The sequence below is a fragment of the Sphingomonas mollis genome (assembly GCF_016427505.1).
Lineage (GTDB): Bacteria > Pseudomonadota > Alphaproteobacteria > Sphingomonadales > Sphingomonadaceae > Sphingomonas > Sphingomonas mollis.
This window is the reverse complement of sequence record NZ_JAELXS010000007.1, coordinates 57,672-112,960: the sequence shown is the minus strand read 5'-3', so window position 1 is coordinate 112,960 and position 55,289 is coordinate 57,672. Positions and strand designations below refer to the sequence as shown.

Genomic DNA, 55,289 nt, shown 5'->3' with positions numbered 1-55,289 from the left:
CCACAGGATCGCCAGCGCCGGCGCGATCACGCTGCCGAACGCCAGCAACAGGCCGATCAGCCCGAACTGCCCGACGATCAGCATCGCCAGCCCCCAGGGCCGCGTGCCGAACCGCCGGAACCAGTCCCACTGCGCCGTCCCCTGCACCGGCGCGGCGTGGATCGCCGGCAGCACCTTCGTATCCTGCGATATCCGCCAGGTGAACGATCCCCGCCCGATACCCCGCACCGCGCCCAGCACCTCCTGCCCGAACGCCGTATCGCGCGCGATCCGCTGGACCGGCACGATCCCGCTCAGATGCGCGGCGGCGACCAGCGCGACGATGCCGATGACGCCGCCTAGCAGCGGCTTCAGGAACGCCCGCGACCGCAGGATCAGGAACACCAGCCCCGCCACCAGCAGCAACAGGGCACCGATCGACTGGGCGGCGACCGCCATCACCGTCAGGATGGCGGCCGGCACCAGTCCGCGCCGACCGCGATCATCCTCCGCCTGTCCGAACGCCAGCCACAGGGCGGCGAGCGCGTTGAGGCAGATCCAGATGCCATATTGATTGCCATGTTCCAGCAGGCCGAGCGGCCGATAGCCGACATACCGCTCCATCCCATCGGTGCGGAACGGGTGCGGTGCATAGATCGCATCGTACAGGAATGGCCCCACCGACGCCTCCATGATCGCCACCGGCAGCATCGCCAGCCCCGCCCACACCTGCGCGCGGAGCAGGGCGAGCCGGTCGTCGGCCGTCGCGATCCAGATTCGCCCCAGCAGCCACGGCAACCCCCAGCAACCGGTGACGTACAGGCATGCCACCAGCGGCGATGGCGACGGTGTCGCCGCGATCAGCCCGTCGACCAGCGGCCACAGGCACCACGCCGCCATCGGCAGGTCGATCCAGTGCGGGCGCCAGCGCGATACCCGGCGCCGATCGAACACCACGCCCCATAACAGGGCCGCCGCCGCGACCACCCACGCCTTGGTGACGAGCATGTCCGATGGCAGCGCCGTCCCGACGATCCACCACGGCAATCCATCGGTGGCGACCGGAGGGTAATGCCCCACCGGCAGCAGTATCCACCCGCCGAAAAAGACGATCAGCACCGCGGTTCGCACCGGCAACCGCAGGAACGGCAGCATGGCGATCACTGCGAACAGAACATAGATAGCGTAGAGCAAAATCGATATCCGGTGACAGCGGGGCCTCGATACCGCGCGGCAAACGGGCTAGGCGGACGCGTGCCGCAGATCAATTGGACGCAGACCGCCGGCCTGACCGGTTTCGCCCTCGCCGCCATTTTCTGCTGGCGTGCCGCGGGCCGCCAGCGGGGACCATGGCGGTTGCTGGCGATCTTCTATGCGGTGCTGTGCGGGGAGATCGTGGCCGGTATCCGGCATACGCTGTTGCGGACAATGGGCGGGATATTCGGTCTCGGCAGCTATTACATGGATCGCCGCCCGGTCCAGCTTGCCGCGCTCGCGATCCTGATCGGCCTTGCCGTCTGGCTGGCGTGGCGGACCATGCGCACCGCCGCGCGGCGACCGGGTGCGCGGCCCGCCCGGATCGTCGCACTCGTCGCCGCCGGTCTCTTCGCCGCCGAGATTGTCTCGCTGCATCAGGTCGATGCGGTGATGTACCGCCGGATCGGCCCCGTCATGCTGATCGGCTGGCTGTGGCTGGCATGCGGCGTGGTCGCCGCGATCATCGCGGTCGGCGCTCGCCCGACCCGTAAACGGCGGTCGCGATAGCCCACGGACAGGTCGTCGGTGATGATTTGGCCGAATCGGTCCATTCCGGGACGGGTCAAGGCCTTTCACCAATTTCGTTCATCGTGTTGCCGACGATTTTCTCCATTCCTGTTCCGTTCCGGGATTCAATGGACCGGCAATTGGCTGGATCACGATGTGGCCGGCTCTCTATTCAGAATGGGTCGGTTCCATCTGGAATCGCCCGGAGTGACCGTGCGTTGGCAACGAGTATCAATTGGTGGGGCGTCGCGGTCCTGAGTATGCGGGGGGCCGATACATGGTCGCCGGCGCATGAAGTCAGCCGGGGCAACCTTGCCGAGATGATCTCCCTTGCCCAGTCCTGGCCCGAGGACGAGCAGCCCCGCCTGTTCCTGACCATCGAACGGACGAATCGCCGGCTGTCGTGGACGAAGATTCAGGAACTGGCCACCCGGCCCGATTTCCCCGTATTCATCTGATTGTCCGTCAAGGCGCGATCGGCCGTGCATGACGTGCGATCGACGGCCATTCCGGTTTTCCCGTTGACCTGCCATAAATTTCGCATCTCTTTGTGCTGTCAGGTCGTATCTACGACCCAACAGCGGGGAAAGAGAGATCTTGAGCGTGTTTTCGATGGCAACGCCGGGGCCCGCAGCCCCCCCACGGTCTATCGTGAATCCCGTCACGACCGGCCTGCACCTGCGCACCGATGGCGCCTGGATCGACCAGCATTCGCGCTGCATGCCCGCATTCGACGACACCGGGCCGCTCACCGTGCTGGTCGCCCTGAAGATCTGGGACAGCCTGTCGCGAATGCATGCCGGCGCCACCGATGCCCTGATCGCCGAGGTTACGGACCTCGCCACCCGCCATGGCCGCTGGTGCACGCTGTACGGCCTGCGCGCGCTGGCGATCGAGGCGGACGGCACGGCCTGACGTCGGCCTGACGCCAACCCGACACCGGCGATAATCGCCACCGCCGCCGCTGTCCTAATCATGCGGTTCATGCCACACCGCCGCGCATGTTTGCGCCATGCCCAACTCCGAACCGCCCGACCCCCGGTTTCCCTCGATGACCGCCACCGTAAATGCCGCCCCCGTGAAGACCGCCGACGTGCTGATCGTCGGCTCCGGCGCCGCCGGCCTTACCGCCGCGCTCAACCTCGCCGACCGGTTCACGGTGACGGTGCTGGCCAAGGGCGCGCTGAACGAGGGGTCGACCGCCTGGGCGCAGGGCGGGATCGCCGCGGTGCTGGAACCGGGCGACACGTTCGACAACCATGTCGAGGACACGATGGTCGCCGGCGCCGGCCTGAACGACCGCGCTATCGTCGAATTCGTCGTCGAACGCGCGCCCGCCGCGATCGAGCGCCTGCGCAAGCTGGGCGTGCCGTTCGAGACCGAGGGAGACGCGCTACACCTGACGCGTGAGGGCGGCCATTCGCACCGCCGCATCGTCCATGTCGCCGACGCCACCGGCTGGGCCGTGCAGGAAGCGTTGCAACGCGCCGCCGAGGCGCATCCCAACATCACCCTCGTCCCCGATCAGGTTGCGATCGATCTGGCGACCAGCCGGCATGAGGAGCGGTATTCCGGCGCCGGCAATGTCTGGGGCGTCTATGCGGTCGATCGCCTATCGGGGAAGGTCGCGCTGTACACCGCCCGCGCGACGATCCTGGCGACGGGCGGGGCGGGCCGCACCTATCTGTTCTCCACCGCCCCGCGCGGTGCGACCGGGGATGGGATCGCGATGGCGTGGCGGGCCGGCGCGCGCGTGTCGAACATGGAATTCATGCAGTTCCATCCGACCTGCCTCTACAATCTCGACGTCAAGAACTTCCTGATTACCGAGGCGGTGCGCGGCGAGGGCGGGCAGTTGAGGAACCCGAACACCGGCCACCGCTTCATGCCCGATCTCGACCCCCGCGCCGAACTGGCGCCGCGCGATATCGTCGCCCGCGCGATCGATGCGGAGATCAAGCGCTACGGCCTCGATTACGTCCATCTCGACATCAGCGACCAATCGCCCGACTTCATCCGCCACCATTTCCCCAACATCCACGACAAGCTGCTGGGTCTGGGCATCGACATGACGAAGGAGCCGATCCCCGTCGTCCCCGCCCAGCATTACACCTGCGGCGGGATCGTAGTGGACCGCGACGGCCGCACCGACCTGCCCGGCCTGTATGCGGCGGGCGAGTGCACGCAGTCCGGCCTGCACGGTGCCAACCGGCTGGCGTCCAACTCGCTGCTCGAATGCTTCGTCTTCGGCGAGGCGGCGGCAGAGCACATCGCCGCGCACTGGGATGCGCTGCCCCCCGTGCCGCCGATCCGCATCTGGGACGAAAGCCGCGTCACCGATTCGGACGAAGAGGTGGTCATCAAGCAGAACTGGACCGAAATCCGCCGGTTCATGTGGAATTACGTCGGCATCGTCCGCACCACGAAACGGCTGCAACGCGCCGCCAGCCGCATCAAGCTGATGACCGACGAGGTGGCGGATTATTACGGCCATTTCCGCGTCACGCCCGACCTGATCGAACTGCGCAACCTGCTCCAGACCGCCGACCTGATCGTCCGGTCGGCGCTGCACCGCAAGGAAAGCCGGGGCCTGCATTACACGCTGGATTATCCGGAAAAGCTGGCCGAAGCAGCCGATACGATCCTGGTTCCCTGACCTGCGACTCGGATCGGCGCGGCGTTGCGGCATTTCGCCGCAGCGATCGCATCCATCTGTTTCGCTGGCCGCCGGGAAGGATAAGGTCGGGCAAGCGGTACGGGTGCCCGATTTGATGTTGTTTCCTAAGCTGGCGGTTCCTTTCCTGTTGTTGCTCGCGGCCTGCGGGTCGTCGTCGCGACCCGGCGCCAGCAGCCCCGCGCCACAGGCACAGGAACCGCGGGCGGCGGTGTCGATCACCGTACCGCCGCCGATCGCCCGCCCCACCGCCAACATCCCGCGCGCGTTGCAGGCCAGTATCGAAACGCTGGCCCGCAATTTCGACGGCCGCGCCGGCATCGCCGTGCGCGCGGTCGACGAAGGCTGGACGGTCGAGGCCGGCGGCCGCCAGCGCCTGCCCCAGCAATCCGTCTCCAAACTGTGGGTCGCGATCACCGTCCTGGACCAGCGCGATCAGGGCAAGGTCAGGCTGGACCAGCCGATCACCGTGCTGCCCACCGACCTGACGCTGTTCCACCAGCCGATCGCCTATCTGGTCGCCAAGACGGGCCGGTTCGACACCACCGTCGGCGGCCTGCTGACGCGCGCGCTGACCCAGAGCGACAATACTGCCAACGACCGTCTGCTGACGCTGGTCGGCGGGCCGGAGGCGGTGCGCCGGCTGATCGCGGCAAAGCGGCTGGGCGATATCCGCTTCGGCCCTGGCGAGCGCCTGTTGCAGGCGGGCACCGCCGGCCTCGTCTGGCAACCCGCCTTCGCAATCGGCAACGGGTTCGAGATCGCCCGGTCGCGCCTGTCGCCGGAGGCACGCGCCGCAGCGCTCGATCGCTACGTCGCCGATCCCCCGGACGGCGCCGCGCCGCTGGCGATCGCCGATGCCATTTCCCGCGTCGCGCGCGGCGAACTGCTGTCGGAAACCTCGACGCGCATCCTGCTCGACACGATGGGCGCGTCGATCACCGGCCGTGCCCGTCTGCGCGCGGCGATCCCGGCCGGGTGGAAGATCGCGCACAAGACCGGCACCGGTCAGGATCTGGGCGGGCGCAACGCCGGCTTCAACGATGTCGGCCTGCTCACCGCGCCTGATGGCCGCCGCTATGCGCTGGCGGTGATGATCGGCGACACCCGCCGCCCGATCCGCGAGCGCCAGATGCTGATCCAGAACGTCGCCAGCACGGTCGCCGGGTATGCCGGCAGCCACCCCGGCAGTGCCTTCGCCTCGACGATCGCGAACTGAACCATGATAAGCCCCTCCCCTTCAGGGGAGGGGTTGGGGTGGGAGACGCTGCGTAGCGGCTGGATCGTTTCGGCGTCCTCCTCCCCAACCTCTCCCCTGAAGAGGAGGGGCTTATGGCTTGGTCCCCCCCGACGAACCCGCTACACCCCGGCCACCATGCCCCATCTCTATCTCGTCGACGGCTCCGGCTATATCTTTCGCGCGTACCACCGCCTGCCGCCGCTCACCAACGTGCATGGCGAGCCGGTCGGCGCGGTCTATGGCTACACCACGATGCTGTGGCGGCTGGCCGACGAGGTTCACGCAGCGGAAGGCCCCACCCACATGGCGGTCATACTCGACAAATCGTCGAAGACGTTCCGCAACGACCTGTACGACCAGTACAAGGCGCACCGCCCGCCGCCGCCCGAAGACCTCGTTCCGCAGTTCCCGATGATCCGCGACGCCACCCGCGCCTTCTCGCTGCCCTGCATCGAGACCGAGGGGCTGGAGGCGGACGACATCATCGCCTGTTATGCCAAGGCCGCACTGGCGCAGGGCTGGTCGGTCACGATCGTGTCCAGCGACAAGGACCTGATGCAGCTGATCGAGCCGGGCCTCGACCTCTACGACACGATGAACAACCGCCGGCTCGGCGCGGAGCATGTCGCCGAGAAGTTCTTCGGCATCGCCCCCAACCAGTTGGGCGACGTGCTGGCCCTGATGGGCGACAGCGTCGACAACGTCCCCGGCGTCCCCGGCGTGGGGCCGAAGACCGCGGCGAAGCTGATCCTGGAACATGGCGATCTCGAATCCGTCCTCGCCGCCGCCGAGGGGATGAAGAAGGGCAAGCTGCGCGACAATCTGATCGAACATGCCGATATGGCCCGCCTCAGCCGCGAACTCGTGTCGCTGCGCTGCGACGTCGCCCTGCCCGAACCGCTGGAGGATCTTGAACTCAAGGGCATTCCCGATGCGCCGCTTCGCGCCTTCCTCGAACATCACGGCTTCCGCTCGCTTCTGACGAAACTGGGTCAGGTCGCCGATGCGCCCGTCCCGGCCCCCGCCTCCGTCCCGATGGAGGAGGACCCGCCCTGCAACCTCGACGAGTACGAGACGGTGCAGGATCTCGACGCGCTCGACCGCTGGATCACCATCGCCCGGCATCAGGGGTGGATCGCGGTCGACACCGAAACCAGCTCGACCGATGCGACGCAGGCCGAACTGGTCGGCGTCAGCCTCGCGCTACACCCCAACCTCGCCTGCTACATCCCGCTGGGGCATGGCGGCACCGACCTGCTCGCCGAGGTGCCGGTGCAGATCGACGTCAAGGCGGCGCTGGCGAAGCTGAAGGACCTGATGGAGGACCCGTCGGTCCTGAAGATCGGCCACAATCTGAAATTCGACATGATCGTGCTGGGCGAACGCGGCATCGACATGGCGCCGCACGACGACACCATCGTCATGAGCTTCGACCTCGACGCCGGCCTGCACGGCCACGGCATGGACGAACTCGCCGCCACGCACCTGTCGCACAGTTGCATCGCGTTCAAGGACGTGGTCGGCACCGGCAAGACGCAGCGCGGCTTCCACGAGATCGACCTGAAGACCGCCACCCGCTATGCCGCCGAGGACGCGGACGTGACGTACCGGCTGTGGAAGCGGTTCAAGGCCCGCCTGCCCGCCGAGGGCGCGACGCGTGTCTATGAAATGGTCGATCGCCCGTTGATCCCCGTCATCGCCCGCATGGAGCGGCGCGGCATCAAGGTCGATCGCGAGCGGCTTGCCGGCCTGTCCGCCGAATTCGCCGGCCAGATCGCGGGGCTGGAAACCGAAGTCCACGCGCTCGCCGGCGGCCCCTTCACCATCGGCAGCCCCAAGCAACTGGGCGACGTGCTGTTCGAACGCATGGGCCTGAAAGGCGGTCGCAAGGGCAAGTCCGGCGTCTATTCGACCGACGTGACCGAACTCGAACGGCTGGCGCGCGACAAGGACGCACCGGGTGTCGATCTGGTCCGCAAGGTGCTGGAATGGCGCCAGTTATCGAAGCTGAAAAGCACCTATACCGACGCACTACAGGCACAGATCAACCCGAAGACCGGCCGCGTGCATACGTCGTACAGCCTGACGGGCGCGCAGACCGGCCGCCTGTCGTCGACCGAGCCAAACTTGCAGAACATTCCGATCCGCACCGAGGTCGGCCGCCAGATCCGCGACGCCTTCGTGGCGGAGCCGGGCAACGTCATCCTCGCCGCCGATTATTCGCAGATCGAACTGCGCCTCGCCGCGCACATGGCCGATGTGCCGGCGCTGCGCGAGGCGTTCGCCAACGGCGACGACATCCACTCGCTGACCGCGCAGGAGCTGTTCGGCGAGGTCAACCGCGACACGCGCGGCCGGGCCAAGACGATCAACTTCGCCATCCTCTACGGCATCAGCCGCTGGGGGTTGGCCGGTCGGCTCGACGTGACGCCGGACGAGGCGCAGGCGATGATCGACCGCTATTTCGAACGCTTCCCCGGCGTGAACCGCTACATGGCCGACACGCTGGAGGGCGTGCGCGAGCGCGGCTTCACCGAGACGCTGTTCGGCCGCAAGACGCACTTCCCGCGCATCAAGTCGAAGAACCAGGGCGAACGCCAAGGCGCCGAACGCGCCGCGATCAACGCCCCGATCCAGGGCACTAGCGCCGACATCATCAAGCGCGCGATGGTCCGCATGGAACCGGCGCTCGACGCCGCCGGCCTCGGCCATGTGCGGATGCTGTTGCAGGTCCACGACGAACTGGTGTTCGAACTGCCGGAGGGCGACGTCGACGCGGCGAGCACGGTGATCTGCGAGGTGATGGAGAACGCCGCGACGCCGGCGGTGACGCTGACCGTACCGCTCGGCGTCGACATCGGCACCGGCCTAAGCTGGGGCGCCGCGCATTGAGCCGTCCCACACCACCCTCACCCTTCGCCGGCTGCGCCGTCTTTTCCCTCTCCCGTCTGGAGCGTTGGGTGAACAGTGCCCCGCACTGTTCAGGTCATGCCGGGGGCATGACCGACCCAACGCTGGAGGGAGGCGCGAAGCGCTGGAAGGATGAGGGTGGATACGCCTCCGTCGTCATGCCCCCCCGATGACCCCCACCAAGGACATCGACGCCCTCGCCAGGGGCGGCCGCACCAATATAGCCGGCTTCGCGCTGCGCCTGCTGGCGCGCATCCCGTTCCTGTTCATCGCCGGCCGCTTCTATGGCCCCGATCTGGTCGGCCGTTTCGCCATCGCGGTGGTGGTCGTCGAACTCGCCGCGCTGCTGGCCACGCTCGGCATGAAGCGCGGTCTCGCGCAGGCGCTGGCCAAGGCCGATCGCCCGCACGTCCATGTCGTATGGGATGCGATGGCGCTGGCGCTGGTCGCCTCGCTGGTCGCCAGTGCGGTGCTGTGGTCGATGCCGCAGCTTCTGTATCCCAACACGCCCGTCACCGGGCTGGACCGCTGGCTGGCGCTCGTCGTCGTCGCCATCGCCTGGTCCGACGTCAGCCTCGCCGCCCTCGCCTATCGGCTGAACGTCAAGGCGGCGGTGACGGCGCGGGCGGTGGTGGAACCGTGGACGATCTCGATCGCGGCCTATGCGTTTTCGTTCTTCACGATCCGCGACGGGCTGGTCCTGTCCTATGTCGCGTCGATGAGCGCGGCGCTGATCGCCAGCATGGTGCCGTTCCTGCGCTCCTACGGCCTGCCGCATGGCTGGTCGCCGCGCCTGCGCGAACTGGCACGGCTCGGCTGGGCCAATGCGCCGCTAGCGGGGGCGGACGCGCTGGAATGGGGCAGCCGCAACGTCGATCGCTTCATCCTCGGCCTGCTCTTCGCACCCAGCGTGGTCGGCATCTATTACATGGCGCAACAGGTCGCCTCGTTGCCGCAGAAGCTGAAGACCAGCTTCGACCCCGTCCTCGGCCCGGTCATCACCCGCGCGCTGGCGGCGGACGACCGGCCGGCGATCGCCGAACAGGTGAGGCAGGTGGCGTTCTGGATCATCGCCGCGCAGTTGCTGCTGGCGTTGATGGGGTCGATTCCGGGCAAGGCGGTGATGGGCGTCGTCGGCCCGCAGTTCGTCGCCGGCACCGCCGCGCTCGCCTTCCTGCTGGCCGGCGAGGTCTTCGCCTCGACCGGATCGGTGTGCGAAACCGCGCTCGTCTATGTCGCGCGGCATCGCAACCTGCTGATTTCCAGCATCATGCTGGCCTTTCAGATCGGTCTCAGCTTCGCGCTCGTCCTGCTGATGCGCGGCTGGGGCTGGCCGCCGACATGGCAGGCGGCGGGGCCGGCGGTGGCGCTGGCGACCAGTCTGGGCATCACCTCGATCGTCAAGGCATCGTTGCTGCGCCGGCTGCTCGGCGCCCCCGTGTCACCGCTGCGCTGGCCGCTCGTGTGGGCGGGACTGGCCGCGATCGTCGTGGGCGGCGCCTTCACCGCCCTGCCGCACGAATATGAGTGGGCGGAACTGCTGATCGGCGAACCGGCGCTCGCCGCGACCTATCTCTACATCCTGTGGAAATGGGCCTTCCGCCCCGCCGACCGGGCCTTGTTCGGAAGGATGGACAAGACCGAGGGGGCGACCCTGCCCAATGTCGGGTCGCCGGTGCGGTAACAACGAGTCAACGCATGACGGAATGACCGTCGTTGCGAGCGGAGCGAAGCAACCCAGGGCACCGCACGCCCCGCTGGATTGCTTCGCTCCGCTCGCAACGACGGATCAGAATGAAGCCGTCCCACTCAATGCCGGAAATGGCGCATCCCCGTGAACACCATCGCCAGCCCGGCCGCATCGGCGGCGGCGATCACCTCGTCGTCGCGGATCGATCCGCCCGGCTGGATCACCGCCGTCGCCCCCGCCTCGACCGCCGCCATCAGGCCATCGGCGAACGGGAAGAACGCATCCGACGCCACTGCCGACCCGGTCGTCCGCGCCTCGGACCAGCCGGCCTTGTCGGCGGCGTCCTTCGCCTTCCACGCGGCGATGCGCGCGGACTCCAGCCGGTTCATCTGTCCCGCGCCGATCCCGGCGGTGCTGCCGTCCCTGGCATAGACGATCGCGTTCGACTTCACATGCTTGGCCACCGTCCACGCAAAGCGGCAATCCGCCAGTTCCCGCTCGGTCGGCGCACGCCGGGTTACGACCCTCAGCATATCGTCAGTCAGCCGGCCATTGTCACGTGACTGCACCAGCACGCCGCCGACGATCTCCTTGTGCAACTCACCTTCGCGCATCGAATCGGGCAGCCCGTCGGTCAGCAACAGACGCAGGTTCTTCTTGGCCGCGAAGATCGCCAGCGCCTCCTCGTCGGCACCGGGGGCGACCACCACTTCGGTGAAGATCCCGGTGATCGCCCGCGCGGTGGCGGCGTCGATCGACCGATTCAGCGCGATGATTCCGCCGAATGCCGATACCGTGTCGCATGCGAACGCCGCGTCATAGGCATCGGCCAGCGTCGTGGCCGTCGCGACGCCGCAGGGATTCGCATGCTTGACGATGACGACAGTCGGACCGGCGTCGCGGAACTCCGCGACCAGCTCCAGCGCCGCATCGGCGTCGTTGTAGTTGTTGTAGCTCAGTGCCTTGCCCTGCACCTGCCGCGCCTGGGGCAGCCCGGCGGGTAAATTCCAGCTGGCCGACGACAGCACCCGTGCGGTCTGGTGCGGATTCTCGCCATAACGCAATTCGACGACATCGGGCATGTCCTGGTTCGTCTCGCCCGACTGGCGGTGGAACCAGCCCGCGATCGCGCCGTCGTACATCGCAGTGTGCATGTATGCCTTACCCGCCAGCCGGCGCCGTGTCGTCATCGTCGTGCCGCCGCCCTGCGACAGTTCGTCCAGCACCACGGCATAGTCGGCCGGATCGGTGACGATGGCGACCCATGCATGGTTCTTCGCCGCCGAGCGCACCATCGCCGGTCCGCCGATATCGATATTCTCGATCACCGTGTCGGCGTCGGCGCCGCTTTCCATCGTCTTGACGAATGGATAGAGGTTCACCACGACCAGATCGATCGCGCCGATCGCGTGCTCCATCATCGCCGCGACATGCGCGGGGTCATCGCGCACCGCCAACAGGCCGCCATGCACCGTCGGGTGCAGCGTCTTCACGCGGCCGTCCATCATCTCCGGAAAGCCCGTCAGCTCGGACACGTCCTTCACCGGGAGGCCGGCATCGCGGATCGCCTTCGCCGTGCCGCCGGTCGACACCAGCTCGACCCCCGCCGCCGCCAGCGAGCGGGCGAGATCGACGATGCCGGTCTTGTCCGACACGGACAACAGGGCGCGGGTGACGGGGACGGTATCGACGGTCATGATGATCTCCCCCCTTGGCCGATCGGGCGGCAAGGGGCCGGGGTGGGCGTTATCTGCCCGCGCCCATAGGCGTCCCCGCCCCCCGAATCAAAGGGCGCACATCAAAGCGCGCGCTTCAGCACCCAGCTGATATGCGCGCCGCCCGCCGCCGCCTCGCCGCCGACCACCAGTTGCTGGATATCGACCGGTCGCCCCTCGCCGTCCATCCACACGCTGTCCTCGATCCCCAGCGTCCCGCCCCGGCAGCGGAACTGCCACATGCCCCCGCCCGGCAGGCGGAGCAGCGCCGCCTGTCCGTCGGCGGTCGACGACACCTCGACCCCGCGCCCGAGGTGAAACCGCAGCGCGAATTCGGTGGTGTCCGGCCGCCGCTTGCGCCCGGCGGGCAGCAACGCGTCCTCGCCGCGCAGCTCGCGCCCGTCGCCGGTCAGCATCAACTGGCGGCGATGCAGGAAGCCCCAGCGGCGGACATAGCCGTCATGGCTCGCCTCGATCCGGCTCGCAGCGTCCGATTCCTGCCGCGACAATTCGACCTGCGCGACGCCGCGGCCCAGCGTGCCATCGGCATGGATCGCGGTGGAATTGCTGTCGCCCAGCGTCAGCGTCGAATGCGCCGCCGTGGAGCGCAGCCCTTCCAGCAATTCGGCCGGCATCGCCGCATGCGCCTCGCGCGCGCCGCCGCAATTCACCACCAGCCGCACCGGTCCGTCGGAGAATTCGAACGCCAGCGTCGATGCGCAACCGCCCGCGACGACGCGCGCGACCGGCGGCGGCGCGGCATCGACGATCAGCACCGTGCTGCCCGCCGCCAGCCGCTGATACCCCCAGTCGCGCGACTGGCGCAGCGGCCGGGTGCGGATGCCGGTGGCGCGGATCACCGCCGCGATATGCTCGGCGGTCGCTGGCCCACCGCCCTGCCAGCTCGACAGCATCTGGTCGCCGTGCAGGCTGCCCAGCAACGCCGGCATCGCCCGCGCCATCGCCGCCATCACCGGTTCGGGCAACGCGACGCCGCGCGCCTCGTACACCGCGCGCAGCGTCGCCAGCAGCATCATCGTGTCGAGCAGCATCGCCGGGCTGCGCGACACCGATCCGCCATCGTCCAGCAGGCCGCTGCCGATCGCGCGCGCCAGTCCCGCCTCGCCGAATGCCAGCCGCGGCTCACCACCGGGGATTAGCAGCCCCGCCGCGACGACGCCGCACCACGCCGCGATCCGGCCCGCGCCCGGCGCCGCCTTGTCCGCGCCGCGATCCAGATGCCGCGCCCCGCGCGCCAGCGTGTCCAGCACCCGCGACCGATAGACCAGATCGTCCGACGACAGGATCAGCGGCGCATGCGCGGTCCAGTACAGGATGCGCCGGCCCCACAGGTCGGGCGCCCAGGCAGCCCCCTCGACCTTGTCGGCATGCACCGCCAGCCACTGCGCCATCAGCCGCTCGGCGATCGGCGACCCTTGGTCCCGCGTCGCCACGCTCGACAGGTCGCGCAGCCATGCGAAGCTGTGCCAGTACGCCGCGAACGGCGTGCCCCAATCCGCCTGTGCAGGATCGAACGTGTCGAGCGTCCGCGTCTCGCCCCTGAACGTGATCCGACCGCCCAGCAACGCCAGCCCGCGCGACACGTCGCCCATCACCGGATCGTCGGGCACCGCGATCAGCTTCAGCGGAAACCGCCCGTTCAACCGCATCGTGTGCAGCGGCGTGCGCCAGGTCAGCTTGTGGAACGCATCGGCCAGACGATCGGCCAGTGATCGGCCGCGCTCGGCGTCGATCGACATCAACCAGTGACCCTCGTCGATCCCCTGCATTTCAGGATCGACGGTCACAACACCGGCTTCGGCCTCGCCTATCGGGCGATGTTCACCCACCGTCGCGCCCGTTACCGCCCCCATGACCGCGCAGGGCCGCGATGTTGGCAGCATAGGCGGACGGCCCGCCCCGGAACACCGCCGTCCCCGCCACCAGCGCATCCGCCCCCGCCGCGATGCAACGCGGGGCGGTGACGGGATCGACGCCGCCGTCGACCTCCAGATCGATCGCCCGGCCGCTGGCGTCGATCATCTTGCGGATCGCGGCGATCTTCTTCAGCTGGCTGTCGATGAAGTGCTGGCCGCCGAAACCGGGGTTCACGCTCATCACCAGCACCAGGTCGACCATGTCGATCAGGTAATCGAGCATTTTGGCCGGCGTGCCCGGATTGATGACCACGCCCGCCCGCTTGCCCAGCGACTTGATGTGCTGGATCGACCGATGGATATGCGGCCCCGCCTCGACATGCACAGTGATGCAATCTGCCCCCGCCTCGGCAAAGGCATCGAGGTAACGGTCGACCGGCGCGATCATCAGGTGGACGTCGAACGGCTTGGTCGTGACCGGGCGGATCGCCTTCATCACCGCTGGCCCGAACGAGATGTTGGGCACGAAATGCCCGTCCATCACATCGACATGGATCCAGTCGGCGCCCGCCTCGTCGATCGCACGCACCTCCTCGCCCAGACGGGCGAAATCGGCGGAGAGGATAGATGGAGCGATGCGGACGGGCTGCATGCCGACGCTCTCTATCACCGCCCGCGCGCGCGGCAAGTCAATGGGCCAAGTCAGCTGCGCACCAGCCGGACGATGAAGAAGCCGTCATTGCCGCCCTCCGCGATATCACCCGGCATCGTCCGCACCCAGCCACCCTCGGTCGCGGCGACCGGCAACGTGCCTTCGGCCACCGGATCGATCCGGTAATCGCCGCGCGCGTTCAGGAAGCGCTCCAGTTGCCGCTCGCCCTCCTCCGGCTCCAGCGAGCAGGTGGCATAGACCAGCGTCCCGCCCGGCTTCACCCAGTCGGCGGCGCGGACCAGCAACTGCGCCTGCAATTCGGCCAGTTCCGCCACCATCGACGGCCGCACCCGGTGCAGCACGTCGGGATGCCGGCGGAAGATGCCGGTGGCGCTGCACGGCGCATCCAGCAGCACCGCATCGACCGGCGCATCCGGCTTCCATTCGCGCACGTCGGCCTTTACCACCTCGGCCTTCAGGTGGGTGCGGAACAGGTTCTCGCGCAGCCGCTTGATCCGCCCCTGCGACGAATCGACCGCCACCGTGGTCCACCCCGCCGCCGCGAGCTGCATCGTCTTGCCGCCGGGCGCCGCGCACAGGTCGAGCACGGTGCCGCGCCCTTCGCCCAGCAACCGGGCGGGGAACGACGCGGCGATGTCCTGCACCCACCAAGCCCCATCGGTATAACCCGGCATGTCCGGCACCGAATCATGATCGCGCAGCCGCAGATGGCCCGGCGCAAACGACACGCCGCCCAGCTTCTCGCGCCATTCGTCGGTCTCGGCCGAGTCGGTCAGCGTGATGTCCAGCGGCGGCGGCGCGGCGATCGCGTGTTCGGCCGCCTCGACCATCGCCTCGCCCCATGCCTTTTGCCAGCGCGCCTCGACCAGCGGCGGCAGCGCCGGCACCTCGGGCAGCAGCGCATGGCCGCGCATCAGCGTGCCGAACACGCCATGGACCAGCTTGCGCGGGCCGCCATCGACCAGTGGCAGCACCGTCGAGATCGCGGCGTGCGGCGGCGTGCCCAGCACCAGCGCCTGTACCAGCGCGATGCGCAATGCCATCCGCGCCTTCGCATCGTCGGGCAGCGCGCGCTCGGTCGCGCCATCGATCAACGCGTCGAGATCGGGCAGCCGGCGCAGCGTTTCGGCGGCGATGGCATGCGCCAGCCCGCGATCCGGGCCATGGACCATCCGCGTGGCCGCCGGCAACGCCGCCTCCAGCGCCTCGCCCCGGCGGAGGACGGCATCGAGCAGCTTGATCGCGGCGCGGCGGGTGGGAACGCCGAGCGGCTCGGGTGCATGGGTCTGGTGGGTCAAGCGGTCATCGTCGATTCGGGTTGGGCGCCATCGCGCGGGGTTGAACGGGTGCGGCTCCCTTGGGATCGCGCGGTCGCATGCCTATGTGGAGCAGAACCGCCGCAACCGAAAGAGCCGTCATGGGCCAGCGCCCCGACCATGTGAAGCCGCCCGCCTATCTGTCGCCCAATCCGCCGGTGCCCGAACCCGCACCGGCGCCGCTGGTGAAGGACGATCCGCTCGGCCGCGATCCCGTCCGCTACGGCGACTGGGAGCTGAAGGGCATCGCGATCGATTTCTGATTTCCCCTTTCGCCACAAATGACACGCGCAATCGAATCGATTGCGGAACGAAGTCCGGCGCTGAACGTCCCGCCTAACGATGAGCATCATGGGGAACAGGACCGCCCGCATCGTGGCGGCGGTGGCAGCGATCGTGGCGGTGTTGTTGCTGATACTGGCCGCTTTCCCCTGGGGCATCCTGCGCGGCATCGTCGAACGGGAAGCGACCGAGCGGTTCGGCCGGCCGGTCAGCATCGGCGCGGTCGAGCGTGTCGATCATATCGGCTTCACCCCCACCATCGCCATCCGCAACGTGCGCATCGCGCAAGCCGACTGGGTCGGCCCCGGCGATTTTGCCCGGATCGATGCGGTCACGGTCAGTTTCCCCGTCTGGCCGCTGCTGACCGGCGATTTCCGGCCGCATGACGTGGTGGCCGATGGCCTGCGCCTCGCCCTCGCCCGCGATGCGCAGGGGCGGACCAACTGGGGTCGGCCGGGCAAGCAGGAAAGCGGCGGCGGCTCCACCGATCTCGGCGCGCTGACCGTGCGTAACGCCGTCATCAGCTATGCCGATGCCAAGCAGGACCGGCAGGTGACCGTCGCGGTCGCCGCCGACCCGGTCGGCGGACTGCGCGTCAAGGGGCGCGGCCGGATCAACGCCGTCCCTGTCGCGCTCACCGTCACCGGCCCTGCTCCCGTCGCCGGCAAGCCATGGCCCTTTACCGCGACGATCGACGGTAACGGTCTGGCGATGCGGACGACCGGCACGATGGACCGGCCGCTCGACACCGACGCCATGACGCTCGACGTCACCGCCCGCGCCACCGACCTGAAGCTGATCGACGCGGTGATCGAAGCGGGGTTGTTCCGCACCCGGCCGGTCGCCCTGCACGCGCAGGTCCGCCGCGATCCCGATACATGGACGATCACCGGCCTGCACGGCACCATCGGCCGGTCCGACATCGCCGGACATCTGGCGGTGAAGAAAGTCGACGGCCGGTCGAAGATCGACGGCGCGATCACGTCGCGCGCGTTCGACTTCGCCGACCTCACGTCCGCCGAGGGACGCGCCGAGGCGGCCGCGCTCGAACGGCGGATCGGCCCCCGCCTTGTCCCCAACACCCGCATCGACATCGGCAAGATCCAAAACACCGATGGTCGCCTGTCGTTCAGGGTCGGCCGCATCATCGGCGCCAACTCACCGCCGATCGTCAGCATGGCCGGCACCTTGGTGATGGACCACCGCTTACTGACGCTGGCGCCGTTGCGGCTCAGCCTAGCGCAGGGTCGCGTCACCGGCCGCGCCGTCGTCGACCAGCGTCGCGGGCAACGCTCGCCGACGCTGACGCTCGATCTGCGGCTGGCGGATGGCGAGGTCGGCGCCTTTGCCGCCGGTGGCCAGTTCACCGGCAGGCTGGCGGCGCGGGTACGGCTGGCGGGCGTCGGCGACACGATCCGCGATGCGGTCGGCCGGTCTGACGGATCGGTCGGCTTCGTCGTCGTCAACGGCCGCCTGCCCGCGCGCTACGCCGCCGCCCTGGGCTTCGATGCCGGCCGCGCGCTGCTGGCGGGATCGAGCGACCGGACGGCGCTGCGCTGCCTCGTTACCCGCCTGTCGATGCATGGCGGCACCGGTCGTGCCGACCCGCTGTTGATCGACACCGCGGTCAGCCAGTTGACCGGCACCGGCACGGTCAGCTTCCCCGACGAACGCCTCGCCTTCGTCCTGCGCGGCGCCCCCAAGCAGAGCGTCCTGCTCCGCATCCCCGGCTCGGCGACGGTCGGCGGGACGCTTCAGAACCCGGCGCTGTCGGTGCCGCCGCAGGTGAAATCGGTCGGCAACATCTTCAAGGCAATCGGCAACCGCATCACCGGTCATAGCGGCCCCGTCGCCACCGACGCCGATTGCCGGTCCCTGACCGCCAGGGCGTTGCGTTAGAAGAGACACCTCGCCTTGATCCGTCATTGCGAGCGCAGCGAAGCAACCCAGGGCAGCGCGCGAAACACTGGGTTGCTTCGCTGCGCTCGCAATGACGGACGGGTTTTGTGTCGGCTGCCCAGCGTCGGCAATCACCACTGTCCTACACGATCAACCCAAGATATCCCCATCCACCTGCCGCTCTTTCAAACCGTCCATCCCCCCCGCTACGCTTTCGCGCGCGTGTACGCGTACGCGCGCGGCCGTGAGTGTGACTTTAGTGACTTTCCGCGCCGGCCATGGGCAAAGCGAAGGGGCCTAGACCCCCTCCTCCCGCAACGGCCGCGCCAGCAAGGCGCCGATCACATCCTCGACCGCCGCACCCTCCAGCAAGCGGCACACCGCCTCGCATACGGGCATATCGACCCCCACGTCCGCCGCCGCCTGACGCAGCACCGGGGCGGTGAACGCGCCCTCCGCGATCGTCCGCCGATCCGCCATCAGCACCGCCGCCGGCTGACCCCGCCCCAGCCCGACCCCGAGCGAGAAATTGCGGCTGCTGGTCGACGAACAGGTCAGCACCAGATCGCCCAATCCCGACAGCCCGGCCAGCGTCTCCACCCGCGCACCGCGCGCCAGCCCGAACCGCGTCATCTCGGCAAAGCCGCGCGCGATCAGGGCCGCCCGCGCGTTCTGGCCCAGCCCCGCGCCCTCGACCACGCCGCACCCGATCGCCAGCACGTTCTTCACCGCGCCGCCGATTTCGGCACCGACCACGTCGCTGCTGGCATAGGGCCGGAAATGCGGCGCCGCGAGCCGGTCGGACAGACGCGTCCGCAGGGCCGCATCCTCGCATGCCAGCGTCACCGCCGTCGGCAATCCCGCCGCGACCTCATGCGCGAAGGTGGGGCCGGACAGCACCGCGATCGGTGCCGCCGGATGCACGGCGCGGGCGATCTCGCCGACCAGCCGCTTGCTGCCCGCCTCGATCCCCTTGGCGCACAGCACCAGCGGCGTACGACCGACCGGCGTCTCCGCCAACACCGCGCCGACATGCTGCGCCGGCGCGACCACCAGAATCGCATCGCGGTCCGCCAGTTCCCCCAGATCGCCGGTCGCCCGGATCGTCGGCGACAGGTCGATGCCCGCCAGGAACAGCGCGTTGCGATGCTCGCCGTTGATCGAGGCGACCACCGCCTCCTCGCGCGCCCAGAGCAGCACGTCCTGCCCGCCGAACGCCGCGACCTGTGCCAGCGCCGTTCCCCATGCGCCGCCGCCGATGACACCTATTTTCATAGAGGGGATCTTCATGCCTTCACTCCCGCACCACGCACCGCTTCCGCCGACGGATCGAGCGGCCAGCGCGGCCGCGCCGGGATGTCGAGCGGATCGGTCAGGCCAGCGGCGAACCGCTCCACCCCGGCCCACGCGATCATCGCCGCATTATCGGTGCATAACCACAGGGGTGGCGCGACGAAGCGGCGGCCATGCGCGGTCGCCAGTCCCTCCAGCGCGGATCGCACCGCCGTGTTCGCTGCGACGCCGCCCGCCACGACCAGTGTCGCCGCTTCCGGCACCGCATCCAGCGCCCGCGCCGTCCGGTCGAGCAGGCAATCGACCACCGCCGCCTGGAACGAGGCGGCCAGATCCTCCGGCGAATGATCGTCCTTTGCCCGCGCGACCGCGCTCTTCAGGCCGGCGAACGAGAAATGCGGTTCGGCCGAACCCTTCAGCGGGCGCGGCAATGGCACCGCCTTCGGATTGCCCAGCAGCGCCGCCCGCTCCACCGCCGGGCCGCCGGGAAAGCCGAGGCCGAGCAGCTTGGCGGTCTTGTCGAACGCCTCGCCCGCCGCATCGTCGATCGTCGTTGCCAGCCGCCGGTATCGCCCGACGCCCTCGACCAGTAGCAACTGGCAATGGCCGCCCGACACCAGCAGCAGCAGGTACGGAAATTCGAGGTCCGGATCGGACAGCCGCGGGCTGAGCGCATGGCCCTCCAGATGATTGACCGCGACCAGCGGCTTCCCCACCGCATGCGCCAGCGCCTTGCCGGTGACGAGGCCGACCATGACGCCGCCGATCAGGCCGGGGCCGGCGGTGGCGGCGATCGCATCGACCTGATGCAGCGTCACCCCGGCATCGGCGAGCGCGGCGGCGATCAGCGGTTCCAGCGCCTCGACATGCGCCCGCGCCGCGATTTCGGGGACGACGCCGCCATAGGGCGCATGGGCCGCCTCCTGCCCCGCCAGACGATGGGCAAGGACGCGGCGATCGCCGGTAACGAGCGCGGCGGCGGTCTCGTCGCAGGAGGATTCCAGACCAAGGATCAACATGATCCCCTCCTATCCGCTCGGCCGCCGCTTGTCGAAGCCGCGGGGGTGCGGCAAGAAAGGGTGATGGTGCGTTTCAGGCTCGGCACGCGCGGTTCGCCGCTGGCGCTCACTCAGGCGGGCATGGTCCGCGATGCGCTGTGCGCCGCGCATGGCTGGACGCCGGACATGGTCGAGACGGTGGTCATCCGCACCACCGGCGACCGGGTGCAGGACCGTGCGCTGGCCGATATCGGCGGCAAGGCGCTGTGGACCAAGGAACTGGACCGTGCGCTGCTGGCCGGCGAACTCGACGCGGCCGTCCATTCGATGAAGGACGTCGAAACCGTGCGCCCCGCCGCGATCCGCATCGCCGCAATGCTGCCCCGCGCGGATGTGCGCGACCGGTTGATCGGCGTCGATTCGATCGACGCGCTGCCCCCCGGCGCGGTCGTCGGGACCAGCAGCCCGAGGCGACGGGCGCAGTTGCTGCGGCATCGGCCCGACCTGCAAATCGTGCTGTTCCGCGGCAATGTCGACACGCGGCTGGCCAAGCTGGCGGCGGGGGAGGTCGATGCGACGCTGCTCGCCGCCGCCGGGCTCGACCGCCTCGGCCGGATCGATACGGGAACCGCGGTGCCGACCGCGGCGATGCTGCCGGCACCGGCGCAGGGTGCGGTGGGGATCGAGGTGCGGACCGACGATGGCGAGGCGCTGGAGCGCATAGCCGCGATCGACGATCCGGCGACGCATGCCTGCGTCGTGGCGGAGCGGGCGCTGCTGACAGTGTTGCGGGCAGACTGCCATTCGCCGGTCGCGGCGCTGGCCAGCCTGTCGGGCGAGATGCTGTTGCTGCGCGGCGAATTGCTGTCGGAGGATGGCGCCGAGCAGGTATCGGGCTATGTCGAGGGAACCGACGGTGCCACGCTCGGTGCCGCGCTCGCCGCCGATCTGCTGGCACGGGCACCGGCGGCAGTGCGGCGCCTGTTCGAGGGATGAGGCGACCGCTGATCGTCCTGCGGCCGGAACCGGGCAACGCCCGCACCGCCGCGGCGATCGAGGCGCTGGGCGGCGAGGCGATCCGGTTGCCGCTGTTCACGATCGAGCCACGGCCATGGCACGCCCCCGATCCGGCGGCGTTCGACGTGTTGCTGGCGACGAGTGCCAATGCCTTTCGCCAGGGCGGCGCGGGGCTGGCGGGTCTGCGCGATCTGCCGGTCTGGGCGGTGGGCGCCACCACGGCTGAGGCGGCAAGGGCGGCGGGCTTCACGGTCGCGCGCATCGGCGAGGGCGACGGGAGGACGCTCGCCCTGACTGCACCGGCGGGTTTGCGGATGCTGCATCTGGCCGGGAAGGAGCGGATCGCGCCGGCCGGCATCGCGGCGACGGTTATGACACGATCGGTCTATGCGGCACCACCCACGGATGTTTCGGCCGCAGCGATCGCCGGCGCGGCGGGCGGCGTGGCGCTGCTGTATTCGACGCGGGCGGCGCGGCGATGGGCGGAACTGGTCGATCTGCACCGCCTGCCCCGCGACACGATCCGGCTGGCGACGATCGGTAAGGCGGTGGCGACGGCCGCCGGTGACGGCTGGAATCGGGTCGCTGCCGCTGCCGTTCCGACCGATGCGGCGGTGGTGACGCTCGCGTTGGGACTGTCGATCGATGCTGAATGATTGACCGGCGGGCGCGCGGCGAGGATAAACGCCCGCAATGAGCAGCACCGCGCCCTTCGATGCCCCCACGCGCGGGCGCCGCCTTGGTCCGATCATCGCCCTGATCGTGATCGCCTTCGTCATCGGCGGCCTGCTGGTCGGCTATGCGATGCGATCCGGCTGGACCGCCGGGTTGCTGGATGCCCAGGCGACCCGGAGCAGCGATCGGGGGGCGACCAACTTCGTGCCGGCTCAGCCGCTCAATTCGTCGGGCGGCACCCCGGCGGTCGATCCGACGATGCTGGTGACGCGCGAGGCGGCACTGGCCGGACAGCTTTCGGCGCTGGAGGCGCGCGCCGCCGCCGTCGCCACCGATGCCGCTGCCGCCGGGGCGCAGGCGACGCGGGCGGAAGCGCTGATGGTCGCCTTCGCCGCGCGCCGGTCGATCGATCGCGGCAACAGTCTGGGCTATCTGGAGGAGCAGCTGCGCAGCCGCTTCGTCGCCGCGCAGCCACGGGCGGTGCAGGTGGTGATCCAGGCCGCGCGGACGCCGGTGACGGTGGAGGATCTGCGTCAGGGCCTCGACGCGATCGCCCCCGACCTACAATCGGCGAGCGGTGGCGACTGGCTGGCCGATACGCGGCGGGAGATCGGCAATCTGATCGTCGTGCGCCGCGAAGGCACGCCCTCCGCCGCCCCGGCCGAGCGGCTGGCCCGCGCGCGCCGGCTGCTCGACGATGGTCAGGTCGCCGCCGCCCGCAGCGAGGTGTCGCGCCTGCCCGGCGCGGCGCAGGCCGGCAACTGGATGGCCGCCGCTCGGCGTTACATGCTGGCGCATCAGGCGCTCGACGTGATCGAAACCGCCGCGATCCTGGGGCAGGCGCAGGGGCCGCAAGCGCCGGTCCGCACCGAAACCCCGGTGGCGACGACGACGATGTCCGCCGAGGGCGCGAGCGAAGGTTCGCGCTAGGTTTAAACAAAGTCATCAGCCTCTCGACGGCGCGGAAAGTCTCGAAAGTCACGCCCCGCGATCGTGCGCGCGCGTGCCCGCGCGCGGGGGCGGCTGGAGTTTAACCGGACCGTGTCAAAGAGCAGTTGCTTACCCGGTAACTTATTCCTGTCCCTGTAGGACAGAGGCTTTCGCGCGATTCACGATCGTTTCGTTTGCGGCGATCCCCCTCCACCAGCTTCGCTGGTCCCCCTCCCCGTGCCGGGGAGGATTTTAGAGGCGCTCGATCAGCGCCATCGCCCCGTGGGGCGCGCGGATCTTGGCGCCGTTGATAAAGAAAACGAACGTGTCGCGCGCCTGTTTGGGCGGCGCTTCGGTCGTGACATAGGGCAGGCCCGCGGGTCGGCCGCCGGCCGCCCATGTCCGCGCCTTCGTTGCCCAATGGTCGAGCGCGGTGTCGTTGTAGCCCGTCGCTTCCTCCTCGACCGCGTTTTCCAGGCGGGCGTAGACGAAGTCGCCGGTGATGTCGGCGATCGCCGGATACTCGCCTGAATCCGCGAACACGATCGTCACGCCCGCATCGCGGCACAGTGCAATGAATTCGGGGCAGGCGAAGCTGTCATGGCGGACCTGGATTGCGTGGCGCAGTGCTACGCCGTCATGGCTGGCAGGCAGCAGTTTCAGAAACGCGCCGAAATCGTCCGCGTCGAATTTCTTGGTCGCCATGAACTGCCACAGGATCGGGCCGAGCCGGTCGCCCAGTTCGACGATGCCCTGCCCCACAAAACGCTGGATCGACTCGCCGGCTTCGGCCAGCACCTTGCGGTTGGTGGCGTAGCGTGACGCCTTGACCGCGAAGACGAAGCCGTCGGGAACGGTCCTTGCCCAGCCGGCGAATGTTGCCGGCTTGAAACCGGAATAATAGGTGCCGTTGATCTCGATCGCGGTGACATGGTTGGCGGCATATTCCAGCTCGCGCTTCTGCGGCCATTTCGCCGGGTAGAAGCTGTCGCGCCATGGTTCATAGGTCCAGCCGCCGATACCGATCAGGATGGGCGCGCGAGTCGGATGTGTCGTCATGCCCCCGGTATAGCGCAGCCGGCGGCGCGGATCGCGTCTTCGAACGGGCGAACGCCTCGCTGTCGCCCAGCCGGCCCGCGCGTAGCGTTCGGTGAATCACGGCTCCGCAGGTGTACCATCGACCAGTCCCGGCAATGCGTCGAGCCGGCCGCGATTAGACATCGGCTGTCGCGACCGCGCAGGCGTCCAGGATTACCATGCTGATCGGCGGCAGCTTAAAGAAGGGCAATTATGGGATGTACGGGTGCGCGGCCTCCCCACGCTTCTCGTTCGCATGGCCCATGCGCGGATCAGCGTGATGGGCGGCGAATCAGACGACAGGTGCTGTCGACGGCGCACCGCGACCCGGATGGCGGGACGCCGGACGAGGCGGGGCGTCCAAGGCCCCGATCCGCGCGCCGTATCAAGATAAGGAGCAATGCGTGGCAAGCGACGGCGCAGTTGTGGGATGCTGGCATTGTCGGTCCGGCGCAGACGTGCGATGTGCTGGAACTGGCACTGGCAGTGACGCTGGAGACACCGATACTGGAGCGTCCGCGTTTCGGCTTCTTCAGGATGTGATGAACGTCACCCCGATACCGGCCACCTAAATGGTAGAACGCATCCAATGATTGCGACTGTTGCCGAGGGTTCCGACTGGATTGGCCGCTTGCTTGACCTTTGCGAGTTTGCCGGTGTCATCGGCGCGGGTATCGGCGGTCTGGTCGTGCTATTCAAAAACTGGCGAAAACGACTTGGCGTGGTTCGATGGCCGAGACGACGCACCGCACTGAGGCGATTGCATCAGTTGCGGCAATTCCACGCCAATCCCCGGCTCCTGATCGCATATGTCGCGCGTAGGGGCGTGGGATTGGCGATGGTGGGGTCGGCTATCCTGCTGAACGATGCGCTGTACGCGGGCGATCACATCCGCGCATTGTCCGGTCATCCCATGACCGGATTACGCTGGGAATTGTTGATGGCGGCGCTGGCGAAGCTGTCCTTTGTCACTTTGCTGGTGCTGGGTGGAGCCGACACCGTCGAACGTATCGACGACTGGGCAACATTCACGAAGCACGAACACGGCTGCTGGAGCAGACGCAGATGCTGAAAGGATGATTACCGTCACCGCCTCGCTCGATCGGGAAGCTATGCGATGATGGCATTCACGCTCATCCCGATCCTGGCAATATCGCCTGCCGCATCATCCGCACGGTGCGGCGGCCCGGCGGCCCGTCACGACCTTCTACCATCCGATGATCGCCACGCTGATCGTCCCCTGCCTTCAGGCGGGCGGCAGCGGAAGCACTGCCGCTGCCTGTGAGCAGGCGCAGGTCGCGGCGGTGGGGACGAACGCCGGGTGTCTCGCCCAATGCGCGCGAGACGATATTTCCGCGCCGGCACCGCGACGACGGGTTTCATCAGGGCGGCGGGTGGCGCGCTTCTATGGACGACGGAGGATGCGCCAGCGATACCAGCAAGGATCGTGTTCCGTCGGAACGGCATGGCGCGGCTGGCGGGGGAAAGGCGGAACGCCTGACGCGCCCGCCTCACCTCAGCCATATTCGACAGCGTCGAAGCGGATCGGCGCCCCCGCCGCCGCCTCGCCCAGCTCGCCTTCCCACATGGCGACATGGCCGCGCACGATCGTGCCAATCGGCTTGCCGGTCATCTCCATGCCCGTGAAGGGCGACCAGCCGGATCGCGATTGCAGCCAGGATTCCTCGACCGTCCACTTCTTCGCCAGATCGACGATGGTGAAGTCGGCATCGTAGCCGACGACGATCCGGCCCTTGCCGGTGATGTTGAAGATCCGCTGCGCGCCTGCGCTGGTCAGCTCGATCAGCCGCTGCAACGTCATCCGCCCCGCCGCGACATGCGTCAGCAGCAACGGGAGCAGCGTCTGAACGCCGGGCATGCCGCTGGGCGAATCGGGATAGGCCTTCGCTTTTTCCTCGACGGTGTGCGGCGCATGATCGGACCCGATCACGTCGGGCACGCCCTGGTTCAGCCAGTGCCACAACCCGTCGCGATGCGCGCCCGACCGGATCGGCGGATTCATCTGTGCATAGGTGCCGAGGCGCGGATAGGCTTCCTCGCCCGCCAGCGTCAGATGTTGCGGCGTCACCTCGCAACTGGCGACATCCTTGTGCTGTCCGAGCAGTTCCAGTTCCGCCGGGGTCGTGACGTGGAGCACGTGGATGCGGCGGCGCGCGGCCTGTGCCAGCGTCAGGATGCGCTGCGTCGCCAGCAGCGCGCTCGTATCGTCGCGCCACACCGGATGCGACGAGGCATCGCCCGCGATGCGATGATCGAGCCGCGCCTGCATCCGCGCCTCGTCCTCGGCATGGATCGCCACGCGGCGATGGCCCGACGCCAGCACGCGGGCCAGTTCCGAATCCTCCGACACCAGCAGATCGCCGGTCGATGCGCCCATGAAAATCTTCACGCCCGCGGTGCCGGGGAGCCGTTCCAGCTCAGCCAGACTGTCGGCATTGGCGCTGGTCGCCCCGACGTAAAAGGCGTGGTCGCACCACATCCGCTTCGCGCGCGCCAGCTTGTCGGCGATCGCCGCCTCGCTGTCGGTATTGGGCTTGGTGTTCGGCATTTCGAACACCGCCGTCACGCCGCCCATCACGGCGGCGCGGCTGCCACTTTCGAGGTCCTCCTTATGGACCAGACCCGGTTCGCGAAAATGCACCTGCGTGTCGATCACGCCGGGCAGGATATCGAGGCCCGTGCAATCGATCGTCCGGCCCGCATCCCCCTGCGCCCCGATCGCCACGATCCGGCCGCCGCTGATCCCGACATCGGCCTGTACGGGACCGCCAGGCAGATGGACGGTGCCTCCGACGAGTTTGAGATCGAACGACATGCTTGCAGGGTCCTTTCGCCGGCGACGCGGCCCTCCTACCTTGGGTCCATGGAGCATACCAGCCTGCGAACCACGCTTGTCGATCGTGCGGTCATCCGCGTTGCGGGGGACGACGCCCGCAGTTTCCTGCAGGGACTGGTCACCGCCGATCTTGCCGCACTAAGCCCCGCCACGCCGCTTTGGGCGGGCCTATTGACGCCGCAGGGCAAGGCGCTGTTCGATTTCATGTTGTGGGCCGATGGCGATGCTGTGCTGATCGACGTGGAGGCGACGCAGGCGGAGGCGCTGGTCCGGCGCCTGTCGATGTACCGTTTGCGCCGGCAGATCACGATCGCGCGCACCGAGCACGCGGTCCACTGGCACCCCACATCCGGCGATGTCACCGATCCGCGGCTATCGGCGCTCGGCTATCGATGGCTGGGCGATGCGGGCGAGCCCGCGGACGGCTGGCATGCCCATCGGCTTGGGTTGGGCGTGACCGAGGGGGTCGCGGAACTGGGGTCCGGCGAAACGCTCTGGCTGGAATGCAATGCGCGGGAGCTGAACGGGGTCAGCTTTACCAAGGGCTGTTACGTCGGGCAGGAGAACACCGCCCGCATGCATCACCGCGCCAAGGTCAATCGCCGTCTGGTCGTGGCGCCGATCGGACCGGTTGGCGACCGGACGCGGATGACCTATCCCGATCTGGGCCTGATCGTCGAGCATCGCCGGGTCGAAAATCTCGGCGATGCGTTGCGGCCAGCCTGGCTGGAGGCGGCGCTGCTCGACTGATCTGCCGCTCAGCGGCTGCGCGCGACGGCATCGGCCTTCATCCGACCTTGGCTCGACATGAAGGGGCCGACCGGCTGCCGGATCGGCGCGAAGCCGCCCAGTCCGGGGCGTTCCGGCATGCCGACATAGATCGCCTCGATCCCGCCACGTGCGTGATACGCCTCGTGCCAGAAACCGCAGCCCTGCGTATCGCGCAGGAAATCCCGCCACCAGCCGGCATGCGGTGTATCGCGCGTGAAGCGACCGAGACTTTCCGCGTCCCGCCAATATTGGCGGATGCCGAGATGGTTCCAGCCGAACATGAACTGCTCATCCCCCAGCAGGCCGTCCGGTTTGGCCGTCCGCATCGCCGCCAGACCACGCCCGATCCCGAATAGCGCCGGTAATGCCCGCCAGCGCCGGACCTTGAAGCCAAGCAGGACCATGACGAGGTCGGGATAGCCCGACAGATCGACGGTTTCTCGCAATGTGCCAGCTTGCATGACTTCGCTCTCCTGCTTACGGTGTATACGTAATGAGCGTTGATTACAGTGTAAACAGGGTAATTCGGTCATCATCCGATCTGCGTGAGCGGTTGATCGAATGCGCAGCCACCATGGTCGAAGCTGGCGATGCCGAAATTAGTCTGCGCGGTGTCGCGCGTGCTGCGGGCGTATCGGCGATGGCCCCCTATCGTCATTTTCCCGACAAGGCGGCCTTGATCGGTGCCGTCGCGAGCAGTGGTTTTGACGTGCTACGGCAAGAACTGGAAGCGGCGGACCGGTCCAATGATGACAAGCGACGTGCGCTGATCGCGCAGGGTGTGGCTTATGTCACCTTCGCCCGCGATCATCCCGCGCTGTTCAGGATGATGTTTGCCGATCCGTCGACCACCACATTGGCGCCGAACTGCGACACCGATGCCTACAGCGTTCTGGCGAACCGCGTCGCGAGCTTGACGGTGGACGACGGCGAAACCGCAGCGCTCGCATGCTGGTCGATCGTCCATGGGTTGGCGATGCTGATGCTCGACGCTCGCATACCCGATGGTAGTGAACGAGCAGAGACAGTGTTGACGTTATTTGTTCGCGGCCTGACCAGCACCTTAAATCGCCATTTGCCGCGCTGCGATATGCGCTGACGGATCGAAGAGGCGTTCCCACGCAGGAACAGCAATCTCTTGGCCGGTTTAGAGCAATCCAGTGCCCACCGAACAATAACGAAAAAAGGGGAGACCGGCGGTCGCCGATCTCCCCGATTTTCTTGCCGAAGCAGGAAGTCTTACTGGCCCGAACCCGGACCGTAAGTGATTTCCACGCGACGGTTCTGCACTTCGCGGACGCCATCGGCAGTCTGCACGCGCAGGTTGGTTTCACCAAAGGCGCTCGTCGTGATGACGCCATCTGGGATCGAGCGCGAGCTCATGTACGCCTTGACCGCGTCAGCGCGACGCTGCGACAGGCCCTGGTTGTACTTGGCAGCGCCCGACGTGTCGGTGTAGCCGGCCAGCATGACCTGCGCGTTACCGCAGCTCTGATACTGCGTCACGGCGTTGTCGAGGATCGACGAAGCCTCTGGCGTGACGTCCGACTTGTTCCACTCGAAGAACACGATGAACGGACCAGGCGAGCAGACCACAGGCTCCGGCGCCGGTGCGGGCGGCGGGGGCGGCGGTGCCGGGGGAGCGGGCGGCGGCGGCGGCGGCGGCGGCGGCGTCGGCGAACCGAAGTTGTAGCTCAGGCCACCCAGCACGCTGTGCGAACGGTAACGGCCGTCCAGCGTACGGTTCGTCACGTCGACCAGCTTGACGTTGTCGGCGTTGAAGAAACGATACTTCAGCGTCGCGTCGATGTGATCGGTCAGCGGTGCACGAATGCCGGCCAGAGCCTGCCATGCGAACACGGTGTCGCTGTCGTTCAGGAAGTCGCCGTTCGTGCCGAGGCCGTAATTGGCCTTGACGCGAGCGACGCCGACGCCGCCACCGACGAAGCCCTGAATGGCATCGTCATCGCCGAAGTCGAGCAAGCCGTTCAGCATGAAGCTGAGCGCCGAGCTGCGGCCACCGGCTGCATCATAGTTGCCGGCAACTGCCGAACCGGGCGTCGTCGCCGTGGCCGTCAGATAACGCGGCGTCGTGGTGGTCGACGAATAACCGTCAACGGTCGCACGACGATAGCCGACTTCGGTTTCGAGGCGGAAGCCGCCGAAATCGTAACCGACAACGCCGTCGACGTCGAAGCCATAATTGTGATCGACAGTGCCCGTACCCGACGTCGCCGCAGTGGCGCCCGTGATATCGTAATCAATGTCTTCAACGATCATCGCGCCGCCTTCAACGCCAACGTACCACGACTTGTCGCGGGCGAGGGCGGGTGAAGCAAGCGCTGTTGAGGCGAGTGCCAGAACGATGGCAACCTTCCGCATCATAGTCCCCTTTCTTGAGTGTCACTACGGTGTGCGCAAACTCACTATAGGGCAGATGGTTTCGCGGCAAGATCACAAACTTTCACATGTGTGGCGCAAGAGACACACTCTCGGGACGCGCCAGACGGTGCAAATGATGCCGTGGATCGAGTTTTAAATATTGGCCGTACCGGGGCATCGACGGCATCTCGGTCGGCCACCTTGACCGCGGCGAGAAGGATTCTCACTTTTTCACATATCTTATCAGCATCTTAACTGAGATCACGTGTGTTTTTGCGGCGTGTACATCGGGGCCGTATCCGCGTCAGTTGCTTCGGTTGCGGCCTACAAATGGTTGCGACACCGACCTATGTGACCCTCAAGTCATCATCGATCATCAATTTGTTCGTCGATCGCCGATTTGTCTCTGCGCCTCCGACCTTCACCCTATTTCAGCCCGCAAGAACGATGTCCGCAGGCAACGAATCTACCCACGTACCCCGCTGAGTCACGGCCGCAATCAAACCTGCGGTCATCGGCAACGCCAGTTTCGGTTCTGCCGTGTTGATCTCGCGCACACCATTCGTGTCGGTCAGCGTGACGCGGTAGCGTTCGACTTCCTCCCCCAACGGCGGAACGATTCCCTCGGGCAGGTTCCAGCCGATCCTGCTTCGCCGCGTCCAGCGAAGTATTCCGCCATCGGCCGGTTCCCATCGCAGATTGATCGGCGATGGCGGCCGCAGCGACGCGCCCGTCACCACGCACCGCGCCTCCGCCGGTTGGTCGTCACCGGCACCCGCCGCAACCGCTCGTCCAGCAACGCCGCCACCCGATCGGGCCGACCGCCGCGCAAGCCATAGCCCGTCGGCACCGCCCCCAGACCCAGCGCCGCCGCCGCCAGCCCGACGCAATCCACGCCGTCCATTCCCCGGCCATGCAGCCGAAACCGCACGCCCAGCATTCCCCGCGCCGCCGCGACGACTCCGCTCAACCGCCCGGCCACCGGGTCAGCAGGTCGATTCCCGGCAGATGCGGCTCGCCGCGAAAGTTCGCCGCATTGCCGAACCGCCGTGCACAGGTCGCCAGCGTCCGGTCGCATCCCTCGACCAGTTCCACCAGATCGCCCGCCGTCACCGCGAACACCGGCGGCGCGCGCAACGTCACCTGCGCCCCCGCCGACATCGCCACCGCGCTGTCCAGCCCGCCATTTGCCCCGCCGATCCCGCTGCGCCATTCATACGCCTCGCCATGCCGGCACAGCGCGATCAGGCCGCTGGTCCCCTCCACCATCACCGCGCGCACCTCGTCGATCGATCCGCCGACCAGCGCGATCCGCGCCTTGCCGTTCGCGCGGGCCAGCGCGCTGACCCACTCCGCCCCCGCCCGCGTCTTGCCGAACCCGCGCCCCGCCCGGATCAGCCACAGCGACCAGTCGTCGCGACCGGGCAATTGCCCGTCATGCGCCCAGGTCGGCCAATGCTCGTCCAACGCGTGCAATTCGCCATGCGACAGCATCCGCAACGTGCGCAGCCACTCCACGCGCGGATGCGCCACCAGCCGCGCGACCAGCGGCTTCAGGTCGCCGCCGCTCATGCCGACCTCGCCTTGCGATCCAGCGCATCGAGCTTGCGGATCAGCGTCGACTCGACCTCCTCGATCGGCACCTGCCGTGTCATCGATGCCCGCCCGCGCCCCGCCGCCCGTCGCGCCAGCACCTCCAGCGCCAGCTTGCGGTCGATCGCCTCCTCCTCGCCCGTCCCCATCGCCGTCGCCAGCAATGACGCTTCCAGCCGCACATAACCCTCGTCCAGCGCCGCTTCCCACGCCGCCGCGAAGCCCGCGTCGCGCTGCCGCAACCGGTAACAGGCCCGCGCCTCCACCCCCGCTTCGACCGCCGACCGCGTTACGTTCGCCGTCGCCGCCAGCACCTCCAGAAACCGCTGCCGCCGCACGGCATGCAGCGTCCGCTCCCCAACCTCAGCCATGATCCGCCCCCCGGCTCATCCGAACATCGTCGGGCCGGCAGCGACCGGGGCATCCGCCCCGACCACCCCGGCCCGTTCGACTATTCCTCGATGTTCCTGTTATGTACCCAAACAGCGTGACGCTGTCAAGCAAAATGTACCGATCTGGTTAAACGAATTTGCCCGCCGCGATCAGGTCGCACGCCTCGCCGATCGCCGCATACACCCGGTCCATATCGTCATCGCCGATACAATAAGGCGGCATCACATACACCGTATCCCCCAACGGTCGCAGCAACAGGTCACGCTCCCCGAAGAAGCGCAGCAGTCCCGGCCCCAGCGCCGACAGATACCCGTCCCGCCCGCCGATCTCCAACGCCGCGATCGTCCCGATCTGCCGCACCCCCGACACCGCCGGATGCGCCGCCAGCCCCGCCAGCCGCGCCGCCTGCCGCGCGCCCAGATCGGCTACCCGCGCCAGCACCGGCTCCTCGCGCCAGATGGCCAGATTCGCCACCGCCGCCGCACACGCCAACGGGTTGGCGGTATAGCTGGACGAATGGAAGAACATCGTCGCCCGGTCGCGACTGTAATGCGCCGCCCACACCGCCTCGCTCGCCATCGTCACCGCCAGCGGCACCGCGCCCCCGGTCAGCCCCTTCGACAGGCACAGGATATCCGGCACGATCCCCGCCTGCTCCCCGGCCAGCAGCGTCCCCGTCCGCCCCCAACCGGTCATCACCTCGTCGCTGATGAACAGCACTCCCGCCGCCGCGCAGATCGCCCGCATCTCGCACAGCACCCATGCCGGATAGACCAGCATCCCGCCCGCCCCCAGCACCAGCGGCTCGACGATGAACGCCGCCGCCTCGCCACCCGCGCACGCCCGCGTCAGCGCGCCCAGTGTCGCTTGCTCATGCCCAGCGGCAGGAAACGGCACCGTCTCCACATCGAACAACAACGGCGCATAAGCCCGGTTGAACACGCCGCGCGCACCGACCGACATCGCGCCGATCGTATCGCCGTGATACCCATGCTCCATCACCAGGATGCGATGTCGCGCCTCGCCCCGCGCCAGCCAGTATCCCAGCGCCATCTTCAGCGCGACCTCGACCGCCGTCGATCCAGAATCGGAATAGAACACCCGCGTCAGGCTGTCCGGCATCATTGCGCGCAGCCCCCGCGCCAGTTCCTCCGCCGGTTCGTGTGTCCATCCGGCGAAGATGATCTGGTCCAGCCGTTCCGCCTGTTCCCGCATCGCCGCCACGATCCGCGGATGCCGGTGGCCATGCGTGGTCACCCACCATGACGAGATCGCATCCACGATCCGCCGCCCGTCCGCCGTATGCAGCACCGCCCCCTCGGCACGCGTCACCAGCGGGATCGCCTCGCCCAGCCCATGCTGCGTGAAGGGATGCCACACCGACGACTCGATCATCGGAAGTCCTCCACATCGAACCCGCTCGCAAACGCCGCCGCCAGCGTCCCGGCATCCAGCGGATCGAGCAAAGGCAACCGCCCCAACCGCTTCACGCCCCCGATGGCCGCGATCGTCGCCTCGCTATCCTCCACCGCCTCCCCCACGAACGCCACGCCCAGCACCGCCACCCCGCGCGACCGCAACGCCTCGATCGACAACAGGCTGTGGTTGATCGTCCCCAGCCCCGTCCGCGCCACCAGCACTACCGGCCGCCCCCAGCGTGCGAACAGATCGGCGAACAGCAACTGCCGTGTCACCGGCACCAGCACCCCGCCCGCGCCCTCCACCACCAGCGGCCCGTCCACCACCGGCAGCACCAGCCGCGCCGGGTCGAGCGTCACCCCGTCGATCTCCGCCGCCCGGTGCGGCGAACACGGCGTCCGCAGCCGGTACGCCTCGGGCAGGCACCGCCCCGCCGGCACCCCCAGCCGCGTCACGCCAGCCACGTCGCCACCCTCATCGGTCCCCGCCTGCACCGGCTTCCAGTACTGCGCCCCCAGCGCCACCGTCAGCGCGGCGGCGAACACCGTCTTGCCGATATCGGTGTCGGTCCCCGTGACCACGATCGTCATCGCCGCACCTCCCGCAACACATCGCCCAGCGCCCGCACGTCGTCCTCCCCGACGTTCAGCGTCAGCGAGACCCGCAGCCGCGCCGTCCCCGCCGCCACCGTCGGCGGCCGTATCCCGCGCACATCATATCCCGCCGCCTGCACCGCCGCCGCGATCCGCATCGTCTCGCCATCCTCGCCGATCACCAGCGGCATGATCTGCGACCCCGTCACCGTCACCCCGCACGGCGCCAGCACCTCCGCGGCCACCGCGATCAGCGCCGCCAGCCGATCCCGCCGTTCCGGCTCGTCCGCCACGATGCGCAGCGCCTCCCCCACCGCCACCGTCATCAACGGCGACGGCGCGGTCGAAAAGATGAAGCCCCGCCCCCGGTTGACCAGAAAGTCCCGCACCACCGCCGGCCCGCACACCAGCGCCCCCTCGACCCCCAGCGCCTTTCCACAGGTATGCAGCGAGATCACGTTCTCCCGCCCCTCCAGCCCCGCCGCCAGCCCACGCCCGCCCGGCCCCCAGACCCCCGTCGCATGCGCCTCATCGATCAGCAGCATCGCGTCATGCCGCGCCGCCACCACCGCCAGTTCGTCCAGCGGCGCCCGGTCGCCATCCATCGAATACAGGCTCTCCACCGCGATCCACGGCGTTCCCGTCCCGCCGCCCGTCCGCCAGCGAACGATCGCATCCTCGAACGCCCCCGCATCGTTATGCGCCGCCGCCATGCAAGCCGCCCGCCCCAGCCGCACCCCCTCATGCGCGCTCGCGTGGATCAGCGCATCATGCACCACCAGATCGCCCCGTTGCGGCAACGTCGCCAGCAACGCCGCATTCGCCGCGAACCCGCTGCCGAAGAACAACGCCGCCTCGCACCCGAAGAACCGCGCCGCCTCGTCCTCCAGCCGCTCGTGTTCGACGTCGTTCCCCCGCAGCAGCCGCGATCCCCCGGACCCCACCGCCACGCCCCGCGCCACCGCGTCCGCCACCGCCGCCGCCAGCCGCGGCGAGGTCGATAGTCCCAGATAGTCGTTCGACGAGAAATCCACCCCCCGCCGCGGCGCCAGCGATCGCCGCCGCCCCATGGCGGCCAACTGGTCGAGATCGCGGCGATGGGCGGCAAGGTGGGGCATGCCCGCGCTGTAGGACGCGTTCGCCCGATGCGAAACCGCCCCATCCTCACCCTCGCACCCGCAGCATAAATCTGTTAGGGGCGCGCGCATGCTCAACATCAACGGCATCACCGTGCGCCTCGGCGGCCGCACGATCCTCGACGGCGCGTCGGCGGCACTCCCCCCCGGCAGTCGCGTCGGGCTGATCGGCCGCAACGGCGCCGGCAAGTCCACGATGGTCCGCGTCATCGCCGGCCTGCTCGAACCCGACGAGGGATCGGCGGAGATGCCGCGCGGCAGCCGTCTCGGCTATATCGCGCAGGAGGCACCTGCCGGTCAGGAAACGCCGTTCGACACCGTGCTCGCCGCCGATACCGAACGCGCCGCGCTGATGATCGAGAGCGAGACGTGCGAGGACCCCGACCGGCTCGGTGACGTGTACGAACGCCTGATCGCGATCGACGCCTATACCGCCCCCGCCCGCGCCGCGCAGATCCTGCTGGGTCTCGGCTTCGACGAAGAGATGCAGGCGCAACCGCTCGACAGCTTCTCGGGCGGATGGAAGATGCGGGTCGCGCTTGCCGCGCTGTTATTCTCGCAGCCCGACGTGCTGCTCCTCGACGAGCCGTCGAACCACCTCGATCTCGAAGCGGTGATGTGGCTGGAGGATTTCCTGAAATCCTATTCCGCGACGATCGTCGTCGTCAGTCACGAACGCGATTTCCTGAACAACGTCGTCGATCACATCCTCCACCTCCAGGGCGGCAAGATCACGCTCTACCCTGGCGGCTATGATGCGTTCGAGCGCCAGCGCGCCGAACGCATGGCGCAGCTGGCGGCGGCGAAGGCGAATCAGGATATTCAGCGCGCCAAGCTGCAGGATTACGTCGCCCGCAACTCCGCCCGCGCCTCCACCGCCAAACAGGCGCAAAGCCGGCAGAAGATGCTGGCGAAGATGCAGCCGATCGCCGAACTCGCCAACGATCCGTCGCTGTCGTTCGACTTTCCCGACCCTTCCGAACTGCGCCCGCCGCTCATCACGCTCGACATGGCGTCGGTCGGCTACAGCGACATCCCGATCCTCAAGCGCCTCAACATGCGCCTCGATCCCGACGACCGCGTCGCGCTGCTCGGCCGCAACGGCAACGGCAAGACCACGCTCGCCCGCCTGCTCGCCGCGCAGTTGGCGCCGATCGACGGCGAGATGAACGCGTCGGGCAAGATGAAGGTCGGCTATTTCACCCAGTATCAGGTCGAGGAACTGGACGCCGACGACACCCCGCTCGAACACATGACCCGCATCATGAAGGGGTCCAGTCCCGCCGCGGTGCGCGCGCAGCTCGGCCGGTTCGGCTTTTCGGGCGATAAGGCGATCGGCAAGGTCGGCAAGATGTCCGGCGGCGAAAAGGCGCGGCTCGCCCTCGCCCTCATCACCCGCGACGCGCCGCATCTGCTGATCCTCGACGAGCCGACCAACCACCTCGACGTCGATGCACGCGAAGCACTGGTGCAGGCGCTCAACGCCTATAGCGGCGCCGTCGTGCTGGTCAGCCACGATCGCCACATGCTCGAACTCACCGCCGACCGGCTGGTGCTGGTCGACAACGGCACCGCCAAGGAATTCGACGGCAGCCTCGACGATTATATCGCTTTCGTCCTGAAGGGCGACAAGCCCGATGGCGCCGCCCCCGGCGCCAGCAAGGCCGATCGCAAGGCCAGCAAGAAAGCCGCCACCGACGCCCGCGACCGCGAAACCGCGCTCCGCCGCACCATCCGCGACCTCGAAGCCGACACCGCCCGCCTGACGACCGAGCGCAACGCCCTCGACCGCGCGATGTTCGACCCCGCCGGCGCCGAACCACGCTTCGCCAAACTCAGCATGAGCGACCTCGGCAAACGCCGCGCCGACGTGCAGGGCAAGATCGAAGCGGTCGAGGCGAAATGGCTGGAAGCGACTGAGGCGCTGGAGACGGCGTAACAGCACTGGCCTTTCGAGCGAGATTTGGGCAAAATCACGGTCTCGCACGGGAGGCAGCAATGGAGCTATTTCGGTTACGGCTACAAGGCGCAACATGATGTGAACAGCGTGGAGGGCTTCTGGCGGATCTCAAAGGGGTCGATCCAATCAACGCACGTAGCTATCAGCTCAAGTATCCGCGCGCTATCTAGATGGGTTCACCTTTCAGGCGAACCATCGCGAGGGGTGAACAGAATGTTCTATCTTCTGGCAAAGGCGCTATGACACCACTTAAGAGAGCGTTGAACGAGTCTCCTGAGATCGTTCCAATGGCATCACGTTCGGCCTGATCTATAGAATCAGCTAACCGCCCTGTTTTCAGGGCCTCTCCCAAGATTAGCTGTTCGAGCGTTATGCGACGTCGCGCGTGTCAAAACGCAACCGGTTGGGGACAATTTGAAGAAGATCGTCCTCCTCATCAATTCGTAGTACCCGCATATCGCGTACCACTTCCCAGAACCACGTATAGCGGTCGTTGACTTCCAGCACTGCAGCTGCGCACGTCATCGCGGATGTTTTCTCGTTGCCGTAGAAAACCGAACCTTGCTGTCGTGTGAATCCGTAGCTCTCAAAAACGCGAGCGATTTTATGCCAAGCGCCATGCCGCTCCGCGGCTTCCGTGTTCAAATCATATGCGATTGCGTACACACGCCCTGCCTTCCGCGAGGGCCGATCACCTTGTCCGCGTTGCGGATAGATCGGCGTAACAGACATAGGACTCCCCTAGGAAAAGCGCCATTTGCACTACCTCCTCTAGACGGAATCATCACGATTTGCTAGCAGAAGACCGTGGCCGGAGAGCGATCTCCGGCCACGGTCGTCCACTAGCTCTATAATAAGAGCAATGGGTAGCTAAGGGGTTGCCGCCCCCGCCACCCTGCGGAATGATAGCTCATTCCTGTGGTCCTCCATATTGCGCGTCTGGCGCGATCTCTGCCTCGTCTAGCAGTTCCTCGAACTCGCTAGGCGGGGCATTCTCATGATGGACTGTGTTGTCCATATTCAATGGGTATCGCTCGCCGTGCTCGGCGCTTTTCAGCGTCCAGCCAGCCCGACCATACCCCTTAATTTTCGAACTGCGCGCCAACAAAGCAGATAGCGAGTTGACCTTGTTTTCTCCGGTGATCTCCACGTCTAGATAATCTAGCTGCGCGACCAGCTTGCGCGTGGCGACCGGATTGCTGCCGTCGCCCGGAAGGATCGATGCAACGGCATTGACGATCCTATGCCCATAAGGCCCGAACTTATCTAGTCGGTCCTTAGCGTTCCGCACGAGCCCCGCCTCTGCGGCGACTGCGTCGATAATGGCCGGCGTCGTCGACTTTGCGGGCTTTGCCAATCCGTCACGATAGACTGCGAGGAACTGGTGCACAGCTTCTAGCTTTGCCGCTAGCGCCTGCGCCTCCGCTTCCATCCTCACGATTATATCGTCGTCCATGACGAGCCCCTTACATTCCTACAATCCCTCTATGACGGACAAGAGGGGAAAGGGCAAGCATGGATGGGAGGGCCGTGTTTTCTACTTCCTTTCTTCCCATCACGATAACGGACGGGGTTCCTCTCCTCTTGTTTCAATAAAGATGGCTTATGTCGCGAACGCATTTGTGACGTCCCCTTCCTATGCCAACCCACAATGGCAAAAAGCTGGCGATGGGGTTGCGCTCCACTCGTTCCCATCACCAGCTACCGGCAAAATGGATAGTGTTCAGGCCTAACCTTGGCCTAACTTTCCGCAGCACATTACGATCAGGGAATCAACCGATCCGCACGTAACTGCCTGAAAAGACCAAAAAACGCATCATCGGTCGGCTGGTAATCCAGAAACCCCAGCCGCCGGCTCTTGCCCATGTCCGTCACCACTTCGATCGGCCGCCCCAGATCGGCATCGGTGTGCCAGGGCGACGCCAGCCGCGACAGGTCGGCCTCCGCCAGCTCCTCGCGCTCGGCGATTCCGCGCCACACGCCGGCATCGTCCGCCATCTGCTCTTCCAGCGGCTTCACGCTGCCATCGAACGGCGCCGGCTCCAGTCCGAACCACGCCGCGATCCGGCCCCACATCCAGCTCCACCGGAACACGTCGCCGTTCACGACATTGAACGCCTGATCCCGCGCCGCTGGCGTCTCCGTCGTCCACACCAGATGCCGCGCCAGTTGCCGCGCATCGGTCATGTCGGTCAGCCCGTTCCACTGCGCCGCCGACCCCGGAAAGCGGAACGGCCGCCCCACTTCGCGGCACAGCGTCGCATAGACGGCCAGCGTCGTGCCCATGTTCATCGCATTGCCCACCGCGCGACCGATGATCGTATGCGGCCGATGCACGCTCCAGCCGAAGCCGTCACGCGCCGCCGCCGCGAACACCTCGTCCTCCTGCGCGTAATAAAAGTTCTCGACATCCAGCCGCCCCTGCTCCTCGCGGAACGGCGTCTGCGGCAAAGCGCCTTTGCCGTACGCCTCGAACGGCCCCAGATAATGCTTCAGGCCGGTCACGAGCGCGACGTGCCGCACCCTTCCGGCCGGCCGCACGCCGTCCAGCAGGTTGCGCACCATCGCCGCATTGACGCGGATGTTCTCCGCCTCGGTCGCCTGCCGCGACCATGTCGCGATGAACACCGCATCCGGCTTCACCCCGGCCAGCGCCGCCGCCGTGCCGGCCGCGTCCTGCAAATCCGCCGCCACCGGCGTCACGCCATCCTGCGCCAGTGGTCGCCGCGCCAGGCCATGGACGGCCCAGCCATCCGCCACCAGTTGCGCCGCGGTCGCGCTGCCGACGATCCCGCTGGTCCCCACGACCAAAGCCGTACGTGTCATCGTTCATTCTCCGTGAATTCATCGCGACACGAACCGGGCCGCTTATGTCACGGAGTCAAACGCACCGGGCCGCAATCGGACCCGGATGGTCGTCGATCAGGCGGTGGGCTGGTCTTCCGCGCCGCCAGCCGTCTCTTCACCGGCAGCCGGCCGCTCGAACCACGCCTCGACCTCGCCGACCAGCTTCAGCGTCAGCGCCCGTCCCTTGCGGTCGACCTTCTTGCCCAGCGCGACCCGAATCCAGCCTTCGGAAATGCAATATTCCTCGACATCCTTGCGCTCGACACCCTTGAAACGGATGCCGATGCCGCGCTCCAGCAGCGGCTGGTCGAAATACGGGCTGTCGGAATTGATGGAAAGGCGATCGGGAGGCGTGTCGGTCATGCCGCGCGCTTAGCCGTGCCGATGCCGTCCGGCCACAAAAAAGCGGCGCGGGAATGGCTCCCCGCGCCGCCGGTCATGCGATCAATAGCCGTAGCCACCATATCCGTCGTAACCGCGATCATAATAGCCACGGTCGTAATAACCCGGCTCATAATACCGCTCCCGCACCACGACACGGGGCGGCGGCGAATAATAGCGTTCGCGATAGACCACCCGCGGCGGCGGCGCGTCATAGTAATAGCCGCGGTCGTAATAACGGTTGCGGTTGTTGTTCGACGCGATCGCCGCCCCGACACCCAGCCCCAGGATACCACCCAGCACCGCGCCGGCCACCGCGTCACCGCCGCCACGGTGACCGCGATAATTACGATATCCGCCCCAGCGCTGCGCTTCGGCCGGCACCGCCGCGGTCAAGACGGTCGCGGCCAGCACCGCGCCCAATCCGGCCTTCTTCAACATCCCATTCATCTCGAACCTCCGATACAGTTACGCCCGGTCCGCCAGATTCAACGCACAATGGTGCGACCGTGTTGCGATCCCTGCCCGAGTCGGGCTGAATGATCCCGGAACCGTCTGTTTAAGGAACGTTCATGCGCTGGATCGTGAAGACCGAACCCGACAGCTATTCCTTCGCCGATCTGGTCGCGGAGGGCCGGACCGAATGGACCGGCGTCCGCAACCACGCCGCCGCCAGCCACCTGCGCGCCATGGCAGTCGGCGACGATGTCCTGATCTATCACAGCGGCAAGGAAAAGGCCGCCGTCGGCACCGCCACCGTTGCCCGCGCCGCGCAACCCGATGGCGACGAAAGCTGGGTCTCCACATCCCTCGCCGCCTGCACCCCGCTGACCCATCCGGTGACGCTCGCCGCGATGAAGGCCGATCCGGCGCTCGCCGCCATGGCGATGATCCGCCAGTCCCGCCTGTCGGTTTCCCCCGTCACCGACGCGGAATGGGCCGCGATCCAACGGCTGGCGAAGAGCTGATCTACCCCCGCGCAAAAGCCTCCGCCTCGGCCACCTGCGCATCGCCAGGCCGCACCCCGGTATAGAGCACGAACTGCTCCAGCGCCTGCAACGTCGCCACCGCCGCGCCGGTGATCCGCCGCTTCCCCGCCGCCCCGGCCGCTTTCAGGAATGGCGTTTCCGCGGGGATCGCGACGACATCGAACGCCACCTCGCAAGCCGCGACCATCGCCGCCTGAAACGCCATCGCATCGGCATCGCCACCCGCCATCCCCAGCGGCGTCACGTTCACCAGCAGCGGCGCACCCTCGTCGCCCAAATCTGACTGCCAGCCAAAACCGTACAGCTCCGCCAGCGGCCGCCCCTTCGCCTCGTTGCGCGCGACGATCACCCCGTCGCGAAACCCCGCATCGCGCAGCGCCGCCGCCACCGCCTTGGCCATCCCGCCCGATCCCCGCAGCACGAACCGCGTTGCCGGATCGACCTCCGCGATCAGCGCCGCCACCGCCGCATAATCGGTGTTGTGCCCGGTCAGCACGCCGTCGTCGTTCACGATCGTGTTCACGCTGTCGATCGCCGCCGCCGACGGCGCCAGCCCGTCGAGCAAGGCGATCACATCCTCCTTGAACGGCATCGAGATCGCACACCCGCGCACCCCCAATGCCCGGATGCCGCCGATCGCACCCGCCAGATCGGTGGTCGTGAACGCCTTGTAGACGTAATCCAGCCCCGTCAGTTCATAGAGCCGGTTGTGGAACCGCGACCCGAAATTACCCGGCCGGGCGGCAAGCGACATGCACAACCGCGTATCGCGGCCAATCGGAGGTTTGCTGGTCATCTTCGGGCTATACCTGACCCGCTCGTTCCAACAAATGACGCGGCCGCCAACGTTACGCGGGAAGATAACCCGTTCTCATCAGAAAAGCGCGAAGAGAGGCAGGGAAATCCTTGAAGTGCGTGATATGTCCTTCGGGACAGCGATAATTCGTCAACGCCGACACCTGCACGTCACACGGTTCCCAAAGGTTACCGTCCGGCTCGTAATGCTGAAGCATTGCCGCCCAGGCCATCTTGAACTGCCCAGCCCGGGCAGCATCGGCGATATAGGCTGCACAGGCGCCGTTACGATAACGCGTCTTCGACAGGCAGATCGGTGCCAGCCGCGCCATATCTGTTGCGAACACGATGCGAAGGGCCGGATCGCGACTTTCGTCGACGAGCTTGCCGTCCTTGACGGTGAACAGTCTTGGCGGGCGTGGCGTGCAGGCGTTGCAGCCGAACACCGATTCGAACGATCCGTCTTCGAGCTTCAGATCGATCCTGCCGTCCCCCGACAGATCGCGCGGTGCATTCGCGATTTCGCCTTGGAGCCGCTGACCATGCGGAAGATCCATCGGCAGAACCCGGTAGCCGTTGCCACTCGGCATCACCAGTTGCGCTCTCATATCGCCGCCCGAGCCGCCATACTGACTCTCTATGATGAGTCCGGGTCGGGAGTCGCTTTCCCGAAACCGCACGACCGCTATCCGCACATAGGCACTTTGCCGATCGGTCGTTATCGATCGCGGCACTACGCCCGGCGCGCTCACCGTCACGGCGGCCTGATTGTTATAGCCCTCCCAACGGCAGCTACTGTCGCCGTCAGGTTGGGCGGGGCAGGGCAATGCCTCGACCCGCACCGACACTCCACCCGATATAAATGCCGCTGGCCTCTTCTCGAACGAGTTCCAGGTCTGGAATCTGCCGATCGGTACATCGATCGGTGCCGCGCCGATGAGGAGTCCGACGAACGCCAGCTTCAGGACGCGCATGATGCTCCACCTCGTTCGACGTGCTTGTAGAGTCAGGATGCAGCGGCTCGATCATCTCCGCAATCGGAACAAGCAGGGACATCGATCCGCGCGTATCCGGATGGCGGCCGTTACAATGCCCGCCATTATTTAACGAAAGGCGCATGCAAAAAAGGGCCGGACGTCTCCGTCCGACCCCTTTTCTTCAATCAGCCCCGTCGCGGCAAAGCCGCGCCGTCGGTCCTCGCTGTGGCGAGGCCGGCCGGGCGGGCCGCTTCGGCTCGGTGCAGCTTCGCCGCGCCTTGCCCGGCCCGCCTTACGCGGCCTGCTTCGCGCGGCTCGCCTTCTTGCGCTCGTTCGCGTCCAGATAGCGCTTGCGCAGCCGGATCGACTTCGGCGTCACCTCGACCATCTCGTCGTCGTCGATGTACGCGATCGCCTGCTCCAGCGTCGCGCGCTTCGGCGGGGTCAGGCGCACCTGATCGTCCTTGCCGCCCGAGGCGCGGAAGTTGGTCAGCGCCTTGGTCTTCATCGGGTTGACTTCGAGGTCATCGGGCTTGGCGTTCTCGCCGACGATCATGCCCTCGTACAGCGCTTCGCCGTGACCCACGAACAAGATGCCGCGTTCTTCCAGCGGACCCAGTGCGTAGTTGTTGGCTTCACCCGTGCCGTTCGAGATCAGCACGCCGTTCTTGCGGCCTTCGATCTTGCCCTTGTGGGGACCGTACTTTTCGAACAGCCGGTTCATGATGCCGGTGCCGCGCGTGTCCGACAGGAACTCGCCGTGATACCCGATCATGCCGCGCGAGGGGGCGGAGAAGGTGATGCGCGTCTTGCCGCCGGTCGACGGACGCATGTCGGTCAACTCCGCCTTGCGCAGGTTCATCTTCTCGACGACCGTGCCCGAATGCTCGTCGTCGACGTCGATGATGACGGTCTCGTACGGCTCGGTCTTCTGGCCGTTCTCGTCCTCGCCGAACAGCACGCGCGGACGCGAGATGCCCAGTTCGAAACCCTCGCGGCGCATCGTCTCGATCAGCACGCCGAGCTGCAACTCGCCGCGGCCCGCGACCTCGAAGCTGTCGCGGTCGGACGCTTCGGTCACCTTCACGGCGACGTTCGATTCGGCTTCGCGGAACAGGCGGTCGCGGATCATGCGCGACGTCACCTTGGTGCCCTCACGACCCGCCATCGGCGAATCGTTCACCGCGAACCGCATCGACAGCGTCGGCGGATCGATCGGCTGTGCGTGCAGCGCCTCGGTCACGGTGATGTCGGCGATCGTGTTGGCGACGGTCGCGACCGACAGGCCGGCCAGGCTGATGATATCGCCTGCCTTGGCCTCTTCGACGGGAACGCGGTCGAGCCCGTGGAACGACAGGATCTTCGACGCGCGGCCGGTTTCGATGATCGTGCCGTCGTCACCCAGCGCATGGATCGGCTGGTTGATCTTGATCGTGCCCGAATTGACGCGACCGGTCAGGATACGGCCCAGGAACGGATCGCGGTCGAGCAGCGTGACCAGGAACGTGAAGGGCACGCCCTCTACTTCGACCTTCGGCGCGGGAACGTGCGAAACGATCGTCTCGAACATCGGGATCAGCGTGCCTTCGCGCGCGTCCATGTCGGTCGAGGCGTAACCGTTGCGGCCCGATGCATAGAGCACCGGGAAATCGAGCTGCTCGTCATTGGCGTCCAGCGACACGAACAGGTCGAACACCTCGTCCAGCACTTCCTGGATGCGCGCGTCGCTGCGGTCGACCTTGTTGACGACGACGATCGGCTTCAGGCCCAGCGCCAGCGCCTTGCCCGTCACGAACTTCGTCTGCGGCATCGCGCCTTCCGACGAATCGACCAGCAGGACGACGCCGTCGACCATGCTCAGGATGCGCTCCACCTCGCCGCCGAAATCGGCGTGGCCGGGGGTGTCGACGATGTTGATGCGGATCGATTCGCTCGCGCCCGGCGGGGTCCAGTCGACCGACGTCGGCTTGGCGAGGATCGTGATCCCGCGCTCCTTTTCGAGGTCGTTCGAATCCATGGCGCGCTCTTCGATGCGCTGGTTGTCGCGGAACGTGCCGGACTGGCGAAAGAGCTGATCGACCAGGGTGGTTTTACCATGATCGACGTGCGCGATGATCGCCACGTTGCGGAGGCTCATGAGGAATCCTGAATGTCTGGGGCTATAATTGCGTGGGGCCATAGCCGAACTGACGCTTTTCGGGAAGGGCATCAATTTGTGCGCTGCAACGACGACCGCAAGCGACGCCGGGGATCGTTGCCGTCATGGTTAATCAGGATTAAATCCGATCTGGAGCTGTTGCCGCTCGGAAAATCCATTTCCCATGGGCTGACGCTTCGGGGAGATTGTCATGAAGACGCTCTATCTAACCACTATGATGGCCGCCATGCTGGTTGCACCGGCAGCACAGGCGGCCACGGTCGTCGATCCGACCGGCGACTTTTCGCCCGGTTATGTCGGCGCGGCCGCCGATCTCGACGTCACGTCGTTCACCGTCGACTATAACGCCGTCACCAACGTCTTCACACTGGGCGCGACCATGGCGGGCGCGATCGATGCGACGACCGCGGGGGTCTACATCATCGGCGTCAACACCGGTACCGGCACCAATGCTCCGTTCGCCGCCCTCGGCGCCCCCAATGTCCGCTTCAATCAGGTCGTCCGCGTCAACAAGGACGGCACGGCCGTGGTCGGCGCCAATCCGCTGACCGCGACGATCGCCGGCAACGCGTTTTCGCTGGCGGTGTCTGGCACGCTGTTCGCCAGCACCGGGTTCGCGGTGCAGGATTACAGTTGGAACCTCTGGCCGCGTAACGGCGTCGGCGCTGGAACCTTCGTCACCGATTTCGCGCCGGACAACGCCATGCTGACCGCCGCGGTGCCCGAACCGGCCAGTTGGGCGATGATGTTCATGGGAATGGCCGCGATCGGCATGACCCTGCGTCTGCGCCGCCGCCCGAGCATCCGTTTCGCCTGACCGAACGGGCCGGTTCCCCCGCCCATTCGGGGACCGGCCCTGCCCTTTCATGTGTATTACTTCGACATGGCACTTGTCTTCCCGTCGCCGCCCGCGCATTTTGACGACACATTTCGCAGCGGGACGGTGATATGAGCGTCGAGACGACCACGGCCGAAAAAGAACTGGTGCTGACGCCGCCCGATCCGGTGCCCACCGTCACCGCCGCCAAGGCCGCCGGCCTCGTCCCCGTGGACGACGGCAAGAAGACCGAACTGGCGTCCCGCGTCGATACCTTCGTCGCCGATCTCGTCGCGCAGGATGTGAACAGCCCCGAATTCGGCCGCCGCGTCGATGCGATCACGGCGATGGGCGCCAAGGAAATCCGCGAGGCCGCCGGCCAGTCCAACCGCTTCCTCGATCGCCCGGTAAAAGCGATGGATCAGGACACCGGCGTCGGCAAGGATCTCGCCGAACTGCGCCGCGTGGTCGAGGATCTCGATCCCGGCAAGAAGGGCAACCTGACCACCCCGCAAAAGCTGTTCGGCATCATCCCGTTCGGCAACAGGATGCGTAACTATTTCGACGGCTATAAATCGTCGCAGACGCATATCAGTTCGATCCTGAAGAGCCTCGCCAGCGGCAAGGACGAGCTGCTGATGGACAACGCCGCGATCGATACCGAACGCGCGAACCTGTGGGCGGCGATGGGTCGCCTCGAACAGATGATCCACCTGTCGCAGACGATGGACGCCAAGCTGGAAGACAAGGCCAACGACCTGGATCACACCGATCCCGCCAAGGCCAAGGCGATCCGTGAAACCGCGCTGTTCTACACCCGCCAGCGGACGCAGGACCTGCTGACCCAGATGGCGGTTACGGTGCAGGGCTATCTGGCGCTCGATCTGGTCAAGAAGAACAATGTCGAACTGGTGAAGGGCGTCGATCGCGCCTCCACCACCACCGTCGCCGCGCTCCGTACCGCCGTCACCGTGGCGCAGGCGCTGACCAACCAGAAACTGGTGCTCGAACAGATCACGCAGCTGAACACCACCACCGCCAACATCATCGATTCGACCGGCAAGCTGCTGAAGGAGAACACCGCCCGCATCCACGAACAGGCGGCCAGCGCGACGATCCCGATCGAAACGCTGCAACGCGCGTTCCAGAACATCTACGACACGATGGACGCGATCGACACGTTCAAGATGAAGGCGCTCGATTCGATGAAGACCACCGTCAACACGCTGGGCAACGAGGTCGAGAAATCGCGCGGCTATATCGCTCGCGCCGAGGGCGCCTCGCAGGGCGCGCTGAAGGGTCCATCCGACCAGTACCGATTGGAGGCGCTGTAATCGCATGAGCGAGGTCGACGACGCGATCGCCGCCGCGCGCGCTTCCTGGTCGCGCATCTCGGACACCGGCGGCCAGCCCGCCGCGCCGCGCCGCGCCATGCGGACGCGCGGTCAGGGCGCGCGCCGGATGAAGCGGATCGCGCTGGCGATGCTGGCGGTCCTCGTCGCGGCGTTCGTTGCCGGCCTGATCCTTCCGACCGGCATCGGCATCATGGGTGTATTCCTGACGCTGGTCGCGCTCGTCGGCGTCGCCGTGCTGTTCGCGGTCCTCCCCGCCGCCAGCGACCGCGCGCCCCCGCCGGAAAAGCTGAAGACCGTCGATATCAAGGCACTCCCCGCGCAGACCGAACGCTGGCTCCACGCCCAGCGGCGTCTGCTCCCCGCCCCCGCCCAACATCTGGTCGATCGCATCGGCGACCGCCTCGGCACGCTCGCCCCGCAACTCGCCCGCGTCGATGCCAACAGCGAATCGGCGCTGGAAATCCGTCGCCTCGTCGGCGAGCAACTACCGGCCTTCGTCGACGATTACGCCCGCGTCCCCGAACCCCTGCGCCGCACCGACCGCAACGGCCGCACCCCCGACGCCGCGCTGGTGGACGGCCTCTCCGTCATCGAACGCGAGATCGCCGCCATGACCGAACGACTGGCCCAAGGCGACCTCGACTCCTTGCAGACCCGCAGCCGCTATTTAGAAATGAAATACACCAGCGACGGCACGCCTACATAAAATCCTCCCCGCTTTGCGGGGAGGGGGACCGTCGGCCGCAGGCCGATGGTGGAGGGGGATCGCCCCGAGAGCTGCCGCCCGAAAGCCACCGCCCCTCAAATCAACGCCAGCTCCGCCAGCTTCCCCATCAATGCCGCCGGCATCTCGGCGATCCCGGTTCCGTCGCCACCCAGATCGACCGGCGCATCCGCTTCTTCCAGATAGCGCCAGCCCTGATGCGCGCGTTTCGGCCGTGCCTGCACCAGTACCAGTTCGGGATCGAGGTGGATCGCCACGCGCCCGCCCTCCGCCTCGCCGAACGACAGGATCGGCGACCGCGCTACCAGTTGATGCTTGATGATCCAGAACAGCGAACCTTGCCCCGTGATCTCCTCATGCCGCTTGGGCAGATAGCGCGTCGTCAGGTACATGCCGCCTTCCGCCGCGCGCATCCGCAGCCGTTCGGCCAGATGCTCGACGCTGGTCGCGCCGAACGCCACTTTGGTCAGATGAAGCGCCATGCCAGCCCATCTGGGCATGGCCGGCCCGCGATCAAGCGCCCAGCCCCGCCAGCGACGCGAGGCCGAGGAACGCGAAGAAGCCCATCGTATCGGTCAACGTCGTCACGAACACCGCCGACGACACCGCCGGATCGACACGGAACCGGTCCAGCGTCACCGGCACGACAACGCCGGCCAGCCCGGCGACAAGATTGTTGATGACCATCGCCAGCGCGATCACCAGCGACAGATCGCGGTTACCGAACACCACGAATGTCCCCACCCCGATCAGCAGGCCGAGCGACAGGCCGTTGGCCGCCGCGATCCGCAATTCGCGCACGATCATCCGCGTCGTGTTCGACGATGTCAGCTGGTTGGTCGCCAACGCACGGACGACCACCGCCAGCGTCTGCGTGCCGGCATTGCCGCCCATCCCCGACACGATCGGCATCAGCACCGCGAGCAGCGCGAACCGCGATATCGTCCCCTGGAACAGTCCGACGACCGAGGCCGCGACCATCGCCGTGCCCAGATTGACCACCAGCCACGTCAGCCGCGTCCGCACCGTGAGGCGGATCGGCTCGTTGATGTCGCCCTCGCCCGCGCCCGACAGGCGCAGCACGTCCTCGCCCGCCTCCTGCTGGATGATGTGGACGACGTCGTCGACGGTAATCATGCCGACCAGCCGCCCGCCGCCATCGGTGACGGCGGCGGAGATCAGCGCGTATTTCTGGAACCGCAGCGCAACCTCTTCCTGATCCATGTCGACCGGGATCAGCGTCTGCTCGCGCGCCATCACATCGGCCACCGGCACCCAGTGCGGCGTGCGCAGTATCCACGACAGCGCACAGGTGCCGACCGGCCTGTGCGAGGGATCGACCACGAAGATTTCCCAGAAATCCGTGGTCAGTTCCTCGTGGCCGCGCAAATAGGTGATGACGTCGCCGACGGTCCAGTGCTCCGGCACCGCGATCAGCTCGCGCTGCATCAGGCGGCCGGCGGATTCCTCCGGATAGGACAGCGCCTCCTCGATCGCGGCGCGATCGTCGGGGTCGAGCGCGCGCAGCACCGCGCGCTGCTCGTCCTCGTCCATGTCCTCGATGATCGCGACCGCGTCGTCGGTATCCAGCTCTGCGGCCAGATCGGCGATCTCATGCGGTTCGAGCGCGTCGATCAGGTCCTCGCGGACATAATCGTTCATCTCGGCGAACACGTCGGCGTCCAGCAGCGAGGCGACCGCGCGCGCCAGCGCCGCGCGCTGTTCGCCCGGCGTCAGCTCGAACAGATCGGCCAGATCGGCGGGGTGCAGCGGCTCGACCAGCGAGCGCGCTTCCTCGTCATTGCCGTCCGCCACCGCGTCCAGCACCGCCCGGATGAATTCCGGACGCAGGTGATCGTCCTCGTCCAGCTCGGTTTCGGTCTCGACCTCGATGTCGGGAAGCTCGCTGGTGCTCATCGCCGCCTCCCCTGTCGTTCGCGCCCGGTCGCCCTATCGCGATGCAGCATCATTTGCCAGTCGTCGAATGCGTACCTATCTGCCGCCGCACGGAATTATAACACAGGAGTTTCCACCATGGCCGATACCCCCGAAACGCTGACGATGACGCTCGACGGCGGCGACGTGACGATCAAGCTGCGTCCCGATCTCGCCCCCAAGCATGTCGAGCGGATCGTCGAGTTGGCGAACGACGGCTTCTACGACGGCGTCGTCTTCCACCGCGTCATCCCCGGCTTCATGGCGCAGGGCGGCGATCCCACCGGCACCGGTATGCACGGCAGCGACAAGCCGAACCTGAAGGCCGAATTTTCCGCCGAACCGCATGTCCGCGGCGTCTGCTCGATGGCGCGTACGAACCAGCCGGACACGGCGAACTCGCAGTTCTTCGTCGTATTCGACGACGCCCGCTTCCTCGACAAGCAGTACACCGTCTGGGGCCAAGTCACCGACGGCATGGAACTGATCGACGCCCTCCCCAAGGGCGAACCCCCGCGCGAGCCGGGCAAGATCGTCAAGATGCGCGCCGCCTGACGTTCCTGCCACCCGCCGCGCCTCACGCGCGCGGCGGGTGGCAGCCGTTTCAGCCGCGCCCTTTCAAAAACATCACGGTCAGCACGATACAAAACATCGCCATCGCCACCATGCGGGCGATCCACGGCACGATCAGCCACCCGCCGATCGCACCCACGGCCTTGCCGACGACGCCACCGTCGACGCCACGAGCCGATCGCGGCGACCCCGCGACGGGATAGCCGCAGCGCGGACAGGCGGGCGCCATATCCGATACGCTCTGCCGGCATTCCGGACACGCGATCAGGGCCATGTCGTCCTACTCTCCCGTTGCACCAGCGGCGGCGGGCTGGATGACGATTTCCACCCGGCGATTCCGCTGGCGGCCATCCGGATCGTCGCTGCCATCGGGCTTCGCATTGCCCGCCACGGGCTGGCGCTTGCCCAGCCCCGCCACCGTCGCATCACGACCGCCGTTGCGTTTCAGCCACGCCGCCACTGCCTGCGCCCGCCGCAACGACAGTGGATCGTTATAGGCATCGGTGCCTTTGCCATCGGTATGTCCGTTCACCTTCACGGGCGCGGCGGGATAGCTGCCCAGCAGCTCGGCCGCCTTGCGCAGCGACTGTTCGGCATCGGGCCGCAGACTGGCCTTGTCGAAATCGAACAGGATATCGGCCGGCAGGTCGATCACGATCGACCGGTCTCCCGCCTGCCGCGCATGGAGTTCGGACAGCAGGTTTTCGGTCAGGGCAAGCCGGTCGGGCGCCACCTCGGCGGCCCGGAATACCGAGGCGCGTTCCTCGGCCGGGGCGAAGCTGCTCTCCGGCCCCGCCGCCCCGCCGGCACTGTCTGTGCCGATCAGCGTCAGGCGGCTTTCCGGGGCATCGACGACGAGGCGAAAACTGCTCGTCTCGTCCTTCAGGCTGCGCGGTGCCGGGCGGCTGTCGCACCCGGCCAGCGTCAGGACACAGGCGGCGGACACCCATGCCCCCGCGCCGACACGCCGCACCATGGCGGGCCGCATCACCGTGCCGTACCGTCCAGCGGGATGACCATCGTCAACCCCGGCGAGATGATGCTGTTGCCGTCGTTATTGTCGTTTACCACCAGCTTGATCGATTTCGCATTCGGCGCCACCGCACCGAGGAACACCAGCTTGCCGTCCATCGTCTGGCCACGCGTGATGCGCAGCGACTGGTTGTCCTGTGGCGGCTTCAGCATCAGGCGATCGCCATTGGCCGCCAGCAGGTAGGTGCCGTTGCCGGCCAGTTCGAGACTGTTGGTGATCGTACCGCCATAAGACGCACTGACATCGAGCGTCGTCGCGTCGGTACCCAGTTCCACGCTCTTCACGCGCAAGGTGACACCGACCGGGGCCGCACCCTGAACGTTGACGGCGATCGTCCGCGGGTCGGCGGGAATGCTGGCGACGGGGGCGGCGGCGCTGGCTCCGACATCCCCGCCGGTCCGCGCCGGCTGTGCGGCGGCGGATTCGTTCGCGGCCGGCGGTGACGGGGAAGAGGGGGAGCAGGCCGCCGTCGTCATGGTCAGCAGGGCGATTGGCAACGTCGAACCGAACTTTCGCATCCATCCACTTCCTTTTCTGGCCACCGGAAAACCGGGAGTGAAAGTTTTGGTTCCGTAACGAACCGGCCCGGATGGGCAGGCGACGAGACGGTCAGGGAAGTCTGCGGATCGATATCGAACCATGACAGGCGTTTGGGCCGATCCGGTAGTAAAACCCGTTTGACCGTTTCCCGCGGGGCCCGATCTGGATGACGCGCTCAGCCAGCGCGATCCTTCTCCAGCAAGGCGAACAGCCAGTCGTGGAACAGCTTCACCGGCTTCGACTGCAACGCCCGTGGACGACACACGAACCAGTGGCTGTACGGACTCTCCACCTCGATCTCGGGGAACAGCCGCACCAGTCGCGGGTCGTTGGCGTGCTCGAAGTGGCTGGCATGCATGAACGCCACGCCCAGCCCCTGCGCCACCGCCTCCAGCATCAACCCGCCCGAATCGAACAGATCGACCGCCAGCGGCTTCACCGGCCCCAGCCCCGCCGCCATCGTCCATGCCTGGATCGTATCGGGCATTTCGCGGTGCAGCAGTGCGGTCAGCCCCGATAATTGTTCGGGCCGGGTGATCGGTCGCGGCCCCTCGGCCAGCGCCCGCGTGCCGATGACATAGACCGAATTCCGGTCGAACCGCTTCGCATAGAGCGACGGATCGATATCCCGCGCCAGCGCGATCACCGCGTCCAGCCCCTCGCCCAGCCGCGCGACGCCATGCCCGGCGGTGTCGATATCCAGATGCAGTTCGGGATGCGCCTTGCGCAGCGCGCCCAGATGCGGAAACAGCCGCTGCGCCGCGAACAGCGGCAGCACGCCCAGCCGCAGCCGCAACAGTTCCGACCCCGCGCTCATCGCCTCGACCGCATCGGACAACTGGTCCAGCACCGGCGCGATCTGGGTCAGCAGCCGCTCGCCGTCCTCGTTCAGCACCATCGCCTGATGCCGCCGCGCGAACAGTGGGCGCGCGATGAAGCGCTCCAGCGACTGCACACGCCGGCTCAGCGCGGGGGCGGACAGCGCCAGCTCCTCGGCCGCGGCCTTAATCGAGCCCAATCGCGCGACCTGCACGAATGCCTCGATCGATCCTAAAGGTGGCAGCCTGCGCATTGCTCTCCTCGCCGCCGGCACATACGATTGCAGTTAGCGCAACCATGAATCGTCTTTTCGCACTTGCAACATAAGCCGGCCGGCGACAAAAGAAACACGCCTTTCAGGCATCCTCTCCTAAAAACTTATTCGGGCTGGCGCATTTGTGCCGGCCCTTTTTTTGTCCGTCGTCATTTCGGCCCCATATTTGACGGCGTCCGGTCGCATGCCCCCTCGCACCACCGGAACCGGCTTCCTACTTCTCACGCTTGCCGTCCAAGAGGAAGCCCATGGCCGATACCGACATCCCTACGCGCAAGATTCAGGTGGCGAACAGCCGGCCCGAGGATTCGGGCCGTGGCCTCGCTCATCTGCCCCGCACGCTGATGGCCGCGCTCGGCATCGGCGAGGGCGACGTCATCGAGATCGTCGGCAAGCAATCCACCCCCGCCCGCGCCGTCGGCCCGTACCCGGAGGACGAGGGCCTCGACATCCTGCGCATCGACGGGCTCCAGCGCGCCAATGCCGGCGTCGGCTCCGGCGACGTGGTCGAGGTGCGCCGCGCCGAATCGAAGCCTGCGACCCGCGTCGTCTTCGCCCCCGCCCAACAGAATCTGCGCCTGCAAGGCTCGGCGAACGCGCTCAAGCGCACCTTCATCGGTCGCCCCTTCTGTCAGGGTGACGTGGTCGCGACCGCCGGGCATCAACGTGTGTCGGACATGCCGCCGACCGTGCAGCGCTTCATGAACGCGCCAGCCTATGCGTTGCAGGAAATCCGCCTCCAGGTCGTTTCTGCCAGCCCCAAGGGCGTCGTTCATATCGACGAGAATACCGAGATCGAGCTGCGCCCCGAATATGAGGAGCCGCAGGCGGCAAGGCGTGCCGACGTCACCTATGACGATATCGGCGGTATGGCCCAGACGATCGACGGCCTGCGCGAGATGGTCGAGTTGCCGCTCCGCTACCCGGAATTGTTCCAGCGCCTCGGCGTCGATCCGCCCAAGGGTGTGTTGCTCCACGGCCCGCCCGGCACCGGCAAGACCCGCCTCGCCCGCGCGGTCGCCAACGAATCGGACGCGCAGTTCTTCCTCATCAACGGTCCCGAGATCATGGGCTCCGCCTATGGCGAGTCAGAATCGCGCCTGCGCGACATCTTCGAGGAAGCGACCAAGGCCGCCCCTTCGATCGTCTTCATCGACGAGATCGACTCGATCGCGCCCAAGCGCGGCCAGGTGCAGGGCGAGGCCGAGAAACGCCTCGTCGCGCAGTTGCTGACCTTGATGGACGGCCTCGAATCACGCGCCAACATCGTCGTCATCGCCGCCACCAACCGGCCCGAGGCGATCGACGAGGCGTTGCGTCGCCCCGGCCGCTTCGACCGCGAGATCGTCGTCGGCGTGCCCGACGAGCGTGGTCGCCGCGAAATTCTTGGCATCCACACCCGCGGCATGCCGCTCGGCGATCATGTCGACCTCACCGAGCTGGCGCGCACGACCTACGGCTTCGTCGGCGCCGATCTCGCCGCGCTGGCGCGCGAAGCGGCGATCGAGGCGGTGCGCCGCATCATGCCGAAGCTGAACCTAGAAGAGCGCACCATTCCGCCCGAGGTGCTCGACACGCTGTCCGTCACCCGCGAGGATTTCCTCGGCGCGCTGAAACGCGTCCAGCCGAGTGCGATGCGCGAGGTGATGGTCGAGGCCCCGCGCGTCCGCTGGGAAGACGTCGGCGGCCTCGACGCTGCGCAGGAACGGTTGAAGGAGGGCGTCGAACTTCCCCTGAAGAACCCCGACGCGTTCCGCCGCCTGGGCATCCGCCCTGCCAAGGGCTTCCTGCTGTACGGCCCGCCCGGCACCGGCAAGACGTTGCTCGCCAAGGCGGTCGCGCGTGAGGCGCAGGCGAACTTCATCGCCACCAAATCGTCCGACCTCCTGTCGAAATGGTATGGCGAAAGCGAACAGCAGATCGCCCGCCTGTTCCAGCGCGCGCGTCAGGTCGCGCCGA

The 55,289-nt window shown here is 67.1% G+C and carries 56 protein-coding genes (2 of these 56 cut by a window edge); 24 read left to right on the top strand and 32 right to left on the bottom strand.

The genetic code is table 11. From position 1 onward, the window contains the following. Positions 1-1,173, bottom strand: the 5' portion of a protein-coding gene (locus JAO74_RS13270) for a hypothetical protein (RefSeq protein ID WP_199038837.1). The gene continues 198 nt to the left of window position 1, outside the view; only the first 1,173 of its 1,371 coding nucleotides appear in the window; its start codon is at positions 1,171-1,173; its stop codon lies beyond the left edge, outside the window. Positions 1,174-1,233: 60 nt separating this feature from the next. On the opposite strand from JAO74_RS13270, the gene JAO74_RS13265 reads away from it, so the two are divergent. The 7 genes from JAO74_RS13265 to JAO74_RS13235 all read left to right on the top strand — a co-directional run bounded on the left by JAO74_RS13265 (position 1,234) and on the right by JAO74_RS13235 (position 10,251). Continuing rightward, complete coding sequence (locus JAO74_RS13265; protein WP_199038834.1) at positions 1,234-1,743, top strand: hypothetical protein; 510 nt, start codon at positions 1,234-1,236, stop codon at positions 1,741-1,743. A gap of 260 nt (positions 1,744-2,003) precedes the next feature. After that, on the top strand, positions 2,004-2,201 hold the full coding sequence (locus JAO74_RS18780) for a hypothetical protein (RefSeq protein ID WP_233150991.1): 198 nt from the start codon (positions 2,004-2,006) through the stop codon (positions 2,199-2,201). Positions 2,202-2,394: 193 nt separating this feature from the next. Beyond that, on the top strand, positions 2,395-2,658 hold the full coding sequence (locus JAO74_RS13255) for a hypothetical protein (RefSeq protein ID WP_199038828.1): 264 nt from the start codon (positions 2,395-2,397) through the stop codon (positions 2,656-2,658). 136 nt (positions 2,659-2,794) lie between these two features. Next, a complete protein-coding gene (gene nadB, locus JAO74_RS13250; RefSeq protein WP_199038824.1) occupies positions 2,795-4,399 on the top strand; it encodes an L-aspartate oxidase in 1,605 nt (534 codons plus the stop codon). A 115-nt stretch (positions 4,400-4,514) separates the two neighbouring features. Beyond that, positions 4,515-5,636 carry a serine hydrolase gene (locus JAO74_RS13245; RefSeq protein ID WP_199039177.1) on the top strand — a complete coding sequence of 374 codons (1,122 nt, stop codon included), beginning with the start codon at positions 4,515-4,517 and terminating at the stop codon, positions 5,634-5,636. A gap of 156 nt (positions 5,637-5,792) precedes the next feature. Beyond that, positions 5,793-8,549, top strand: a complete 2,757-nt coding sequence (polA, locus tag JAO74_RS13240) for a DNA polymerase I (protein WP_199038822.1) — start codon at positions 5,793-5,795, stop codon at positions 8,547-8,549. 187 nt (positions 8,550-8,736) lie between these two features. Then, entirely contained in the window at positions 8,737-10,251 is a 1,515-nt protein-coding gene (locus JAO74_RS13235; protein WP_199038819.1) for a lipopolysaccharide biosynthesis protein, read from the top strand. Between the two features lie 125 nt (positions 10,252-10,376). On the opposite strand, the gene purH is transcribed toward JAO74_RS13235, so the two are convergent. The 4 genes from purH to JAO74_RS13215 form a co-directional block, all read right to left on the bottom strand. Beyond that, on the bottom strand, positions 10,377-11,954 hold the full coding sequence (gene purH, locus JAO74_RS13230; protein ID WP_199038816.1) for a bifunctional phosphoribosylaminoimidazolecarboxamide formyltransferase/IMP cyclohydrolase: 1,578 nt from the start codon (positions 11,952-11,954) through the stop codon (positions 10,377-10,379). Positions 11,955-12,055: 101 nt separating this feature from the next. Continuing rightward, positions 12,056-13,762, bottom strand: a complete 1,707-nt coding sequence (locus tag JAO74_RS13225) for a heparinase II/III family protein (RefSeq protein ID WP_199039174.1) — start codon at positions 13,760-13,762, stop codon at positions 12,056-12,058. Between the two features lie 52 nt (positions 13,763-13,814). Beyond that, positions 13,815-14,501, bottom strand: coding sequence for a ribulose-phosphate 3-epimerase (rpe, locus tag JAO74_RS13220; protein ID WP_199038813.1), 687 nt, complete (start codon positions 14,499-14,501; stop codon positions 13,815-13,817). 50 nt (positions 14,502-14,551) lie between these two features. After that, on the bottom strand, positions 14,552-15,820 hold the full coding sequence (locus tag JAO74_RS13215; RefSeq protein ID WP_233150990.1) for an RsmB/NOP family class I SAM-dependent RNA methyltransferase: 1,269 nt from the start codon (positions 15,818-15,820) through the stop codon (positions 14,552-14,554). 119 nt (positions 15,821-15,939) lie between these two features. On the opposite strand from JAO74_RS13215, the gene JAO74_RS13210 reads away from it, so the two are divergent. Together JAO74_RS13210 and JAO74_RS13205 are read left to right on the top strand one after the other, a co-directional pair. Continuing rightward, positions 15,940-16,101: a DUF1674 domain-containing protein gene (locus tag JAO74_RS13210; RefSeq protein WP_199038810.1), complete on the top strand. Its 162-nt coding sequence runs from the start codon at positions 15,940-15,942 to the stop codon at positions 16,099-16,101. Between the two features lie 88 nt (positions 16,102-16,189). Beyond that, positions 16,190-18,019: an AsmA family protein gene (locus JAO74_RS13205; RefSeq protein WP_233150989.1), complete on the top strand. Its 1,830-nt coding sequence runs from the start codon at positions 16,190-16,192 to the stop codon at positions 18,017-18,019. Between the two features lie 297 nt (positions 18,020-18,316). Here JAO74_RS13205 and JAO74_RS13200 read toward each other — a convergent pair whose 3' ends face one another. Together JAO74_RS13200 and tsaD are read right to left on the bottom strand one after the other, a co-directional pair. Next, on the bottom strand, positions 18,317-19,294 hold the full coding sequence (locus tag JAO74_RS13200) for an NAD(P)H-dependent glycerol-3-phosphate dehydrogenase (protein WP_199039167.1): 978 nt from the start codon (positions 19,292-19,294) through the stop codon (positions 18,317-18,319). A gap of 11 nt (positions 19,295-19,305) precedes the next feature. Beyond that, positions 19,306-20,334, bottom strand: coding sequence for a tRNA (adenosine(37)-N6)-threonylcarbamoyltransferase complex transferase subunit TsaD (tsaD, locus tag JAO74_RS13195; protein WP_199039165.1), 1,029 nt, complete (start codon positions 20,332-20,334; stop codon positions 19,306-19,308). A gap of 60 nt (positions 20,335-20,394) precedes the next feature. Between tsaD and hemC the strand changes: the two genes are divergently transcribed. Genes hemC through JAO74_RS13180 form a run of 3 tightly spaced genes read left to right on the top strand, consistent with a single transcriptional unit; the run spans position 20,395 to position 22,932 of the window. Beyond that, positions 20,395-21,306, top strand: a complete 912-nt coding sequence (gene hemC / locus JAO74_RS13190) for a hydroxymethylbilane synthase (protein ID WP_199038807.1) — start codon at positions 20,395-20,397, stop codon at positions 21,304-21,306. Next, positions 21,303-21,983 (top strand): uroporphyrinogen-III synthase, encoded by a 681-nt coding sequence (locus JAO74_RS13185; protein ID WP_199038804.1) that lies wholly within the window; start codon positions 21,303-21,305, stop codon positions 21,981-21,983. Before hemC ends, JAO74_RS13185 begins: the two co-directional genes overlap by 4 nt. A 37-nt stretch (positions 21,984-22,020) precedes the next feature. Further along, the gene (locus tag JAO74_RS13180; protein ID WP_199038802.1) at positions 22,021-22,932 is read left to right on the top strand and encodes an MICOS complex subunit MIC60; all 912 of its coding nucleotides are present in this window, start codon (positions 22,021-22,023) and stop codon (positions 22,930-22,932) included. Positions 22,933-23,184: 252 nt separating this feature from the next. Here the strand turns inward: JAO74_RS13180 and JAO74_RS13175 are convergent, their stop codons facing one another. Next, positions 23,185-23,991, bottom strand: coding sequence for a DUF72 domain-containing protein (locus tag JAO74_RS13175; RefSeq protein ID WP_199038799.1), 807 nt, complete (start codon positions 23,989-23,991; stop codon positions 23,185-23,187). A 321-nt stretch (positions 23,992-24,312) separates the two neighbouring features. Between JAO74_RS13175 and JAO74_RS13170 the strand changes: the two genes are divergently transcribed. The 3 genes from JAO74_RS13170 (at position 24,313) to JAO74_RS13160 (ending at position 25,510) form a co-directional block, all read left to right on the top strand. Further along, on the top strand, positions 24,313-24,552 hold the full coding sequence (locus JAO74_RS13170; protein ID WP_199038796.1) for a hypothetical protein: 240 nt from the start codon (positions 24,313-24,315) through the stop codon (positions 24,550-24,552). Between the two features lie 46 nt (positions 24,553-24,598). Continuing rightward, positions 24,599-25,081: a hypothetical protein gene (locus JAO74_RS13165; protein ID WP_199038793.1), complete on the top strand. Its 483-nt coding sequence runs from the start codon at positions 24,599-24,601 to the stop codon at positions 25,079-25,081. Between the two features lie 261 nt (positions 25,082-25,342). Next, positions 25,343-25,510: a hypothetical protein gene (locus tag JAO74_RS13160; protein ID WP_199038790.1), complete on the top strand. Its 168-nt coding sequence runs from the start codon at positions 25,343-25,345 to the stop codon at positions 25,508-25,510. A 15-nt stretch (positions 25,511-25,525) separates the two neighbouring features. On the opposite strand, the gene JAO74_RS13155 is transcribed toward JAO74_RS13160, so the two are convergent. Continuing rightward, complete coding sequence (locus tag JAO74_RS13155) at positions 25,526-26,845, bottom strand: dihydroorotase (protein ID WP_199038786.1); 1,320 nt, start codon at positions 26,843-26,845, stop codon at positions 25,526-25,528. 48 nt (positions 26,846-26,893) lie between these two features. Here JAO74_RS13155 and ygfZ point away from each other — a divergent pair, with 48 nt between their 5' ends. Further along, positions 26,894-27,616, top strand: coding sequence for a CAF17-like 4Fe-4S cluster assembly/insertion protein YgfZ (gene ygfZ, locus JAO74_RS13150; protein ID WP_199038783.1), 723 nt, complete (start codon positions 26,894-26,896; stop codon positions 27,614-27,616). A gap of 8 nt (positions 27,617-27,624) precedes the next feature. Here the strand turns inward: ygfZ and JAO74_RS13145 are convergent, their stop codons facing one another. Further along, positions 27,625-28,098 (bottom strand): monooxygenase family protein, encoded by a 474-nt coding sequence (locus tag JAO74_RS13145; RefSeq protein ID WP_199038780.1) that lies wholly within the window; start codon positions 28,096-28,098, stop codon positions 27,625-27,627. A 32-nt stretch (positions 28,099-28,130) separates the two neighbouring features. Between JAO74_RS13145 and JAO74_RS13140 the strand changes: the two genes are divergently transcribed. After that, complete coding sequence (locus tag JAO74_RS13140; protein WP_199038777.1) at positions 28,131-28,736, top strand: TetR/AcrR family transcriptional regulator; 606 nt, start codon at positions 28,131-28,133, stop codon at positions 28,734-28,736. 140 nt (positions 28,737-28,876) lie between these two features. Here the strand turns inward: JAO74_RS13140 and JAO74_RS13135 are convergent, their stop codons facing one another. The 8 genes from JAO74_RS13135 to JAO74_RS13100 all read right to left on the bottom strand — a co-directional run bounded on the left by JAO74_RS13135 (position 28,877) and on the right by JAO74_RS13100 (position 35,135). Beyond that, positions 28,877-30,019 (bottom strand): OmpA family protein, encoded by a 1,143-nt coding sequence (locus tag JAO74_RS13135; RefSeq protein ID WP_199038774.1) that lies wholly within the window; start codon positions 30,017-30,019, stop codon positions 28,877-28,879. Positions 30,020-30,450: 431 nt separating this feature from the next. Continuing rightward, positions 30,451-30,759 (bottom strand): hypothetical protein, encoded by a 309-nt coding sequence (locus tag JAO74_RS13130; RefSeq protein WP_199038771.1) that lies wholly within the window; start codon positions 30,757-30,759, stop codon positions 30,451-30,453. Further along, on the bottom strand, positions 30,753-30,989 hold the full coding sequence (locus JAO74_RS19280) for a hypothetical protein (protein WP_416194311.1): 237 nt from the start codon (positions 30,987-30,989) through the stop codon (positions 30,753-30,755). Before JAO74_RS19280 ends, JAO74_RS13130 begins: the two co-directional genes overlap by 7 nt. Further along, positions 30,986-31,591, bottom strand: a complete 606-nt coding sequence (locus JAO74_RS19275; RefSeq protein WP_416194310.1) for a phage BR0599 family protein — start codon at positions 31,589-31,591, stop codon at positions 30,986-30,988. The genes JAO74_RS19280 and JAO74_RS19275 overlap by 4 nt, the downstream gene beginning before the upstream one ends. Further along, on the bottom strand, positions 31,588-31,983 hold the full coding sequence (locus JAO74_RS13115; RefSeq protein ID WP_199038768.1) for a hypothetical protein: 396 nt from the start codon (positions 31,981-31,983) through the stop codon (positions 31,588-31,590). Before JAO74_RS13115 ends, JAO74_RS19275 begins: the two co-directional genes overlap by 4 nt. Before the next feature lie 148 nt (positions 31,984-32,131). Next, complete coding sequence (locus JAO74_RS13110; protein ID WP_199038765.1) at positions 32,132-33,400, bottom strand: adenosylmethionine--8-amino-7-oxononanoate transaminase; 1,269 nt, start codon at positions 33,398-33,400, stop codon at positions 32,132-32,134. Beyond that, a complete protein-coding gene (gene bioD, locus JAO74_RS13105; protein ID WP_199038762.1) occupies positions 33,397-34,014 on the bottom strand; it encodes a dethiobiotin synthase in 618 nt (205 codons plus the stop codon). The genes JAO74_RS13110 and bioD overlap by 4 nt, the downstream gene beginning before the upstream one ends. Next, on the bottom strand, positions 34,011-35,135 hold the full coding sequence (locus tag JAO74_RS13100) for an 8-amino-7-oxononanoate synthase (protein ID WP_199038759.1): 1,125 nt from the start codon (positions 35,133-35,135) through the stop codon (positions 34,011-34,013). Before JAO74_RS13100 ends, bioD begins: the two co-directional genes overlap by 4 nt. Before the next feature lie 88 nt (positions 35,136-35,223). Between JAO74_RS13100 and JAO74_RS13095 the strand changes: the two genes are divergently transcribed. Then, positions 35,224-37,092 carry an ABC-F family ATP-binding cassette domain-containing protein gene (locus tag JAO74_RS13095; RefSeq protein ID WP_199038756.1) on the top strand — a complete coding sequence of 623 codons (1,869 nt, stop codon included), beginning with the start codon at positions 35,224-35,226 and terminating at the stop codon, positions 37,090-37,092. 390 nt (positions 37,093-37,482) lie between these two features. Here JAO74_RS13095 and JAO74_RS13090 read toward each other — a convergent pair whose 3' ends face one another. The 5 genes from JAO74_RS13090 to JAO74_RS13070 form a co-directional block, all read right to left on the bottom strand. Continuing rightward, positions 37,483-37,845, bottom strand: a complete 363-nt coding sequence (locus JAO74_RS13090) for a hypothetical protein (RefSeq protein ID WP_199038753.1) — start codon at positions 37,843-37,845, stop codon at positions 37,483-37,485. Positions 37,846-38,023: 178 nt separating this feature from the next. Next, a complete protein-coding gene (locus tag JAO74_RS13085; RefSeq protein WP_199038750.1) occupies positions 38,024-38,569 on the bottom strand; it encodes a hypothetical protein in 546 nt (181 codons plus the stop codon). Between the two features lie 308 nt (positions 38,570-38,877). Continuing rightward, positions 38,878-39,939 carry an SDR family oxidoreductase gene (locus JAO74_RS13080; RefSeq protein ID WP_199038747.1) on the bottom strand — a complete coding sequence of 354 codons (1,062 nt, stop codon included), beginning with the start codon at positions 39,937-39,939 and terminating at the stop codon, positions 38,878-38,880. Between the two features lie 96 nt (positions 39,940-40,035). After that, positions 40,036-40,323 carry a DUF3297 family protein gene (locus JAO74_RS13075; RefSeq protein WP_199038744.1) on the bottom strand — a complete coding sequence of 96 codons (288 nt, stop codon included), beginning with the start codon at positions 40,321-40,323 and terminating at the stop codon, positions 40,036-40,038. Between the two features lie 81 nt (positions 40,324-40,404). Beyond that, entirely contained in the window at positions 40,405-40,791 is a 387-nt protein-coding gene (locus tag JAO74_RS13070) for a hypothetical protein (RefSeq protein WP_199038741.1), read from the bottom strand. A gap of 122 nt (positions 40,792-40,913) precedes the next feature. Here JAO74_RS13070 and JAO74_RS13065 point away from each other — a divergent pair, with 122 nt between their 5' ends. Next, positions 40,914-41,309, top strand: coding sequence for an EVE domain-containing protein (locus tag JAO74_RS13065; RefSeq protein WP_199038738.1), 396 nt, complete (start codon positions 40,914-40,916; stop codon positions 41,307-41,309). Between the two features lies 1 nt (position 41,310). Here JAO74_RS13065 and JAO74_RS13060 read toward each other — a convergent pair whose 3' ends face one another. The 3 genes from JAO74_RS13060 to typA form a co-directional block, all read right to left on the bottom strand. After that, positions 41,311-42,126 carry a shikimate 5-dehydrogenase gene (locus tag JAO74_RS13060; RefSeq protein WP_199038736.1) on the bottom strand — a complete coding sequence of 272 codons (816 nt, stop codon included), beginning with the start codon at positions 42,124-42,126 and terminating at the stop codon, positions 41,311-41,313. A 52-nt stretch (positions 42,127-42,178) separates the two neighbouring features. Then, the gene (locus JAO74_RS13055; RefSeq protein WP_199038733.1) at positions 42,179-43,099 is read right to left on the bottom strand and encodes a hypothetical protein; all 921 of its coding nucleotides are present in this window, start codon (positions 43,097-43,099) and stop codon (positions 42,179-42,181) included. A 295-nt stretch (positions 43,100-43,394) separates the two neighbouring features. After that, entirely contained in the window at positions 43,395-45,239 is a 1,845-nt protein-coding gene (gene typA, locus JAO74_RS13050; protein ID WP_199038730.1) for a translational GTPase TypA, read from the bottom strand. Positions 45,240-45,450: 211 nt separating this feature from the next. On the opposite strand from typA, the gene JAO74_RS13045 reads away from it, so the two are divergent. From JAO74_RS13045 to JAO74_RS13035, 3 genes are all read left to right on the top strand, one after another. Continuing rightward, positions 45,451-46,077, top strand: a complete 627-nt coding sequence (locus JAO74_RS13045; RefSeq protein WP_233150987.1) for a PEPxxWA-CTERM sorting domain-containing protein — start codon at positions 45,451-45,453, stop codon at positions 46,075-46,077. 131 nt (positions 46,078-46,208) lie between these two features. Next, positions 46,209-47,411 (top strand): toxic anion resistance protein, encoded by a 1,203-nt coding sequence (locus tag JAO74_RS13040; RefSeq protein ID WP_199038727.1) that lies wholly within the window; start codon positions 46,209-46,211, stop codon positions 47,409-47,411. A gap of 4 nt (positions 47,412-47,415) precedes the next feature. Continuing rightward, positions 47,416-48,138, top strand: coding sequence for a hypothetical protein (locus tag JAO74_RS13035; protein ID WP_199038724.1), 723 nt, complete (start codon positions 47,416-47,418; stop codon positions 48,136-48,138). A gap of 95 nt (positions 48,139-48,233) precedes the next feature. Here JAO74_RS13035 and JAO74_RS13030 read toward each other — a convergent pair whose 3' ends face one another. Then, complete coding sequence (locus tag JAO74_RS13030) at positions 48,234-48,638, bottom strand: DUF1489 family protein (protein ID WP_199038721.1); 405 nt, start codon at positions 48,636-48,638, stop codon at positions 48,234-48,236. Positions 48,639-48,669: 31 nt separating this feature from the next. Continuing rightward, positions 48,670-50,073, bottom strand: a complete 1,404-nt coding sequence (gene mgtE, locus JAO74_RS13025) for a magnesium transporter (protein ID WP_199038718.1) — start codon at positions 50,071-50,073, stop codon at positions 48,670-48,672. Between the two features lie 117 nt (positions 50,074-50,190). On the opposite strand from mgtE, the gene JAO74_RS13020 reads away from it, so the two are divergent. Then, positions 50,191-50,646, top strand: a complete 456-nt coding sequence (locus tag JAO74_RS13020; RefSeq protein ID WP_056530570.1) for a peptidylprolyl isomerase — start codon at positions 50,191-50,193, stop codon at positions 50,644-50,646. Between the two features lie 49 nt (positions 50,647-50,695). Here the strand turns inward: JAO74_RS13020 and JAO74_RS13015 are convergent, their stop codons facing one another. From JAO74_RS13015 to JAO74_RS13000, 4 genes are all read right to left on the bottom strand, one after another. Then, a complete protein-coding gene (locus tag JAO74_RS13015) occupies positions 50,696-50,938 on the bottom strand; it encodes a hypothetical protein (RefSeq protein WP_199038715.1) in 243 nt (80 codons plus the stop codon). A gap of 6 nt (positions 50,939-50,944) precedes the next feature. Beyond that, positions 50,945-51,652 (bottom strand): OmpA family protein, encoded by a 708-nt coding sequence (locus JAO74_RS13010; protein ID WP_233151006.1) that lies wholly within the window; start codon positions 51,650-51,652, stop codon positions 50,945-50,947. Next, positions 51,652-52,215, bottom strand: a complete 564-nt coding sequence (locus tag JAO74_RS13005) for a hypothetical protein (RefSeq protein ID WP_199038712.1) — start codon at positions 52,213-52,215, stop codon at positions 51,652-51,654. Before JAO74_RS13005 ends, JAO74_RS13010 begins: the two co-directional genes overlap by 1 nt. A 197-nt stretch (positions 52,216-52,412) precedes the next feature. Further along, on the bottom strand, positions 52,413-53,309 hold the full coding sequence (locus JAO74_RS13000; RefSeq protein ID WP_199038709.1) for a LysR substrate-binding domain-containing protein: 897 nt from the start codon (positions 53,307-53,309) through the stop codon (positions 52,413-52,415). A gap of 269 nt (positions 53,310-53,578) precedes the next feature. On the opposite strand from JAO74_RS13000, the gene JAO74_RS12995 reads away from it, so the two are divergent. Beyond that, positions 53,579-55,289, top strand: the 5' portion of a protein-coding gene (locus JAO74_RS12995) for a CDC48 family AAA ATPase (protein ID WP_199038706.1). 572 nt of this gene lie beyond the right edge of the window; the window shows 1,711 of its 2,283 coding nt (coding positions 1-1,711); it begins with the start codon at positions 53,579-53,581; its stop codon lies off the right edge, out of view.

What these genes read in the sequence shown, in the direction of transcription:
- JAO74_RS18780 (WP_233150991.1), top strand. Translation starts at nt 2,004, where the DNA reads ATGCGGGGGGCCGATACATGGTCGCCGGCGCATGAAGTCAGCCGGGGC.
- nadB (WP_199038824.1), top strand. Translation starts at nt 2,795, where the DNA reads ATGACCGCCACCGTAAATGCCGCCCCCGTGAAGACCGCCGACGTGCTG.
- JAO74_RS13245 (WP_199039177.1), top strand. Translation starts at nt 4,515, where the DNA reads ATGTTGTTTCCTAAGCTGGCGGTTCCTTTCCTGTTGTTGCTCGCGGCC.
- polA (WP_199038822.1), top strand. Translation starts at nt 5,793, where the DNA reads ATGCCCCATCTCTATCTCGTCGACGGCTCCGGCTATATCTTTCGCGCG.
- JAO74_RS13235 (WP_199038819.1), top strand. Translation starts at nt 8,737, where the DNA reads ATGACCCCCACCAAGGACATCGACGCCCTCGCCAGGGGCGGCCGCACC.
- purH (WP_199038816.1), bottom strand. Translation starts at nt 11,954, where the DNA reads ATGACCGTCGATACCGTCCCCGTCACCCGCGCCCTGTTGTCCGTGTCG.
- JAO74_RS13225 (WP_199039174.1), bottom strand. Translation starts at nt 13,762, where the DNA reads ATGCAGGGGATCGACGAGGGTCACTGGTTGATGTCGATCGACGCCGAG.
- rpe (WP_199038813.1), bottom strand. Translation starts at nt 14,501, where the DNA reads ATGCAGCCCGTCCGCATCGCTCCATCTATCCTCTCCGCCGATTTCGCC.
- JAO74_RS13210 (WP_199038810.1), top strand. Translation starts at nt 15,940, where the DNA reads ATGGGCCAGCGCCCCGACCATGTGAAGCCGCCCGCCTATCTGTCGCCC.
- JAO74_RS13205 (WP_233150989.1), top strand. Translation starts at nt 16,190, where the DNA reads ATGGGGAACAGGACCGCCCGCATCGTGGCGGCGGTGGCAGCGATCGTG.
- JAO74_RS13200 (WP_199039167.1), bottom strand. Translation starts at nt 19,294, where the DNA reads ATGAAAATAGGTGTCATCGGCGGCGGCGCATGGGGAACGGCGCTGGCA.
- hemC (WP_199038807.1), top strand. Translation starts at nt 20,395, where the DNA reads ATGGTGCGTTTCAGGCTCGGCACGCGCGGTTCGCCGCTGGCGCTCACT.
- JAO74_RS13185 (WP_199038804.1), top strand. Translation starts at nt 21,303, where the DNA reads ATGAGGCGACCGCTGATCGTCCTGCGGCCGGAACCGGGCAACGCCCGC.
- JAO74_RS13180 (WP_199038802.1), top strand. Translation starts at nt 22,021, where the DNA reads ATGAGCAGCACCGCGCCCTTCGATGCCCCCACGCGCGGGCGCCGCCTT.
- JAO74_RS13175 (WP_199038799.1), bottom strand. Translation starts at nt 23,991, where the DNA reads ATGACGACACATCCGACTCGCGCGCCCATCCTGATCGGTATCGGCGGC.
- JAO74_RS13165 (WP_199038793.1), top strand. Translation starts at nt 24,599, where the DNA reads ATGATTGCGACTGTTGCCGAGGGTTCCGACTGGATTGGCCGCTTGCTT.
- JAO74_RS13160 (WP_199038790.1), top strand. Translation starts at nt 25,343, where the DNA reads ATGCGCGCGAGACGATATTTCCGCGCCGGCACCGCGACGACGGGTTTC.
- JAO74_RS13155 (WP_199038786.1), bottom strand. Translation starts at nt 26,845, where the DNA reads ATGTCGTTCGATCTCAAACTCGTCGGAGGCACCGTCCATCTGCCTGGC.
- ygfZ (WP_199038783.1), top strand. Translation starts at nt 26,894, where the DNA reads ATGGAGCATACCAGCCTGCGAACCACGCTTGTCGATCGTGCGGTCATC.
- JAO74_RS13145 (WP_199038780.1), bottom strand. Translation starts at nt 28,098, where the DNA reads ATGCAAGCTGGCACATTGCGAGAAACCGTCGATCTGTCGGGCTATCCC.
- JAO74_RS13140 (WP_199038777.1), top strand. Translation starts at nt 28,131, where the DNA reads ATGAGCGTTGATTACAGTGTAAACAGGGTAATTCGGTCATCATCCGAT.
- JAO74_RS13135 (WP_199038774.1), bottom strand. Translation starts at nt 30,019, where the DNA reads ATGCGGAAGGTTGCCATCGTTCTGGCACTCGCCTCAACAGCGCTTGCT.
- JAO74_RS19275 (WP_416194310.1), bottom strand. Translation starts at nt 31,591, where the DNA reads ATGAGCGGCGGCGACCTGAAGCCGCTGGTCGCGCGGCTGGTGGCGCAT.
- JAO74_RS13115 (WP_199038768.1), bottom strand. Translation starts at nt 31,983, where the DNA reads ATGGCTGAGGTTGGGGAGCGGACGCTGCATGCCGTGCGGCGGCAGCGG.
- JAO74_RS13110 (WP_199038765.1), bottom strand. Translation starts at nt 33,400, where the DNA reads ATGATCGAGTCGTCGGTGTGGCATCCCTTCACGCAGCATGGGCTGGGC.
- bioD (WP_199038762.1), bottom strand. Translation starts at nt 34,014, where the DNA reads ATGACGATCGTGGTCACGGGGACCGACACCGATATCGGCAAGACGGTG.
- JAO74_RS13100 (WP_199038759.1), bottom strand. Translation starts at nt 35,135, where the DNA reads ATGCCCCACCTTGCCGCCCATCGCCGCGATCTCGACCAGTTGGCCGCC.
- JAO74_RS13095 (WP_199038756.1), top strand. Translation starts at nt 35,224, where the DNA reads ATGCTCAACATCAACGGCATCACCGTGCGCCTCGGCGGCCGCACGATC.
- JAO74_RS13090 (WP_199038753.1), bottom strand. Translation starts at nt 37,845, where the DNA reads ATGTCTGTTACGCCGATCTATCCGCAACGCGGACAAGGTGATCGGCCC.
- JAO74_RS13085 (WP_199038750.1), bottom strand. Translation starts at nt 38,569, where the DNA reads ATGGACGACGATATAATCGTGAGGATGGAAGCGGAGGCGCAGGCGCTA.
- JAO74_RS13080 (WP_199038747.1), bottom strand. Translation starts at nt 39,939, where the DNA reads ATGACACGTACGGCTTTGGTCGTGGGGACCAGCGGGATCGTCGGCAGC.
- JAO74_RS13075 (WP_199038744.1), bottom strand. Translation starts at nt 40,323, where the DNA reads ATGACCGACACGCCTCCCGATCGCCTTTCCATCAATTCCGACAGCCCG.
- JAO74_RS13070 (WP_199038741.1), bottom strand. Translation starts at nt 40,791, where the DNA reads ATGAATGGGATGTTGAAGAAGGCCGGATTGGGCGCGGTGCTGGCCGCG.
- JAO74_RS13065 (WP_199038738.1), top strand. Translation starts at nt 40,914, where the DNA reads ATGCGCTGGATCGTGAAGACCGAACCCGACAGCTATTCCTTCGCCGAT.
- JAO74_RS13060 (WP_199038736.1), bottom strand. Translation starts at nt 42,126, where the DNA reads ATGACCAGCAAACCTCCGATTGGCCGCGATACGCGGTTGTGCATGTCG.
- JAO74_RS13055 (WP_199038733.1), bottom strand. Translation starts at nt 43,099, where the DNA reads ATGCGCGTCCTGAAGCTGGCGTTCGTCGGACTCCTCATCGGCGCGGCA.
- typA (WP_199038730.1), bottom strand. Translation starts at nt 45,239, where the DNA reads ATGAGCCTCCGCAACGTGGCGATCATCGCGCACGTCGATCATGGTAAA.
- JAO74_RS13045 (WP_233150987.1), top strand. Translation starts at nt 45,451, where the DNA reads ATGAAGACGCTCTATCTAACCACTATGATGGCCGCCATGCTGGTTGCA.
- JAO74_RS13040 (WP_199038727.1), top strand. Translation starts at nt 46,209, where the DNA reads ATGAGCGTCGAGACGACCACGGCCGAAAAAGAACTGGTGCTGACGCCG.
- JAO74_RS13035 (WP_199038724.1), top strand. Translation starts at nt 47,416, where the DNA reads ATGAGCGAGGTCGACGACGCGATCGCCGCCGCGCGCGCTTCCTGGTCG.
- JAO74_RS13030 (WP_199038721.1), bottom strand. Translation starts at nt 48,638, where the DNA reads ATGGCGCTTCATCTGACCAAAGTGGCGTTCGGCGCGACCAGCGTCGAG.
- mgtE (WP_199038718.1), bottom strand. Translation starts at nt 50,073, where the DNA reads ATGAGCACCAGCGAGCTTCCCGACATCGAGGTCGAGACCGAAACCGAG.
- JAO74_RS13020 (WP_056530570.1), top strand. Translation starts at nt 50,191, where the DNA reads ATGGCCGATACCCCCGAAACGCTGACGATGACGCTCGACGGCGGCGAC.
- JAO74_RS13015 (WP_199038715.1), bottom strand. Translation starts at nt 50,938, where the DNA reads ATGGCCCTGATCGCGTGTCCGGAATGCCGGCAGAGCGTATCGGATATG.
- JAO74_RS13010 (WP_233151006.1), bottom strand. Translation starts at nt 51,652, where the DNA reads ATGCGGCCCGCCATGGTGCGGCGTGTCGGCGCGGGGGCATGGGTGTCC.
- JAO74_RS13005 (WP_199038712.1), bottom strand. Translation starts at nt 52,215, where the DNA reads ATGCGAAAGTTCGGTTCGACGTTGCCAATCGCCCTGCTGACCATGACG.
- JAO74_RS13000 (WP_199038709.1), bottom strand. Translation starts at nt 53,309, where the DNA reads ATGCGCAGGCTGCCACCTTTAGGATCGATCGAGGCATTCGTGCAGGTC.